General features: G+C 73.3%; 46 protein-coding genes, 1 tRNA gene, 2 pseudogenes and 1 riboswitch (1 of these 50 cut by a window edge). Of the genes and pseudogenes, 32 read left to right on the top strand and 17 right to left on the bottom strand.

What is annotated here, in order from left to right; translation table 11 throughout:
* Together AB0F71_RS11580 and AB0F71_RS11575 are read right to left on the bottom strand one after the other, a co-directional pair.
* Positions 1–269 (bottom strand): annotated as a pseudogene (locus AB0F71_RS11580) (SUKH-3 domain-containing protein); its annotated part reaches 223 nt to the left of the window's first position; the annotation flags it as partial.
* A 187-nt stretch (positions 270–456) separates the two neighbouring features.
* The gene (locus AB0F71_RS11575; RefSeq protein WP_360231138.1) at positions 457–918 is read right to left on the bottom strand and encodes a YwqJ-related putative deaminase; all 462 of its coding nucleotides are present in this window, start codon (positions 916–918) and stop codon (positions 457–459) included.
* A gap of 426 nt (positions 919–1,344) precedes the next feature.
* On the opposite strand from AB0F71_RS11575, the gene AB0F71_RS11570 reads away from it, so the two are divergent.
* The 7 genes from AB0F71_RS11570 to AB0F71_RS11540 all read left to right on the top strand — a co-directional run bounded on the left by AB0F71_RS11570 (position 1,345) and on the right by AB0F71_RS11540 (position 14,604).
* Positions 1,345–2,493, top strand: a complete 1,149-nt coding sequence (locus AB0F71_RS11570; protein ID WP_360231135.1) for a Gfo/Idh/MocA family oxidoreductase — start codon at positions 1,345–1,347, stop codon at positions 2,491–2,493.
* A gap of 23 nt (positions 2,494–2,516) precedes the next feature.
* Positions 2,517–3,644 carry a DegT/DnrJ/EryC1/StrS family aminotransferase gene (locus AB0F71_RS11565; RefSeq protein WP_360231132.1) on the top strand — a complete coding sequence of 376 codons (1,128 nt, stop codon included), beginning with the start codon at positions 2,517–2,519 and terminating at the stop codon, positions 3,642–3,644.
* Positions 3,645–3,699: 55 nt separating this feature from the next.
* Entirely contained in the window at positions 3,700–4,701 is a 1,002-nt protein-coding gene (locus AB0F71_RS11560) for an SMI1/KNR4 family protein (protein ID WP_360231306.1), read from the top strand.
* Positions 4,702–4,764: 63 nt separating this feature from the next.
* Positions 4,765–7,407, top strand: coding sequence for an SUKH-4 family immunity protein (locus AB0F71_RS11555; RefSeq protein ID WP_360231129.1), 2,643 nt, complete (start codon positions 4,765–4,767; stop codon positions 7,405–7,407).
* A gap of 265 nt (positions 7,408–7,672) precedes the next feature.
* Positions 7,673–9,103 (top strand): hypothetical protein, encoded by a 1,431-nt coding sequence (locus tag AB0F71_RS11550; protein ID WP_360231126.1) that lies wholly within the window; start codon positions 7,673–7,675, stop codon positions 9,101–9,103.
* 711 nt (positions 9,104–9,814) lie between these two features.
* Entirely contained in the window at positions 9,815–13,444 is a 3,630-nt protein-coding gene (gene mfd, locus AB0F71_RS11545; protein ID WP_360231123.1) for a transcription-repair coupling factor, read from the top strand.
* 122 nt (positions 13,445–13,566) lie between these two features.
* The gene (locus tag AB0F71_RS11540; protein WP_360231120.1) at positions 13,567–14,604 is read left to right on the top strand and encodes a MazG family protein; all 1,038 of its coding nucleotides are present in this window, start codon (positions 13,567–13,569) and stop codon (positions 14,602–14,604) included.
* 10 nt (positions 14,605–14,614) lie between these two features.
* On the opposite strand, the gene AB0F71_RS11535 is transcribed toward AB0F71_RS11540, so the two are convergent.
* Positions 14,615–15,040 carry an SDR family NAD(P)-dependent oxidoreductase gene (locus tag AB0F71_RS11535; RefSeq protein ID WP_360231117.1) on the bottom strand — a complete coding sequence of 142 codons (426 nt, stop codon included), beginning with the start codon at positions 15,038–15,040 and terminating at the stop codon, positions 14,615–14,617.
* Positions 15,041–15,365: 325 nt separating this feature from the next.
* Here AB0F71_RS11535 and AB0F71_RS11530 point away from each other — a divergent pair, with 325 nt between their 5' ends.
* The 7 genes and pseudogenes from AB0F71_RS11530 to AB0F71_RS11500 all read left to right on the top strand — a co-directional run bounded on the left by AB0F71_RS11530 (position 15,366) and on the right by AB0F71_RS11500 (position 23,466).
* Entirely contained in the window at positions 15,366–16,682 is a 1,317-nt protein-coding gene (locus AB0F71_RS11530) for a cytochrome P450 (RefSeq protein ID WP_360231114.1), read from the top strand.
* Positions 16,683–16,892: 210 nt separating this feature from the next.
* A riboswitch (cyclic di-AMP (ydaO/yuaA leader) is annotated at positions 16,893–17,063 on the top strand.
* Between the two features lies 1 nt (position 17,064).
* On the top strand, positions 17,065–17,832 hold the full coding sequence (locus AB0F71_RS11525; RefSeq protein ID WP_360231111.1) for a transglycosylase family protein: 768 nt from the start codon (positions 17,065–17,067) through the stop codon (positions 17,830–17,832).
* A 288-nt stretch (positions 17,833–18,120) separates the two neighbouring features.
* On the top strand, positions 18,121–19,407 hold the full coding sequence (gene eno / locus AB0F71_RS11520; RefSeq protein ID WP_360231108.1) for a phosphopyruvate hydratase: 1,287 nt from the start codon (positions 18,121–18,123) through the stop codon (positions 19,405–19,407).
* Positions 19,408–19,570: 163 nt separating this feature from the next.
* On the top strand, positions 19,571–20,053 hold the full coding sequence (locus AB0F71_RS11515; RefSeq protein ID WP_360231105.1) for a septum formation initiator family protein: 483 nt from the start codon (positions 19,571–19,573) through the stop codon (positions 20,051–20,053).
* Positions 20,025–20,540: pseudogene (locus tag AB0F71_RS11510) on the top strand (DUF501 domain-containing protein); the annotation flags it as partial. The gene AB0F71_RS11515 and the pseudogene AB0F71_RS11510, both read left to right, overlap by 29 nt.
* 188 nt (positions 20,541–20,728) lie before the next feature.
* Complete coding sequence (locus tag AB0F71_RS11505) at positions 20,729–21,670, top strand: Ppx/GppA phosphatase family protein (RefSeq protein ID WP_360231102.1); 942 nt, start codon at positions 20,729–20,731, stop codon at positions 21,668–21,670.
* A 428-nt stretch (positions 21,671–22,098) separates the two neighbouring features.
* Positions 22,099–23,466, top strand: coding sequence for an NAD(P)/FAD-dependent oxidoreductase (locus tag AB0F71_RS11500; RefSeq protein ID WP_360231099.1), 1,368 nt, complete (start codon positions 22,099–22,101; stop codon positions 23,464–23,466).
* Between the two features lie 265 nt (positions 23,467–23,731).
* Here AB0F71_RS11500 and AB0F71_RS11495 read toward each other — a convergent pair whose 3' ends face one another.
* Together AB0F71_RS11495 and AB0F71_RS11490 are read right to left on the bottom strand one after the other, a co-directional pair.
* Positions 23,732–26,287: an FtsX-like permease family protein gene (locus tag AB0F71_RS11495; protein WP_360231096.1), complete on the bottom strand. Its 2,556-nt coding sequence runs from the start codon at positions 26,285–26,287 to the stop codon at positions 23,732–23,734.
* Between the two features lie 44 nt (positions 26,288–26,331).
* On the bottom strand, positions 26,332–27,144 hold the full coding sequence (locus AB0F71_RS11490) for an ABC transporter ATP-binding protein (RefSeq protein WP_360231093.1): 813 nt from the start codon (positions 27,142–27,144) through the stop codon (positions 26,332–26,334).
* A gap of 256 nt (positions 27,145–27,400) precedes the next feature.
* Here AB0F71_RS11490 and AB0F71_RS11485 point away from each other — a divergent pair.
* From AB0F71_RS11485 to AB0F71_RS11475, 3 genes are all read left to right on the top strand, one after another.
* Positions 27,401–27,482 (top strand) — tRNA-Leu (locus AB0F71_RS11485).
* Between the two features lie 142 nt (positions 27,483–27,624).
* Complete coding sequence (locus AB0F71_RS11480) at positions 27,625–28,491, top strand: Bax inhibitor-1/YccA family protein (protein WP_360231090.1); 867 nt, start codon at positions 27,625–27,627, stop codon at positions 28,489–28,491.
* Between the two features lie 90 nt (positions 28,492–28,581).
* Entirely contained in the window at positions 28,582–28,950 is a 369-nt protein-coding gene (locus AB0F71_RS11475; RefSeq protein WP_360231087.1) for a hypothetical protein, read from the top strand.
* A gap of 141 nt (positions 28,951–29,091) precedes the next feature.
* Here AB0F71_RS11475 and AB0F71_RS11470 read toward each other — a convergent pair whose 3' ends face one another.
* The 3 genes from AB0F71_RS11470 to AB0F71_RS11460 all read right to left on the bottom strand — a co-directional run bounded on the left by AB0F71_RS11470 (position 29,092) and on the right by AB0F71_RS11460 (position 32,703).
* Positions 29,092–30,048, bottom strand: coding sequence for a hypothetical protein (locus tag AB0F71_RS11470; RefSeq protein WP_360231084.1), 957 nt, complete (start codon positions 30,046–30,048; stop codon positions 29,092–29,094).
* A gap of 290 nt (positions 30,049–30,338) precedes the next feature.
* Positions 30,339–31,559: an acetyl-CoA C-acetyltransferase gene (locus tag AB0F71_RS11465; RefSeq protein ID WP_360231081.1), complete on the bottom strand. Its 1,221-nt coding sequence runs from the start codon at positions 31,557–31,559 to the stop codon at positions 30,339–30,341.
* A gap of 64 nt (positions 31,560–31,623) precedes the next feature.
* The gene (locus AB0F71_RS11460; RefSeq protein WP_360231079.1) at positions 31,624–32,703 is read right to left on the bottom strand and encodes an SGNH/GDSL hydrolase family protein; all 1,080 of its coding nucleotides are present in this window, start codon (positions 32,701–32,703) and stop codon (positions 31,624–31,626) included.
* Between the two features lie 231 nt (positions 32,704–32,934).
* Between AB0F71_RS11460 and AB0F71_RS11455 the strand changes: the two genes are divergently transcribed.
* The 3 genes from AB0F71_RS11455 to AB0F71_RS11445 all read left to right on the top strand — a co-directional run bounded on the left by AB0F71_RS11455 (position 32,935) and on the right by AB0F71_RS11445 (position 36,688).
* Complete coding sequence (locus tag AB0F71_RS11455) at positions 32,935–34,335, top strand: cystathionine beta-synthase (protein WP_360231076.1); 1,401 nt, start codon at positions 32,935–32,937, stop codon at positions 34,333–34,335.
* A gap of 552 nt (positions 34,336–34,887) precedes the next feature.
* Positions 34,888–35,220, top strand: a complete 333-nt coding sequence (locus tag AB0F71_RS11450) for a hypothetical protein (protein ID WP_360231073.1) — start codon at positions 34,888–34,890, stop codon at positions 35,218–35,220.
* 187 nt (positions 35,221–35,407) lie between these two features.
* A complete protein-coding gene (locus AB0F71_RS11445; RefSeq protein WP_360231070.1) occupies positions 35,408–36,688 on the top strand; it encodes an Ig-like domain-containing protein in 1,281 nt (426 codons plus the stop codon).
* Between the two features lie 81 nt (positions 36,689–36,769).
* On the opposite strand, the gene AB0F71_RS11440 is transcribed toward AB0F71_RS11445, so the two are convergent.
* Both AB0F71_RS11440 and msrA read right to left on the bottom strand, forming a co-directional pair.
* Positions 36,770–37,132 (bottom strand): cupin domain-containing protein, encoded by a 363-nt coding sequence (locus AB0F71_RS11440; RefSeq protein ID WP_360231067.1) that lies wholly within the window; start codon positions 37,130–37,132, stop codon positions 36,770–36,772.
* Between the two features lie 170 nt (positions 37,133–37,302).
* Positions 37,303–37,980, bottom strand: a complete 678-nt coding sequence (gene msrA / locus AB0F71_RS11435; RefSeq protein WP_360231064.1) for a peptide-methionine (S)-S-oxide reductase MsrA — start codon at positions 37,978–37,980, stop codon at positions 37,303–37,305.
* Between the two features lie 137 nt (positions 37,981–38,117).
* Here msrA and AB0F71_RS11430 point away from each other — a divergent pair, with 137 nt between their 5' ends.
* Positions 38,118–39,272 (top strand): cystathionine gamma-synthase, encoded by a 1,155-nt coding sequence (locus tag AB0F71_RS11430; RefSeq protein WP_360231061.1) that lies wholly within the window; start codon positions 38,118–38,120, stop codon positions 39,270–39,272.
* Between the two features lie 3 nt (positions 39,273–39,275).
* Here the strand turns inward: AB0F71_RS11430 and AB0F71_RS11425 are convergent, their stop codons facing one another.
* A complete protein-coding gene (locus AB0F71_RS11425) occupies positions 39,276–39,758 on the bottom strand; it encodes a MarR family transcriptional regulator (protein WP_360231058.1) in 483 nt (160 codons plus the stop codon).
* Positions 39,759–39,880: 122 nt separating this feature from the next.
* Here AB0F71_RS11425 and ilvA point away from each other — a divergent pair, with 122 nt between their 5' ends.
* The 3 genes from ilvA to AB0F71_RS11410 all read left to right on the top strand — a co-directional run bounded on the left by ilvA (position 39,881) and on the right by AB0F71_RS11410 (position 43,197).
* Positions 39,881–41,092, top strand: coding sequence for a threonine ammonia-lyase (gene ilvA / locus AB0F71_RS11420; RefSeq protein ID WP_360231055.1), 1,212 nt, complete (start codon positions 39,881–39,883; stop codon positions 41,090–41,092).
* Positions 41,093–41,261: 169 nt separating this feature from the next.
* Positions 41,262–42,338 carry an ATP-binding cassette domain-containing protein gene (locus AB0F71_RS11415; RefSeq protein WP_360231052.1) on the top strand — a complete coding sequence of 359 codons (1,077 nt, stop codon included), beginning with the start codon at positions 41,262–41,264 and terminating at the stop codon, positions 42,336–42,338.
* 1 nt (position 42,339) lies between these two features.
* Positions 42,340–43,197 (top strand): ABC transporter permease, encoded by an 858-nt coding sequence (locus AB0F71_RS11410; RefSeq protein ID WP_360231049.1) that lies wholly within the window; start codon positions 42,340–42,342, stop codon positions 43,195–43,197.
* A gap of 135 nt (positions 43,198–43,332) precedes the next feature.
* On the opposite strand, the gene greA is transcribed toward AB0F71_RS11410, so the two are convergent.
* Together greA and AB0F71_RS11400 are read right to left on the bottom strand one after the other, a co-directional pair.
* Entirely contained in the window at positions 43,333–43,833 is a 501-nt protein-coding gene (gene greA, locus AB0F71_RS11405) for a transcription elongation factor GreA (protein ID WP_360231046.1), read from the bottom strand.
* Between the two features lie 317 nt (positions 43,834–44,150).
* Positions 44,151–44,564, bottom strand: a complete 414-nt coding sequence (locus AB0F71_RS11400) for a DUF4307 domain-containing protein (RefSeq protein ID WP_360231043.1) — start codon at positions 44,562–44,564, stop codon at positions 44,151–44,153.
* A gap of 238 nt (positions 44,565–44,802) precedes the next feature.
* Between AB0F71_RS11400 and mca the strand changes: the two genes are divergently transcribed.
* From mca to AB0F71_RS11380, 4 genes are all read left to right on the top strand, one after another.
* Positions 44,803–45,708: a mycothiol conjugate amidase Mca gene (gene mca, locus AB0F71_RS11395; RefSeq protein ID WP_360231040.1), complete on the top strand. Its 906-nt coding sequence runs from the start codon at positions 44,803–44,805 to the stop codon at positions 45,706–45,708.
* 48 nt (positions 45,709–45,756) lie between these two features.
* On the top strand, positions 45,757–45,948 hold the full coding sequence (locus AB0F71_RS11390; RefSeq protein WP_360231037.1) for a hypothetical protein: 192 nt from the start codon (positions 45,757–45,759) through the stop codon (positions 45,946–45,948).
* Between the two features lie 113 nt (positions 45,949–46,061).
* Positions 46,062–48,113, top strand: a complete 2,052-nt coding sequence (locus AB0F71_RS11385) for a thioredoxin domain-containing protein (protein WP_360231034.1) — start codon at positions 46,062–46,064, stop codon at positions 48,111–48,113.
* Between the two features lie 39 nt (positions 48,114–48,152).
* The gene (locus AB0F71_RS11380; protein WP_360231031.1) at positions 48,153–49,016 is read left to right on the top strand and encodes a GNAT family N-acetyltransferase; all 864 of its coding nucleotides are present in this window, start codon (positions 48,153–48,155) and stop codon (positions 49,014–49,016) included.
* 48 nt (positions 49,017–49,064) lie between these two features.
* On the opposite strand, the gene AB0F71_RS11375 is transcribed toward AB0F71_RS11380, so the two are convergent.
* Positions 49,065–49,430, bottom strand: a complete 366-nt coding sequence (locus tag AB0F71_RS11375; protein WP_360231028.1) for a hypothetical protein — start codon at positions 49,428–49,430, stop codon at positions 49,065–49,067.
* Between the two features lie 88 nt (positions 49,431–49,518).
* Here AB0F71_RS11375 and AB0F71_RS11370 point away from each other — a divergent pair, with 88 nt between their 5' ends.
* Positions 49,519–51,189, top strand: coding sequence for an alpha/beta hydrolase (locus AB0F71_RS11370; RefSeq protein WP_360231025.1), 1,671 nt, complete (start codon positions 49,519–49,521; stop codon positions 51,187–51,189).
* Between the two features lie 38 nt (positions 51,190–51,227).
* Complete coding sequence (locus AB0F71_RS11365; protein WP_360231022.1) at positions 51,228–51,806, top strand: hypothetical protein; 579 nt, start codon at positions 51,228–51,230, stop codon at positions 51,804–51,806.
* Positions 51,807–51,816: 10 nt separating this feature from the next.
* Here AB0F71_RS11365 and AB0F71_RS11360 read toward each other — a convergent pair whose 3' ends face one another.
* Complete coding sequence (locus AB0F71_RS11360; protein WP_360231303.1) at positions 51,817–52,785, bottom strand: hypothetical protein; 969 nt, start codon at positions 52,783–52,785, stop codon at positions 51,817–51,819.
* A gap of 214 nt (positions 52,786–52,999) precedes the next feature.
* Between AB0F71_RS11360 and AB0F71_RS11355 the strand changes: the two genes are divergently transcribed.
* Both AB0F71_RS11355 and AB0F71_RS11350 read left to right on the top strand, forming a co-directional pair.
* Complete coding sequence (locus AB0F71_RS11355) at positions 53,000–53,668, top strand: papain-like cysteine protease family protein (RefSeq protein WP_360231019.1); 669 nt, start codon at positions 53,000–53,002, stop codon at positions 53,666–53,668.
* A gap of 8 nt (positions 53,669–53,676) precedes the next feature.
* Positions 53,677–54,603 (top strand): hypothetical protein, encoded by a 927-nt coding sequence (locus tag AB0F71_RS11350; RefSeq protein WP_360231017.1) that lies wholly within the window; start codon positions 53,677–53,679, stop codon positions 54,601–54,603.
* Positions 54,604–54,654: 51 nt separating this feature from the next.
* Here AB0F71_RS11350 and AB0F71_RS11345 read toward each other — a convergent pair whose 3' ends face one another.
* Both AB0F71_RS11345 and AB0F71_RS11340 read right to left on the bottom strand, forming a co-directional pair.
* Positions 54,655–55,311: a TetR family transcriptional regulator gene (locus AB0F71_RS11345; RefSeq protein WP_360231014.1), complete on the bottom strand. Its 657-nt coding sequence runs from the start codon at positions 55,309–55,311 to the stop codon at positions 54,655–54,657.
* Positions 55,312–55,319: 8 nt separating this feature from the next.
* Positions 55,320–56,852 (bottom strand): MFS transporter, encoded by a 1,533-nt coding sequence (locus tag AB0F71_RS11340; RefSeq protein WP_360231012.1) that lies wholly within the window; start codon positions 56,850–56,852, stop codon positions 55,320–55,322.
* Positions 56,853–57,056: the final 204 nt, after the last annotated feature.

The raw sequence follows: 57,056 nt of genomic DNA, 5'->3' as shown, positions 1-57,056 counted from the left end.
AACAGGGTGCGCGGCTGGTGCAGCCCGCACATCGGGTCGATCAGGAACGGGGTGCGGGCCAACTGGCGGCCGGGGCCGGAGAGGTCGAAGGCGAGGCCGCCGAACTCGGCCCAGGCCTCCACGGCCGCCGGGAACACCGCGTGCGGGACGCCGCCGGGACCGCCGTGCCCGACCAGGGCGTCGGCCCACTCCTCGGCCTGCTGGATCTGCCAGCGGCCGGGGTGCCAGCCGGCCGCCTTGAGTTCGGCGGCGACGTCGGCGGGGAAGCGCGGGCGGGCCCGCCCGGTGGGGCCGGCCGGGCGCGGGGTGCCCGGGGCGAGGGTGCCCGGGACGAGGGTGGCCGGCGAGGGCGGGGGCGGGCTGGGCGGATTCAGGGCGTGCTCCGGGGCTCGGGGACAGGGGGCGTACGAGGGGCGTACGGGAGGCGGTGGGCGTGGGCGTCCGGCGTGCGGACGCTCAGTGCGCCGGCGGCCCGACGGCGACGCTCTGCACCGTGAAGTGCTCCAGCATCGGTGCGCAGGAGCGGCACGGCGGGGCGTGGGTGCCGTGTGCCGGGTCGCCCTCCTCGCGGATCCGCAGCGTCGTCATCCGGGAGCCCTTGAGCGCCTTGCGGGCTTCGTGCAGGCTCATCGGCTTGCGGGCGGCGCGCTTGGAGCGCTTCCCGTCCACGGTGGTCAGGTACTGGGAGAGCAGGACGGCCTCCGGGCAGCGGCCGGTGAACCGCTCGCGGGCCTCGACCGGCAGGGTGTCCAGGAACTCGCCGACCAGCGGGTGCAGGACCGGGCGCCGGTCGTCCTTGGCGCCCGCCAGGGTGTGCACCTCGCCGCCCTTGAGCGACAGCGCGGCGGCGACGGCGGGCAGCAGGCTGTCGCGGTGGTGGCGCAGCACGGGCGGGCCCGCCGGCTCACCGGTGGTCATGCGGTGTCCTCCTCCTCGTTCCTGGCGGTCCGGTTCCCGTTGGCTCCGGTCGGTCCCGGGGCAAGCCTGTCATTTGACACCGACAACCGCACAACCGGGGTGCGGGGCGGACCGAACACCCGTGCGGCCACCGGGCGGTCGGGCACCCGTCCCACCCGCATCCTGGCCGCCCACCGGCCGGAACCGCACACCGCCGTCATGACTTGTCCGCCGATCTACCGAAACCGCCCCCCGGCCCCGGCCCCGCCCGGTACGGTTCCGGCAGCGAGCCCAGGAGGGCCCGGGCCCGGCCGTGCGGACACGGACGGGCCGGGCCGACTCCGGTGCCCGCGCCGGACGTTGAGGCCGCCGGGGCGGGCGCCGTCGCGCCCCGGCGCCGGAGCCAGGGAGGGTCCTGCCGGACCCTCCAGTGAGGGGGCCCGAGCGATGACGTCGAAGCGGTGGACGGACGGGACGGCCAACCAGGCACCCGGCGGCCACGTGCCCACCCCGGGCGAGCCGCCCCGGCCGGTGCCGGAGCGACCGGTCGGCCTCGCGGTGGTCGGGGCCGGCTACTGGGGGCCGAAGCTGGTCCGCAACGCCCAGCACACCCCGGCGCTGCGGCTGCACTGGCTGTGCGACCTGGACGAGGCCAAGGCCCGTGCCGTACTGGGGGAGTACAGCACCGTCGGGGCGACCGGCCGGTACGAGCGGGTGCTGGCGGACGAACGGGTCGACGCCGTCGCGGTGGCCACCCCGGCGGGCGCCCACTACCCGCTGGTGCGGGCCGCGCTGGAGGCGGGCAAGCACGTGCTGGTGGAGAAGCCGATCACCACCTCCTCCGCCGAGGCCGCCGAACTGGTCGAACTGGCCGAGGCCGCCGGGCTGGTGCTGATGTGCGACCACACCTTCTGCTACACCCCGGTGGTCCGCCGGATCCGGGAGCTGGTGCACGGCGGGGAGATCGGGGACGTCCAGTTCTTCGACTCGGTGCGGATCAACCTCGGCCTGGTCCAGCCGGACGTCGACGTGCTGTGGGACCTCGCCCCGCACGACCTGTCCGTCCTGGACTTCGTCCTGCCGCCCGGGGTCGTGCCGGTCGGCGTCTGCGCCCAGGGCGCCGACCCGATCGGCGCCGGCCGGGCCTGCGTCGCCTATCTGACGGTGCGGCTCAGCAACGGCGCGCTGGCGCACTGCCACGTCAACTGGCTCTCCCCGACGAAGGTCCGCACCACCCTGATCGGCGGCTCCCGGCGCACCCTGGTCTGGGACGACCTCAACCCCCAGGCCCGGCTGGCCGTGCACGACCGCGGGGTCGACCTCACCCCGCCCGACCAGCTGACCGACGCCATCCGGCACCGGGCGCTGATCTCCTACCGGGTCGGCGAGATGGTCGCGCCCGCGCTGGTCGAACAGGAGGCCCTGCGCAACGTGATGGCCGAGTTCGCGGCCGCCGTCGTCGAGGGCCGGGCCCCGCTCACCGACGGGCGGGCCGGGGTGCGGGTGCTGGAACTGCTGGAGGCGGCCTCGCTCAGCCTCGAACTCGGCGGCGTCACCGTACCGGTGGGGACCGGGGACCGGGCGGCGGTCCGGTGACGGGTGCGACGGGCGGCGGTCCGGTGAGCGACGCGATCCCGCTGGTCGACCTGGCCGCCGCGCACGCCGAGGTCGAGGCCGAGGTGCGGGCCGGCTTCGACCGGGTGCTGGCGAGCGGCGCCTTCGTCAAGGGTCCCGAAGTGGCCGCCTTCGAGCGGGAGTACGCCGCCTTCACGGGCGTCCGGCACTGCGTGGGCGCCGCCAACGGCACCGACGCCCTGGAACTGGCCCTGCGCGCCCTGGACCTGCCGCCCGGCGGCGGGGTGGTGCTGCCCGCCAACACCTTCGTCGCCACCGCCGAGGCGGTGCAGCGGGCCGGACTGCGCCCGGTGCCGGTCGACGTCGACCCGGAGCACCTGCTGATCGACCCGGAGCGGGTCGCCGCCGCGCTGCCCGGGGCGGTGGCGCTGCTCCCCGTCCACCTGTTCGGCCAGTGCGCGCCGGTGGAGGTGCTGCTGGAACTCGCCGACGGCCGCCCGGTGGTGGAGGACGCGGCCCAGTCCCAGGGCGCCCGGCGCCACGGGCGCGGCGCCCACGGGCGGATCGCGGCGACCAGCTTCTACCCGGGCAAGAACCTCGGCGGCTACGGCGACGCCGGGGCGGTGCTCACCGACGACGACGAACTCGCCGCCGCCGTACGGCTGATCGGCGACCACGGCGCCCGCGACAAGTACCGGCACGAGCGGTTCGGCTTCAACTCCCGGATGGACGCCCTGCAGGCCGTCGTGCTGCGGGCCAAACTGCGCCGGCTGCCCGACTGGAACGCCGCCCGCCGCGCCGCCGCGGCCCGCTACGACCGGCTGCTCGACGGGCTGCCCGGCGTCACCCGGCCGGGCACCGCGCCCGGCAACGTCCACGTCCGCCACCTCTACCCGGTGCGGATCGCCCGCGGCCGCGACGCCGTGCTCGCCGCGCTGCACGGGGCCGGCATCGGTGCCGGGGTGCACTACCCCGTCCCGGTGCACCTGCAGCCCGCCTTCCGCCCGCTCGGTTACCGCGCGGGCGCCTTCCCGGTCGCCGAACGGGCGGCCGGCGAACTGCTCAGCCTGCCGCTGCACCCGCACCTCACCGAGGCCCAGCAGGTACGGGTCGTGGAGGTCCTGGAGCGGGCCCTGGGTGCGGGGGGTTCGTCCGGCCGGGTGACCCAATAGGCTGATGCCCAGCAAGCGCACCGAGCATTTTGCAGCAGCCAGTGGGGGCTCCCAGATGACGACAGGTCGGCCCGGCGTCGCCGCCGCACCGAACGCGGCGTACGCAGGTCAGGTGGTGCAGTTCCCGGATCCGGTCCGTGCCGAGCGGCACCCGGCCGGGGTCCGGGTGGACGAGGCCGGCTACCCGGACTTCGGTCCGTACGCCGCCGCGGCGGCCGAGGTCGCCGACCCGCCGGAGGGCTTCGGCGTGGACGAACTGCGGCTGACCGACTACGTCTCGGCCAACGCCGCGCTGTTCACCCAGGGCCACCCGCTCTGGGCCGACCTGGAGACCGCCGTGGCCACCCCGCCCGGCTGGACCTGGCACCACGCGGTCGGCCGGGCCGCCCCCGGCTGGCGCCGGATGGAGCTCGTCCCGGTCGAGGTCAAGGCCCTGCTGCGGCACCACGGCGGCCTGGCCGTCTCGCCCGCCGACCACTCCCGCCGGGGCACCCGCCCGCTGCAGGAGCGCCGGCCCGTCCACTTCTCGCTGGCCAAGGACGGCGGCGATCCGATCGGCGTCCCCGAGGACCTGGTGCAGCGCGCCGAGGAGCGCCTCGGCTACCGGCTGCCCGGCGCCTACCGCACCTTCCTCAAGCTCGGCGGCGGCCGCGGCCCGGTCGGCGTCGCGCTGGACACCGAGCTCGGCATGCTGCTCGACCAGCCGTTCCTCACCCTCACCGAGGAGTACGGCACCGAGGACGTCGTCTACGCCAACAAGTGCCTGCGCGACCACCTCACCAAGGACTACCTGGGCATCGCCTACGCGCAGGGCGGCCTGATCGCGCTCAAGGTGCGCGGCGACCGGATCGGCTCGGTCTGGTTCCACCTGTACGACGACGCCCGGGACTCCGGCGGGCCGGAGGCCCCCGAGGAGCGCTGCGCCCGGCTGCTGCTGCCCTGCGGGGACGACTTCGACGCCTTCCTGCTGCGGCTGGCCGGCAGTCCGCCGGAGCTGGAGACGGTCGCGGAGCTGATGGTGGACGGCGGGTTCGCCCGGGCCGTCCCGGTGGACTGACGTGGTCGCGGGAACGGCGTTGAGGGAACGAGTGAGGACGACGGGGACAGGGGTGAACCGGGCGTGGTGACGTACGCGCAGGCGCAGGAGCTCGCCGAGGAGTGGGTCAACGGCGGGGTGCCGCACGGGCAGCAGCGCGAGGTGCGGGTCCGGGAGTTCGACCTCGGCTTCGTCTGCTGGGCGGTGTCGCCCGCGGACACGGCGGGCGGGCCCGCCGCCGGTGCCGACGGCGGGGCCGGTGCGGGCGGGGCGCGGCTGGTGATCGCCCGCGACTCGGGCGCCAGCACGCTGTGGCCCGCGCTGCCCGTCAACGAGGTGGTCCGGCAGTTCGAGGAGGTGTACGGGCGGCCGGTCGCGGCCAACCCGGCCGGGGCGGCGAAGCCCGCGCCGGGGCCGGTGGAGGCGACCTCCTTCCTGCTCAGCCCGCCGCAGTGGCTGCAGGAGGCGGGGGCGGCGGCGATCGCGGCGGAGGCCGAGAAGCTGGGGGGCGCTGCGGCCCCGGCCCCGGCTCCGGCCGCGGCCCCGGCTGCCGCGCCGGTCGCTGCGCCCGCGCCCGTTGACGTGCCGCCCGCACCGCTGCCGCCCGCGCCCGCCGTGCTGACCGAACCCCCGGTCTCCGAGCGGCCCGCCGGGGACGCGCCGACGATGCTCGCGCCGCCGCCCGGCGAGGACCCGTTCGCCGCCCCGCTGCCACCGGCCGCGTCGGTGCCGCCGCCGAGCGCCCCGACGCCGTCGGCCGCGCCGTCCGCGCCGGTCGCGGCCGAGGCGGCGACCGTGCTGATGCCGGAGGGTCTGCGCACCTCCGGTTCGGACCTGCCCGAGGCGCCCGCCCCGGCCGGGGCCGAGGCCGCGACCGTGCTGATGCCCCCGGGCGGCGGCGGCCTCGGCCTGCCGCCGGTCCCGCCGGTCGGTGCCCAGGCCCCGGCCGCCCCGACCCCGGCCGCCTCGACCCCGGCCGCGCCGCCCGTCGCCCCGCCGGCCCCGGTGCCCGCCCCGGCCGCCGAGCCGGCGCCGACGCTGCTCGCGCCGCCGGACGCCGTGCCGGGCCTGATGGGCCTGCCCGGTGCCCCGGCGGCCCCGCCCGCCGCCCCGGTGGAGCAGGCGCCCACCATGCTGGCCTCGCCCGGCGGGCTGGCCGGCCTGCCCGGCGCCCCCGGCCCGGCCGCGCCGCCCGCCGCCCCGCCGGCCCAGGGCGGCGGCCTCGGCCGCAACCCGGGTTCGGCCCCGCCGCCCCCGCCGCCGGCCGCGTTGCGCGGCGCTCCGGGCGGACCGTCCGGCGCTGCCGGTTCGGGCGGGCTGGGCCGCAACCCCGGCTCCGCCCCGCCGCCGCCCCCGCCCGCCGAGCTGCGGCAGACCCCGGGGTCGGGCACGCCCGCCGCCGGTCCGGGCGGCCGGTCGGGCGGTTCGGCCCCGCCACCCCCGCCGCCGGCGGGCCTGCGCTCCGGTGACGCCCCGGCTCCCGCGCCGCAGGGCGGGTCCGCTCCGGCCGCCGCCGGCGTGGCGTACGAGGCGACCCAGCTGGCGAGCGCGATCGACCCGGCACTGCTCGGCGGCCCGGCGGACCCTGGCACCCCGCCGTCCGGCGGCCCGGCCGTCCCGCCGCCGCCCGGTGGCCCGGCGGCTCCGGCCGCGCCCGCCGCGGGGTACGGCTACCCGAACGCGGGTGCCGCGCCCGGCGTCGTCCCGCCGACCCCGGTCACCGGCCCGCCGCCGGGTGCGCCGGTGCCGCCCGGGGTGCCCGCGGTCGGCCCGGGCTACTTCGCCGCGCTCAGCTACCGGGGCCCGGACGGCTCGGAGCAGAAGCTGCTGCACCGCAGCGAGCCGGGCACCCCGCACCCGGAGTGGAAGATCCTCCAGGACCTGCGGCGGCTGAACGTGCCGCCGGAGCAGGTGCTGGAGCTCTACACCGAGCTGGAGTCCTGCGACCTGCCCGGCGGCTACTGCAACCGCATGATCGCGGCCTCCTGGCCGAACGTACGGCTGACCCACACCGCCCCGTACGGCCGTGACCACGCCTCCCGGCAGGCCGGGATGGCCGAGCTGCTGGACCACCTGGACGAGCTGCACCAGCTGGCCTCCGGTGCCCAGCGGGTCCGCCCGTTCCGGGTGCCGCCGCCCGCGCCGGGGACGGTCCAGGCGCTGCCCCCGCTGCCGCCCCAGCAGCTCGCCCAGGAGCTGGGGACGGCCTTCGGCCAGAACCTGTTCCGCTACGAGCAGCGCGCCGTCTCCCGCCAGGGCGTGCCGGAGCCGGTGTCGCAGACGCTGGTGTGGGCCGGGCTGCCGCGCGACTTCGGGCCGTTCTTCTGGGCCCAGGCGCAGGAGGGCCGGCCGATCCCGACGCTGGCCGAGCTGGCCGCCGAGCGCGGCCTGCCGCAGGGCCCGGACTTCGGCGGCTACCTGGTGCTCGGCAACGACTACGGCCGGCAGCTGTGCGTCCAGTACGGCACCGCGAACGTGGTCGCCGTGGACGTCGACGGAACCGGCCAGCCGCCGCGCTTCGTCAACACCGGTGTACCGGAGTTCGTCCGCGCGCTGGCCCTGCTGGGCCGGATGTGGCGTCTGCGGTACGGGCTGACGCCGGAGCAGGCCGGTCGCTGGACGACCGACTTCCAGGCCCAGCTCGCCGCGATCGACCCGGCGGCCCTGCAGACCGCGGACACCTGGTGGGCGGTGCTGCTGGAGCAGTTCTGGGACGGTCTGCTGTAGCGGACCGTCGCGGATCCCCGCAGGTGGGAGGGGTCGTTCCGGTGTCCGGAACGACCCCTTCGGCGTGCCCCGGCAGCTGTGCCTCGTTGGGGTTTCGTCCGGATCTGCGCAAAATAGGTCAAGAGGATGGGTCTATTCGTCCCGTCCTCGACGCTTTCCGGTCCGCACGACGACCGGATCCGGCCCCGGTCTCCGAACCGGTTCCGGATCCGTCCAGTCCGTCCGATCATGGGCTCCGCAGCCCGCGAAACGAGGGGAAGAGCCCATGAGCGACGCCGTCCCCCAGTACGGCTTCACCCAGGCCCGGCGCGGCTACGCGCCCGAGCAGGTCGACCGGGCGCTGGCCGCCCTGACCGCACAACGTGACGAGGCCTGGGAGCGGCTGAGCGTCCTGGGAGCCGGGATCCGGCAGATGGAGACCAGGCTCGACGACATCCGCCGGGCCGCCGAGGAGGCCCCGGAGCCGGACTACGAGGTGCTCAGCGAGCAGGCCGCCGGACTGGCCGAGATGGCCCGGAACGAGGCCCGCGCCGTCAAGGAGAAGGCCGAGCGCTACGCCGAGGACCTGCGGGACGAGGTGTACGAGGCCGGCCAGGCGGCCGAGAAGGCCGCCAAGGAGTACGCCGCCACCGTCCGCGCCGAGGCCGACGCCGCCGCCCGCCGCACCGAGGAGCGCACCCGCGCCGAGGCCGAGGGCATCCGCGCCGAAGCCGACCGGGAGAGCCGCGCCGCCCGGGACGGCGCCACCGCCTACGCCGCCAAGGTCCGGGTGGCCGCCGCCGAGGCCAGCGAGCAGGCCGAGGCCGAGCTGGCCGCCAGGCGCCGCAAGGCCGACGAGACCTTCGCCGCGGCCCAGGCCCGGGCCGACGCCGAGGACGCCGAGGTCTCCGCGACGGCCGAGCGCCGGGTCAAGGAGGCCGAGCAGCACCGGGAGACGGTGCTGAACCGGATCAAGCAGCTGGAGACCGACGCCCAGGCCAAGGCCGACCAGCTGGTCGAGCAGGCCCGCCGGGAGGCCGAGAAGATCAACGCGGAGAGCGAGCGCGAGCAGCAGGCCTTCGACGCCCGGCTGGAGACGGTGCAGCAGCACCTGGACCACATCAAGGCGACGCTGGCCTCGCTCACCGGCGCGGCGGTCGGGCAGATCGAGCCCGAGCAGCTGGCCGCGGCCGCCGCCGGGGCCGCTGCGGCTGCGGCGGCCGGACCGGTGGACGCGGTGGCGGACACGGCACCGGTCGATTCGGAGGCGGACACCGGGGAGATCCCGCTGCCGGACCTGCGCAGCGCCGCGGCCCCGGCCGACGGCCCGGCCGAGGCTCCCGCCGGTGCGCGGCCTGGTGCGACGGCGCTGCTGCGGCAGCCGGTGGTCGGTGGCGGCGTGGCGGCCAGGGCCACCGGCGTCAGGCCCGTCGACGCCGAGCCCGTCGACGCCGAGCCTGCCGACGCCGAGCCCGCCGACGTCGAGGCCGCCGATGCGGAGCCCGGGGGTGTCGCCGCCCCGGTGGTGACCGGTCCGGTCGTCCCGGCCGCGGTGCCGCCGAAGCCGGCCGCGCCGCCGGCGGTGCCCGTGGACGGTGTGGCGGCGGCCGAGGGCGCCGAGGGCGCGGACGAGACCCGGATCATCCCGAAGATCATCATCGTGGACGACGGCGCCGGCTACGCACCCCCCAACACGGTGTCCTACCGCCGCAAGTAGTCCTGAACCGCCCTCGCCCGCGATCAGTCGGGTGAGAGCTTGGCGTCCTGGGCCCTGACCGCCTTCTGCTGGGCGGTCGGGGCCCGTGCGTTGCGGTCGATCGGCTGCCGCGGGCAGCCGGCCGGCACGGCGAATCAGAGGGCAGCCGGTCCGGGAGGGGCCGCGCGCCGCGGGAGAGACGGATGAGGCCGAGACCCGTGGCGCCCTCCAGGAAAGGGCGCCACGGTTCCCGGCGCTTGGGCGGGCGCCCCCACCCAGGGTCGCCCGGCCTCGCACCTCCGACCCCCATCGGGGGTGCGACAGTGCCGCCACAGCCATCCCCCACGGTTGGGTGCGGCGGGCACATTCACCATGGTGCGCGATCTCCATGGACGGCCAGTGACAGGAGTATGTCCAGTTCGTGGCGGATGGCGGAGCCCGGTCCGGGCCGGCGCCCGAGCGGTTGGTCCACCGGTCGGCCCGGTGTTCCGTCCAGTGGTTCGCCTACGGTCATGTCCCTGACAGGGGCACCCGGGGCCGCCGTTCCGCCCCCGCGCGGCCGGTCGCCCGGGCGGCGCGGCCCCGCCGGGCTCGTACGCCGCGTGGCTGTCCGTGCCGCGGCGTAGGCTGGAGACCCCCGGCCGCTCGGCGTGCCGGGCCGTTCGCGTTGCCCCGGCGGGCCGTTCGCCGCCCGGAGGCAGCACCAGCCACGGCACGAAGAAGAGACCCCAGATGAGTCTGACCGGACTGCTCGATGTCGTCGCGCGGGACGCGGCGCTCGCCGAGGCGATCGAGGCGGCCACCGCCACCGGAGCCGCGGCCGGCGGCCGCCGGCACCTGGACCTGGTCGGACCGCCCGCGGCCCGGCCGTTCGCCGTCGCCGCGCTGGCCCGCGCGCTCGCCGCCCGGGCGGCCGGCGAGCGGGGCCGCCCGGTGCTGGCCGTCACCGCGACCGGGCGGGAGGCCGAGGACCTGGCCGCCTCGCTGCGCTCGCTGCTGCCCGCCGACGCGGTCGCCGAGTACCCCGCCTGGGAGACCCTGCCGCACGAGCGGCTGTCGCCCCGCTCGGACACCGTCGGCCGCCGACTGGCCGTACTGCGCCGGATCGTGCACCCGCGGGCGGACGACCCGGCGGCCGGTCCGGTGCAGGTGATCGTCGCCCCGGTCCGCTCGGTGCTCCAGCCGCAGGTGAAGGGGCTGGCCGAGCTGGAGCCGGTGGCCGTCCGGCGCGGGGAGACCCACGACCTGGAGGAGATCGCCCGCGGGCTCGCCGCGGCCGCCTACGCCCGGGTCGAACTGGTCGAGAAGCGCGGCGAGTTCGCCGTCCGCGGCGGCATCCTGGACGTCTTCCCGCCGACCGAGGAGCACCCGCTGCGGGTGGAGTTCTGGGGCGACGAGGTCGAGGAGATCCGCTACTTCAAGGTCGCCGACCAGCGCTCGCTGGAGATCGCCGAGCACGGGCTGTGGGCGCCGCCCTGCCGGGAGCTGCTGCTGACCGACCAGGTGCGCGCCCGGGCCGCCGAACTGTCGGCCCAGCAGCCCGGGTTGGCCGAGATCCTGGACAAGATCGCGGAGGGCATTGCGGTCGAGGGCATGGAGTCCCTGGCGCCCGTGCTGGTGGACGACATGGAGCTGCTGCTCGACGTGCTGCCGCTCGGCTCGGTCACGGTGGTCTGCGACCCGGAGCGGGTCCGGACCAGGGCGGCCGACCTGGTGGCCACCAGCCAGGAGTTCCTCCAGGCCTCCTGGGTCGCGGCGGCCGCCGGCGGTGACCGGCCGATCGACCTGGAGACCATCGACGTCTCCGCCGCCTCGCTGCGCTCGCTCGCCGAGGTGCGCGAGCACGCCGACCGGATCGGCCTGCCCTGGTGGTCCGTCAGCCCGTTCGCGACCAGCGAGTCGACGCTCGACGGCATCCTGGAGGTCGACGTCAACACGCTGACCCTCGGCATGCACGCCGTCGAGGCCTACCGGGGCGACACCGCCCGGGCGATCGCCGACGCCAAGGAGCGGCTGGCCGCCGACTGGCGGGTCGTCATGGTGACCGAGGGCCACGGCCCGGCCTCCCGGCTGGCCGAGGTGCTCGGCAACGAGGGCATCCCGGCCCGGCTGGTCGCCGACCTCGCCGAGGCGCCCACCCGGGACGTCGTGTACGTCTCCTGCGGGTCCATCGAGCACGGCTTCGTCGACGAGCGGCTCAAGCTCACCGTCATCACCGAGACCGACCTGTCCGGCCAGCGGTCCTCCACCAAGGACATGCGCCGGATGCCGTCCCGGCGCCGCAACGCGATCGACCCGCTGGCTCTGGCGGCCGGTGACTACGTGGTGCACGAGGCGCACGGCGTCGGCCGGTACGTCGAGATGGTGCAGCGCACCGTCCAGGGCGCCACCCGCGAGTACCTGGTGCTGGAGTACGCCCCCGCCAAGCGCGGCCACCCCGGCGACCGGCTGTTCGTGCCGACCGACCAGCTCGACCAGGTCACCAAGTACGTCGGCGGCGAGGCCCCGACGCTGCACCGGCTCGGCGGCGCGGACTGGGCCAAGACCAAGCAGCGGGCCAAGAAGGCGGTCAGGGAGATCGCCGCCGACCTGATCAAGCTGTACTCGGCCCGGATGGCCGCCCCCGGCCACACCTTCGGCCCCGACACCCCGTGGCAGCGCGAGCTGGAGGACGCCTTCCCGTACGCGGAGACGCCGGACCAGCTGACCACCATCGCCGAGGTCAAGTCGGACATGGAGAAGTCCGTCCCGATGGACCGGCTGATCTGTGGCGACGTCGGCTACGGCAAGACCGAGATCGCGGTGCGGGCCGCCTTCAAGGCGGTGCAGGACGGCAAGCAGGTCGCCGTGCTGGTGCCGACCACCCTGCTGGTGCAGCAGCACTTCTCCACCTTCGCCGAGCGGTACGCCAACTTCCCGGTCACCGTGAAGGCGCTGTCCCGCTTCCAGACCGACAGTGAGGCCAAGGCCGTCCTGGAGGGGCTGTTCGAGGGCTCGGTGGACGTCGTCATCGGCACCCACCGGCTGTTCTCCTCGGAGACCAGGTTCAAGGACCTCGGCCTGGTCATCGTCGACGAGGAGCAGCGCTTCGGCGTCGAGCACAAGGAGCAGCTGAAGAAGCTGCGCGCCAACGTGGACGTGCTCACGATGTCCGCGACGCCGATCCCGCGCACCCTGGAGATGGCCGTCACCGGCATCCGCGAGATGTCCACCATCACCACCCCGCCGGAGGAGCGGCACCCGGTGCTGACCTTCGTCGGGCCGTACGACGAGAAGCAGATCTCGGCCGCGATCCGGCGTGAACTCCTGCGCGAGGGCCAGGTGTTCTACATCCACAACCGGGTCGAGTCGATCGACAAGGCGGCCGCCCGGCTCAAGGACCTCGTCCCCGAGGCGCGGATCGCCACCGCGCACGGGCAGATGGGGGAGACCCAGCTGGAGAAGGTCGTCGTCGACTTCTGGGAGAAGGAGTTCGACGTCCTGGTGTCGACCACGATCGTGGAGTCCGGCATCGACATCTCCAACGCCAACACCCTGATCGTCGAGCGCGGCGACACCTTCGGCCTCTCCCAGCTGCACCAGCTGCGCGGCCGGGTCGGGCGCGGGCGCGAGCGCGGCTACGCGTACATGCTGTACCCGCCGGAGAAGCCGCTCACCGAGACGGCCCACGAGCGGCTGGCCACCATCGCCCAGCACACCGAGATGGGCGCCGGCATGTACGTCGCCATGAAGGACCTGGAGATCCGCGGCGCCGGCAACCTGCTCGGCGGCGAGCAGTCCGGGCACATCGCGGGCGTCGGCTTCGACCTCTACATGCGGATGGTCGGCGAGGCGGTGGCCGAGTTCCGCGAGTCGCTGGCGAACGGCGGCGAGCCGGAGGAGGAGCCGCTGGAGGTGAAGATCGAGCTGCCGGTCGACGCCCACGTGCCGCACGACTACGCCCCCGGCGAGCGGCTGCGGCTGCAGGCCTACCGCTCGATCGCGGCGGTCAACTCGGAGGCGGACATCCAGCAGGTCCGGGACGAGCTGGCGGACCGCTACGGGAAGCTGCCCGAGCCGGTCGAGAACCTGCTGATGGTCGCCGGCCTGCGGCTGTACGCCCGCCGCTGCGGGATCTCGGACATCACCCTGCAGGGCTCCAACGTCCGCTTCGGCCCGGTGGAGCTGCGGGAGTCCCAGCAGTTGCGGCTGAACCGGCTCTACCCGCGCAGCCAGGTCAAGGCGGCGGCCCGGCAGCTGCTGGTGCCCCGGCCGAGCACCGGCCGGATCGGCGGCAAGCCGCTGGTCGGGCGCGAACTGCTCGGCTGGTGCACCGAGTTCCTGTCGGCGATGTTCGACGACCTGGCGGGGACGAAGAAGTAGCCCCGGCGGGCCCACAGCGGTCCACAGCGGTTCACGGCGGTCCCGGGCCCGGCCCGGGACCGCCGCTCGGCTGACCGGCACCGGCCGGGGCCCGGGGCGCCCGCGGCGGGTAGGTTCGAGGTGTGACGACTAATGGTGTGCCGACGGACGCCCCGGGCGCGAAGCTGATCCTGCTGACCACCACCCACCGGGTGGCCCCCGGGCTGCTGGCGTGGCCGGCCTGGGAGGCGCTGCGGTCGGCCGGGCGGGTGCTGGTGGCGGACGAGGGGCATCCGCAGGTGGCGGCGGTGCGGCAGGCCGGGGTGGCGGTGGAGGTGGTGCCGGCCGGGTCGGCGCCGGCGCTGGCGCGGCTGCTGACCGGGCAGCCGGCCGGGGCGGGGCCGACGGTGTGGCTGGGCGGCCCGGACGGGGACCCGGGGCTGACGGACGCGCTGGCCCGGCTCGCGGTGGAGCACGCCGGGGAGGTGCCGGAGATCGAGGTGCTGCCCGGCTCGTACGACCTGCCGGGTGCGCGGCTGCTGGACCTCGCCTCGGTGATGGACCGGCTGCGCTCGCCGGGCGGCTGCCCGTGGGACGCCGAGCAGACCCACGAGAGCCTGGTGAAGTACCTGGTCGAGGAGGCCTACGAGCTGGTCGAGGCGATCGAGGAGGGGGACCGGGACGCGCTGCGCGAGGAGCTGGGCGACGTCCTGCTGCAGGTGTTCTTCCACGCCCGGATCGCCGAGGAGCACCCGACCGGGCCGTTCACCGTCGACGACGTGGCCGGGGACATCGTGGACAAGCTGGTGTACCGGCACCCGCACGTGTTCGGGGACGTCGAGGCGGAGGGCGCCGCCGAGGTGGAGGCGAACTGGGAGCAGTTGAAGGCGGCCGAGAAGGCGGACCGGGAGTCCGTCCTGGACGGCGTCCCGGCCGGGCTGCCGGCGCTGGCGTACGCGGCGAAGCTGGTGTCCCGGGTGCGCCGGGCGGGCTTCGCACAGGTGCCGGACGAGCCGTACGAGCTGCCGGCGGAGCTGACCGCGGAGTCGGTGGGCCGACTGCTGCTGGCGGTGGTGCAGCGGGCGCACGACGCCGGGGTGGACGTGGACGCGGCGCTGCGCTCGGCCGCGCGCGGCTACCGGGAGGCGGTGCGCGCGGCCGAGGGGCTCAAGCCGGAGTAGTGGGGGCGGCTCAGGCCGCCGTGGCGGTGCGCTCCGAGGCGGACCGCTGCGGCGGGACGAGCTCGCCGATCGCCTCGCCGATCAGGACGACCAGTTCGGCGAGGCGCTCCAGGTCGAGGTGGGCGGGCAGGTCGGCGAGGGAGACGATCCGCTCGCCCTTCGGGCCCGCCACGCAGAAGAGGTCGATCGGACCGAAGTGCTTCTCGGCGGTGTCGACCAGGGCGGCGACGTCGCTGGGCCGGCGGACGTCGCCGGAGACGCCGACCACGGGGCAGCCCGGCCGGTCGAGTTCGGCGGCGAGGTCCTCGGCGACGCCGACGTGGGTGTCGGCGATCAGCATCCCGGCGGCGTCGGCCGCGGTGAACCGGCGGGCGAGGTCGGCCCCCGAACCGCCCGCGAGTACCGCGATGACGACGACTGCTCCGCTGACCGTCATTGGTCCAGCTCCTCCCTGCGGGCGGCACCGCACCGGCGCCCGCGCGTACTTCGGAGGATCGTAGGCACGTCCTGACCCTCCGCAACAGGGATTACCCCGCAGGTGACCAGGCTCACGCCTGCCGCCCGGCCAAGAGCTGGCCAAGGCCTGTCCACCCGGCGTCCACGAGCCGTCCACGGAGTGTCGGCGTCCCGCTCGCGTGCCGGTCACGGACGGTTCGCGCGGCGGTGACCTCCGGCCGGTCGCGGCGGTGACCTCCGGCCGGTGGCGGGGGCGCGTCCGCCGGTGGTCCGGGCCCGTCCGGTCCAGCGGTTACGGTCGACCCATGCCAGCTCAGCCCGAGGGCGCCCAGCCCGCCGCCCAGCCCGACCCGCAGCTCTTCACCTGGGAGTTCGCCGCCGACCCGTACCCCGCCTACGCCTGGCTGCGCGAGCACGCGCCGGTGCACCGCACCAAGCTGCCGAGCGGGGTGGAGGCCTGGCTGGTGACGCGCTACGCGGACGCCCGGCAGGCGCTCGCGGACAGCCGGCTGTCGAAGAACCCGGCGCACCACAGCGAGCAGGCGCACCGCACCGGCCGGGTGGGCATCCCGGGGGAGCGGCAGGCGGACCTGATGACCCACCTGCTGAACATCGACCCGCCGGACCACACCCGGCTGCGCCGCCTGGTGGCGAAGGCGTTCACCCCGCGCCGGGTGGCCGAGTTCGAGCCGCGGGTCCAGCAGCTGACCGACCGGCTGATCGACGGCTTCGCGCAGCGCGGTTCGGCGGACCTGATCCACGAGTTCGCGTTCCCGCTCCCCATCTACGCGATCTGCGACATGCTGGGCGTGCCGGCCGAGGACCAGGACGACTTCCGCGACTGGGCCGGAATGATGCTGCGCCACACCAAGCCGGGCCAAGCGGGCGGCCAACGCGGCGGTGTGGGGCGGGCGGTGAAGCGGATGCGGGCGTACCTGCTGGAGCTGATCCACCGCAAGCGGGCGGACCTCGGGGACGACCTGATCTCCGGCCTGATCCGGGCGAGCGACCACGGCGAGCACCTGACCGAGAACGAGGCCGCCGCGATGGCCTTCATCCTCCTCTTCGCCGGGTTCGAGACGACGGTGAACCTGATCGGCAACGGCACGTACGCGCTGCTGCGCAATCCCGGGCAGCGGGCCCTGCTGCAGGAGTCGGTGGCCCGCGGCGAGACCGCGCTGCTGGAGACCGGGATCGAGGAACTCCTGCGCTACGACGGGCCGGTGGAGCTGGCGACCTGGCGGTTCGCGACCCGTCCGCTGACCATCGGCGGGGTGGAGATCCCGGTCGGGGATCCGGTGCTGGTGGTGCTGGCGGCGGCGGACCGCGATCCGGCCAGGTTCTCCGACGAGAACACCCTCGACCTGGCCCGGAGCGACAACCCCCACCTGGGGTTCGGGCACGGCATCCACTACTGCATCGGCGCCCCGCTGGCCCGGCTGGAGGGGCGGTCCGCGCTGGCCACGCTGCTTTCCCGGCTGCCCGATCTGCGACTGGCCGAAAGCCCGGAGAATCTGCGCTGGCGGGGTGGCCTGATCATGCGTGGATTGCGCGAACTTCCGGTCGAATTCAGTCCGGAGCTCAGGTCGCCGCACGGCCTTCCTGAGCCGGCGACACGCTGACGGGGCATCCGGAACCGGCCACCAGCGGCGGTATGAACGCCCATCAAACCGGACAAAGACCCGCCGTTGGTAGGCGATCGAACACGGGCCGTAATTCTGGTGTGATGTCGGTGATATGAGCTTGTGATTCGTCTGAGGATCTGTCTAGTCTCCGTGGAGTTCGCAGCTGCGGACCTCGTGCGCGGGACGCCGAATCCTGCCCGCCGCGTCACGGGAAACCGACCAGAACCCTGGGCAGGGGCGGGGGAACCAGGTTTGTTGCCGTTCCTCCACGGCTCGGGGTGAAGCCGCCCGCGCGGAATCGATTCCGCAGACGGCGGCCGGGCCACCTCCCGGTCCGAACCCGACAGCTCACCTCGCAGGCGTGCGGAGAGGGACCTTCATGCTGTTCGTTGGAACTGGCCGTCATCGTCGTCGCACCCAGGCCGAGAAGGCCATCGCCGTCGCAGGTGTGGCCGGCGTCGGACTCGCACTGCCGCTCCTCACCGCCACCGGTGCCTCCGCCGCCCCGGCCTCCGTCTGGGACTCCGTCGCCCAGTGCGAGAGCGGCGGCAACTGGAGCATCAACACCGGCAACGGCTTCTCCGGCGGCCTCCAGTTCACCCCCAGCACCTGGAAGGCGTACGGCGGCACCGCGTACGCGGCGCAGGCCAACCAGGCCAGCAAGGCGCAGCAGATCGCGGTCGCCGAGAAGGTCCTCGCCTCGCAGGGCCCCGGCGCCTGGCCGGTCTGCTCCAAGAAGGCCGGCCTGAGCAAGGGCGGCGCCTCGGCCGAGGTGGACACCTCCTCGGACGCCAAGCCGCAGAAGCAGCAGGCCCAGCAGCAGGCTCCCAAGGCCGCCGCGAAGCCCGCCCAGTCGAAGCCGGTCCAGCAGTACGCGCCGAAGCACGCCGCGCCGAAGCAGGCCGAGAAGCCCGCCGACCCGTCGGCGCAGCAGTACGCCCCCAAGCACGCCGCCCCGCGGGCCGCCCAGGCCCCGGCCGCCACGACCGGCCACGACTACACCGTCCGGGACGGCGACACCCTGTCGGGCATCGCCACCGCCCAGGGCGTGTCCGGCGGCTGGCAGGCGCTGTACGACGGCAACCGCGGCACGGTCGGCGGCAACCCGGACCTGATCGTGCCCGGCCAGGTCCTGCACCTGGGCTGAGCCGGACCGTTTCCACGGCGGACGACACGCTGGACAGGTGACGACACGCTGGACAGGTAGGGGGCCGCGCCCGGCGGCCCCCTACGTCCGCGTCCGCCCGCCCCGGTGGGACGCGCCGGGACGAGCAGGTGAACTACCGGTGGGTAGCCGGGCCACACGGTGAGACGCAGCCCAGGCCGACGTGGCCCCGGGAGCCCGGGCGGTTAGGCTCTGGTCGTAACGACTCCGCAATCGTCCGGCCGACGGCACCACCCGCAGCCGGACCCTGCTTCCGCAAGGAGATGCTTCGTGCCGTCCATCGATGTCGTCGTAGCCCGTGAAATCCTCGACTCCCGCGGCAACCCCACGGTCGAGGTCGAGGTCGGCCTCGACGACGGCAGCACGGGTCGTGCCGCTGTTCCGTCGGGTGCCTCGACCGGCGCCTTCGAGGCGCTCGAACTGCGCGACGGCGACAAGAACCGCTACTTCGGGAAGGGCGTGGAGAAGGCCGTCCTGGCCGTCATCGAGCAGATCGGCCCCGAGCTGGTCGGCTACGACGCCACCGAGCAGCGCCTGATCGACCAGGCCATGCTCGACCTGGACGCCACCCCGGACAAGTCCTCGCTCGGCGCCAACGCCATCCTGGGCGTGTCGCTGGCCGTCGCGCACGCCGCCTCCGAGGCCAGCGACCTGCCGCTGTTCCGCTACCTGGGCGGCCCGAACGCGCACGTCCTGCCGGTCCCGATGATGAACATCCTCAACGGCGGCTCGCACGCGGACTCCAACGTCGACATCCAGGAGTTCATGATCGCCCCGATCGGCGCGGAGTCCTTCTCCGAGGCCGTCCGCTGGGGCGTCGAGGTCTACCACACCCTCAAGGGCGTGCTGAAGGAGCGCGGCCTGTCCACCGGCCTCGGCGACGAGGGCGGCTTCGCGCCGAACCTGGACAGCAACCGCGAGGCCCTGGACCTCATCACCGAGGCCATCCAGAAGGCCGGCTACGTGCCCGGCCGCGACATCGCGCTCGCCCTGGACGTCGCCGCCTCCGAGTTCTACGAGGACGGCGCCTACCAGTTCGAGGGCAAGGCGCTGACCTCCGCCGAGCTCATCGAGTACTACGCCGAGCTGGTCGCCTCCTACCCGCTGGTCTCCATCGAGGACCCGCTGGACGAGTCGGACTGGGACGGCTGGAAGGCCATGACCGTCAAGCTGGGCGACAAGGTCCAGCTGGTCGGCGACGACCTGTTCGTCACCAACCCGGCCCGCCTGGCCAAGGGCATCGAGACCGGCACCGCCAACGCGCTGCTGGTGAAGGTGAACCAGATCGGCTCGCTGACCGAGACCCTGGACGCCGTCGAGCTGGCCCAGCGCAACGGCTACCGCTGCATGATGTCGCACCGCTCCGGCGAGACCGAGGACGTCACCATCGCCGACCTGGCCGTCGCCACCAACTGCGGCCAGATCAAGACCGGTGCCCCGGCCCGCTCCGAGCGCGTCGCCAAGTACAACCAGCTGCTGCGCATCGAGGAGATCCTCGACGACGCCGCCGAGTACGCCGGCCGCGGCGCCTTCCCGCGGTTCAAGCACGAGGGCTGAGCACGCCCGGGCCGGGCGACGTCCGGCCCGGCCGCCGGGGGCCCGAGGCCCCCGGTAGCGCACGCCTGACCGGTGCCCCGCCGCTCACCCCGTAGGGTGGACGGCGGGGCACCGTCGCGACCAGGAGGGGATACGGGAGATGGCTGGCTGGAGGATCCCGGGCTTGGCGGCCCGGCCTCGGTTCACGAGCCGGGCGACCGTCCTGGTCCTGGTGCTCTGCTCGCTGGTGGCGATCCTGGCCTACCCGACGCGGCAGTTCATCTCCCAGCGCGCCGAGATCTCCGCCCAGCGGGCGAAGGCCGACCACGCGCGCCAGCAGGTCGACCAGCTGCGCCGGGACAAGGCACGCTGGCAGGACCCGGAGTACGTCAAGGCGCAGGCCCGCGCCCGGCTGCACTACGCGGTGCCGGGGGAGACCCCGTACATCGCGGTGGACCCGGCCGGTCCAGCCGCCCAGCCCTCCGCCCCGGCCGGTTCGGCCGCTCCCGCCGCCGACGCGGCCGCCGGCCCGGCGAAGGCCGCCAAGCCCTGGTACACCAGCATCTGGGACTCGGTGGACGCCGCCGACACCGTCGCGCTGGCTCCCGCCGCACCCCGTCCGCTCCCCCCGTCCTCCGTTGGAGACCCCACCCCCCATGACCACTGAGAACCACCCCGCCGTCTCCGACGCCGACGTCGCGGCCATCGCCGCCCAGCTCGGCCGGGTGCCGCGCGGCCTGCGCGGCGTGGCGCACCGCTGCCCCTGCGGCAACCCCGACGTCGTGGAGACGGCCCCCCGGCTGCCGGACGGCACGCCGTTCCCGACGCTGTACTACCTGACCTGCCCCAAGGCCGCCTCGCTGATCGGCACCCTGGAGGCGGAGGGTGTGATGAAGGATCAGACGGCCCGGCTCGCCGAGGACCCGGAGCTGGCCGCCGCCTACCAGAAGGCGCACGAGGACTACATCGCCCGGCGTGACGCGATCGAGGTGCTGGAGGGCTTCCCGAGCGCCGGCGGCATGCCGGACCGGGTGAAGTGCCTGCACGTGCTGGTCGGCCACTCGCTGGCGGCCGGAGAGGGCGTCAACCCGCTCGGCGACGAGGCGATCGGCATGCTGGAGGACTGGTGGGCCAAGGGCCCGTGCGTCTCCCCGGCCGAGGTCCAGGCCGCCGGTGAGCGGGTCGCCCGCAACCGCGCCAAGGACCAGGACCACGAGGCCGTGATCGCGGCCAAGCAGCAGAAGGCCGCCGAGCGGGCGGCGAAGAAGCGCGCCGCCGAGGAGACCACGGCGGGTCAGGAAGCCGCGGCGGCGCAGGACGCGGCGGCGGAGCAGGAGTCCGAGTGAGCACGACCCGGGTGGCCGCGATCGACTGCGGCACCAACTCGATCCGGCTGCTGGTCGCCGACCTGGACCCGGAGACGGGCGAGATCACCGACCTCGACCGCCGCATGATCATCAACCGGCTGGGCCAGGGCGTCGACCGCACCGGCCGGCTGCACCCGGACGCGCTGGAGCGCACCTTCGCCGCCTGCCGGGAGTACCGGGAGGTCATCGCGGGCTTCGGCGTCGGCCCGGAGCGCACCCGCTTCGTCGCCACCAGCGCCTCCCGGGACGCCGAGAACAGCGACGAGTACGTCAAGGGCGTGCGCGACATCCTGGGCGTCGAGCCCGAGGTGGTGAGCGGCGAGGAGGAGGCGCACCTGTCCTTCGTCGGTGCCACCAAGGAGCTGGCCGGCGGGCAGTTCCCCGCCCCCTACCTGGTCTTCGACCTGGGCGGCGGCTCCACCGAGTTCGTGCTCGGCGGGGCGGAGGTCCAGGCGGCGCGCTCGGTGGACATCGGCTGCGTGCGGCTGACCGAGCGGCACTTCGGCGGCGCCGAACTGCCCTCCGAGGAGCAGATCGCCGAGGCCCGGGCGCACGTGCGGGCCGAGCTGGACAAGGCCGAGGAGGTCGTCCCGCTGACCGGTGCGGCCACCCTGGTGGGCCTGGCCGGGACGGTCACCACGGTGTCCGCGATCGCCCAGGACCTGCCCGCGTACCAGTCGGAGCGGATCCACCACTCCCGGATCAGCCGCGAGCGGGTCGCCGAGATCGCCCGCGAGCTGCTGGCCGCCACCCACGCCGAGCGCGCGGCCATCCCGTCGATGCACCCGGGCCGGGTGGACGTGATCGCGGCGGGCGCGCTGGAACTGCTGGAGATCATGGACCGCACCGGCGCCGCCGAGGTGGTCGTGAGCGAGCACGACATCCTGGACGGCATCGCCTGGAGTACGGCCTCCTGACCACCCTCAGGCCTTACCCCACCGGCCCCGACGCCCCTTTCGGGGTGCCGGGGCCGGGGCACGCCCGGGTGCGTGCGAGAACCTTCGTGAATTTCTTCACATGGCGATCCAGCCTTTCGTCGCACCCCGTGGCCCGCTACGCCCGAATTGTGAGACCGAAGGCCCTCCGGTCGAACGGCCCCTTGGATCGCAGGTCAGGGCTCGTCCGAGGTTTGAAAATCGAAATCACGAGCGGGAACCCGGGCGCTGTACGGATCGTTGCTGCTCAGCCGGGTAGTGCTCCGGCGCACGTTCGCGGGGGGCTGTCGAGGGTCGTGAGCCGGTGCGCCGGGCCGGTTTTTGTGGGCGCGGAGTGTAGCACGGGGTGTCCATGAGCTTGTGACCGGGCTCACGAAGGCTGCTCCGGACGGTGCTGGATACTTTCGGATATGAGCACCACGGAGCGTCCTCGCATCCTCATTGTCGGCGGTGGTTACGTCGGCCTGTATGCCGCGATGCGCATCCTCAAGAAGATGCGTTACGGCGAAGCGACCGTCACGGTCGTCGACCCGCGGTCGTACATGACGTACCTGCCCTTCCTCCCCGAGGCGGCCGGCGGCAACGTCGCGCCCCGCAACCTCGTCGCGCCGCTGCGCAAGACCCTCAAGCAGGCGGAGGTGCTGACCGGGTCCGTCACCGGCATCGACCACGCCCGCAAGGTCGCGACCATCCAGCCGGCGGCCGGCGACAGCTACGAGCTGCCCTTCGAGTACCTGGTCGTCGCGACCGGCTCGGTCTCCCGCACCTTCCCGATCCCGGGTCTGGCGGAGAACGGCATCGGCATGAAGACGGTCGAGGAGGCCATCGGCCTCCGCAACCACGTCATGGCCCAGCTCGACAAGGCCGAGTCCACCTCGGACGAGGAGGTCCGCCGCAAGGCCCTGACCTTCGTCGTCATCGGCGGCGGCTTCGCCGGCATCGAGACGGTCGCCGAGGTCGAGGACATGGCCCGCGACGCGGCCAAGCTGTACAAGACCGTCAGCCGCGACGACATGCGCTTCGTCGTGGTCGAGGCGGCCAACCGCATCCTCCCCGAGATGGGCCCGGACCTCGGTCTGTGGACCAAGGAGAAGCTCGAGGAGCGCGACATCGAGGTCTACATCGAGACCTCGATGGACTCCTGCGTCGACGGCCACGTCGTGCTGAAGAACGGCCTGGAGATGGACGCCGCCACCATCGTGTGGACGGCCGGCGTGAAGCCGAACCCGGTGCTGGCCAACTTCGGCCTGCCGCTGGGCCCGCGCGGCCACGTCGACACGGCGCCGACCCTCCAGGTCCAGGGCTTCGACTACGTCTGGTCCGCCGGCGACAACGCCCAGGTCCCGGACCTCGCCGCCGGCGAGGGCGCCTGGTGCCCGCCGAACGCCCAGCACGCCTGCCGCCAGGCCGTCGTCCTCGGTGACAACGTGATCTCCGGCATGCGGGGCTTCCCGCAGAAGGAGTACAAGCACAAGAACCTGGGTGCGGTCGCCGGTCTCGGCCTGCACAAGGGCGTGGCGATCCTCTTCGGCAAGTACAAGCTCAAGGGCCGTCCGGCCTGGTGGTTCCACCGCCTGTACCACGGCGCGATGGTCCCGACCTTCAACCGCAAGGTCCGCGTCTTCACCGACTGGACCCTCGCGATGTTCCTCAAGCGCGAAGCGGTCGGCCTCTCCCAGATGGAGAACCCGCAGCTTCCGATCCAGGAGGTCACGCCGCCCACCAAGCCCGTCGAGGCCGCCAAGCCGGCCGCCGACAAGGAGCTCGCCAGCAAGTAAGCGACTGGACCCCGGTGTGGGAGCGCCGGGGTATGAGTCGGAGGCCCTCCGCCCGGCAGTGTCGCCGGACCACGACCTCCGTGGTGCTCAGCCGGCCGTGCGACCGGGCGGAGTACAGCAGTAGTGGAGCCCCTGCCGAGAACCCTCCGGCAGGGGCTCTTGCTGTGCCCCGTGGCGGCTCCTGCTGTGCGCAGGAGCGGGCCTGCCCCCGGTCGCGGGTGCGACCGGGGGCGGGCGGCGGCGGGCGGACCCGGCCGACGGGGCGTCAGTCGGTCTTGATGCTCGACAGGATGTCCAGCTTGGCGGCCCGGCGGGCCGGCCAGATCGCGGCCACCAGGCCGACCAGCCCGGCCAGGCCCAGGAACAGCGCCAACTGGCCGTACGGCAGGACGGTGGTCAGCCCGCTCAGGCTGGACTTGAGCGTCCCGTTGATCGCCCAGGCGATGAAGCAGCCGAGCAGCAGGCCGATCCCGGCGCCGAAGAGCGAGATCACCACCGACTCCAGCCGGACCATCCGCTTGATGCCGCTGCGGTCCAGGCCGATCGCCCGCAGCATCCCGATCTCGCGCTTGCGCTCGAAGACCGACATGGCCAGGGTGTTGATCACACCCAGGACGGCGATCAGGACCGCCATGCCCAGCAGGCCGTACATCAGGTTCAGCGCGAAGGTGATGACCTGGCTGAACTCGTCCCGGACGTCCTGCTTGGACTTGACCTCGATCACCGGGTTGGCGCCGGTGGCGTCCTTGATCGACTGCTTGAGCCCGGCGGTGGCGCCGTCCTTGCCCTTGACCAGGACCTGGCGGATGTCGGGCTTCGGGTCGTGCTTGGCGACCTCGCTGTCGGCCAGCAGGACCGAGCCGAGCACGCCGCCGTTCTCGTACACGCCGCCGACGGTGAGCCGGCCGGTGGAGTCGTCCGGGTAGGACACCTCCATCGTCGAGCCGGTGGTGACGTGGAACTTGGTCGCGACGTCCTGGTCCACCAGCAGCTGGCCCTTGCCGAGGGCCGCGGCGGAACCGCTGGTCAGCTTGATGTCGGCGATCTGGTCCAGGACGGCCGGGTTCAGCCCGGTGATGTCCTTGTAGCTGCCGTCGAGCTTCCAGGTGGAGTCGGTCATCGGCGAGGAGGCCGCCACCCCGGGCGCCTTGGCGATCTGGGCGGCCACCTGCCCGGACAGGCTCATGTTGTTGGCGGTCGAGACGATGTAGTCGGCCTTCATCGACTTGGTCACGGCCCGGTCGATGGTGTCCCCCACCGAGGTGCCGATCACGGTCAGACCGCTGACCAGGGTCAGTCCGATGGTGAGCGCGGCGGCGGTGGCCGCGGTGCGGCGCGGGTTGCGCACCGCGTTCTGCTGGGCGAGCTTGCCGGGAGTGCCGCCCAGCCCCCGCAGCAGCGGGCCGACCAGGGCGACCACCGGGCGGGAGAGCAGCGGAAGCAGCACGAACACGCCGATCAGGGCCAGGAAGGCACCCGCGCCGACCGGCATCCGGCCGCTGTCGTCGCCGGTGGAGGCGCCGTAGGCGATCAGCGCCAGGCCGCCGCCGGCGAGCACCGAACCGATGGTGTTGCGGACCACCAGGCTCTTCTGACTGGTCGGCTGGTCGCCGCTGCTCATCGCCGCCACCGGCGCGATCCGGGCGGCCCGCACGGCCGGCAGCAGGGCGGACAGGACCGTCACCAGGACGCCCACCACGAGGGTCACCACGACGGTCATCGGCTGGATCACCAGCGCGCCGCTCGGCATGTTCTCGTCCAGCGAGCCGATCAGCGACTGCATCCCGGCGCCGATCCCGATCCCGGCCAGCAGACCGGCCGCCGCCGAGACGGCACCGATCAGCAGCGCCTCGATCAGCACCGAGCGGGTCACCTGCTTGCGGCTGGCGCCGATCGCCCGCAGCAGCGCGAGCTCCTTGGTGCGCTGGGCGACCAGCATGGTGAAGGTGTTGGCGATGATGAAGATGCCGACGAAGAGCGAGATGAAGGCGAAGACCAGCAGCATGGTGCGCATGCTGTCGGTGCCCTTGGTGATCTGCTCCTGCTCGTCCGCCTGCAGCTTGGCGCCCGTCTCGACGTCGAACTTCTGGGCGGCCGGGACCTTCGACTCCACCTCGGCGAGCAGCGCCTCCTGGGAGGTGCCGGGCTTGGCGGTGAGCACGACGCTGCTGTAGCGGCCCGGCTCCAGCAGGGTCTGCTGGGCGGTGGCCTTGTCGAACAGGGTGAGCGTGCCGCCGGTGTTCACCACCGGGTCGTCGGTGGTGAAGACGCCGGTGAGCTTCGCCTCGATCACCGGACCGTTGGCGGCCACCCGGACGGTGTCGCCGACCTTGTAGCCCGCCTTCTCGGCGGTCCTGCGGTCGAGGGCGACCTCCTTGGCGTTCTTCGGCCCCTGACCCTCGGTCATCGGGTAGCGCGGGTCCCGGCCGTCCTGGCCGGGGGCGAAGTTGGCGCCCTTGGCCGACCAGACCTGGCCTATCAGGTTGCCCTGCTTGTCGGCGACCCCGGTGAAGCCGCCGGCCACGCCGCGCGCGCTCGCCGCGCCGGGCAGCCCGGCCAGCTGCTGGACGATGTCGTCGGTGAGTCCGGCGCCGGCCTCGCCCTTGTGCCTGGTCGAGGCGCCGGGGCCGGCCGCGCGGTCCACGACCTGGACGGCGACGTCCGAGTAGCTCTTGGAGTTGCTGTCGCGCAGGGCCTTGCCGAAGGTGTCGGAGAAGACCATGGTGCCGGCGACGAAGGCGGTGCCGAGCATGACGGCCAGCGCCGTCATCAGCAGTCGGCCCTTGTGGGCCAGCACGTTGCGCAGTGCGGTGCGATACATGAGGTGTCCTGGGGAGGTTCGAGGGCTTCGGTCGGCTCGCTGGCTCAGCTGGTGCGGCCCTTGGCGTCGAAGCGGCGCATGCGGTCCAGGACGGTGTCGGCGGTGGGGGTGTGGAGTTCGTCGACGATCTTGCCGTCGGCGAGGAAGACGACGCGGTCGGCGTAGGAGGCGGCGACGGGGTCGTGGGTGACCATGACGACGGTCTGGCCGAGTTCGCGCACGGAGTTGCGCAGGAAGGAGAGGATCTCGGCGCCGGAGCGGGAGTCGAGGTTGCCGGTGGGTTCGTCGGCGAAGATGATGTCGGGCTTTCCGGCGAGGGCGCGGGCGCAGGCGACGCGCTGCTGCTGGCCGCCGGAGAGCTGGGAGGGGCGGTGGCTGAGGCGGCCGGAGAGGCCGACGGTGTCGACGACGCGGTCGAGCCAGGCCTGGTCGGCCCTGCGGCCGGCGATGTCCATCGGCAGGGTGATGTTCTCCAGGGCGGTCAGCGTCGGCAGCAGGTTGAAGGCCTGGAAGATGAAGCCGATGTGGTCGCGGCGCAGCTGGGTGAGCTGCTTGTCCTTGAGGCCGACGAGTTCGGTGTCGCCGATGGTGGTGGAGCCGGAGGAGACGGTGTCCAGGCCGGCCATGCAGTGCATGAGGGTGGACTTGCCGGAGCCGGAGGGGCCCATGATGGCGGTGAACTCGCCCTGGGGGAAGGTGACGCTGACGTTGTCCAGGGCGACGACCCGGGTCTCCCCCTCCCCGTAGACCTTGTTCAGACCGGTGGCGCGGGCGGCCGCCCGGCCGGTACGGACGGCGGTTGCGGTCGGCGTGGTCACGGGGGAGCTCCTTGCTGGTTTGCTGATTGGTCCCTCCATGCTCCGCTACGTGATCATGGTTTTGCGTCGCTCCCTCGAACGGTTGGCCTGACCCCCGCTGGGCGTACGGAGGTGCCGGACCCTCCTCCTGCGGTATGACGGGAACCCTGAGGACGGTGCGGTGGCCGGAATCACCGTGCTTCGTGGCCGAATCCCGAACTGTTCGTCAGATGGCAAGGAAACATGACAACTTCCCGGGCTGGGAACATGCGAAAGGGTGAGCCGGGCGACTAGTCTCAGGGGTGGTTCGCAGGACGCCCGGATGGTGGAACGCAGACACGGGCAGCTTAAAACTGCTTGGCCGCGAGGCCGTGCCGGTTCGAGTCCGGCTCCGGGCACCGCAACGACCCGCGGGGGCGCCTCCGGCGTCCCCGCCGGGAGTCGTTCACCGGATCCTCCTCGCGGCGTATCCCGGAATTTTTGCCAAGCCATTACCCTGGTGCCTGGGCGGTGCAGTGCCGCCACGGAGGGAATGAGCACATGAGAAGCAGCAACCCGGTCTTCTCGCGGGAGGGGTCCTTCACCCGCGAGCCCGGCTACGCGGGGTTCGGTGGCACCGCGCAGGCCGGGGGCCAGCACGGCAACCCGTACGCGGGCACGCCCTACGCCCAGCCGCAGGGGCAGGGCCCGCTGACGGACGAGCAGCTCTACCAGATGTACAACGGGCCGTCGGCCGGCCCCGGGGCCACCGAGCGGATGACGCTCGACGACGTGGTCGCCCGCACGGCGATCTCGCTGCTGACCGTGCTCGCGGGCGGTGCGGTGGCGTGGTTCACGCTGCCGTACGGGAGCTTCGGCCCCGCAGTGGGCGCCGCGTTGGTCGCCATGATCGTCGGTCTGGTCATCCAGTTCCGTAACAAGATCAGCCCCGCGCTGGTGCTGGTCTACGCGGCATTCGAGGGCTTCTTCCTCGGCGCGATCTCGCACTACCTCAACACCCTGATGGAAGGCATCGCGATTCAGGCGGTGCTGGGCACGGCGGCGGTCTCCGGTGCGACGCTCTTCGTCTACAAGAGCGGCCGACTCCGGGTCTCCCCGAAGTACGCCCGGATCGGGTACGCGGTCGGCCTGGGCTTCTCGGTCCTGCTGCTGATCAACTGGATCGCGTCGATGGCCGGCGGGGGCCTGAGCACCTGGTCCGGTCCGCTGGGCCTGGTGGTCGGTCTGGTCGGCGTCGCCCTCGGCGCGTTCTACCTGACGATGGACTTCACCGAGATCGAGCAGGCGATCGCCCGGGGTGCGCAGCAGGAGGAGTCCTGGCGGGCCGCCTTCGGGCTCACCTTCTCGCTGGTGTGGATCTACTTCGAGATGCTGCGCCTGATCGCCGTTCTGCGCGGCGACGACTGACGCACCTCCCGTCCTCGCCACCCACTGCCGCCGGGCCCCGGAGCACTCGCTGCTCCGGGGCCCGGCGGCGTTTTGGTTAGGCTCCTGTGCATGCATGACGTACAGCCCCTGGTCGTAGCCGTCGACGGACTGGCGGATCGTTTCCGCTCGCTGCCGCAGAGCAAGCTGCTGGGCGCCGTGCCCGGGCACGCCTCGCGGGCGGCGGCCGTGCTGGCGCTGGCCCGGCGGCTGGCCGCGCTGGCGCTGGCCGCGGAGGGCGGGCCGGAGCGGGAGTTCCCGGACGCCGGGGCCTTCGCGGCGGGGGACCAGCTGGCCGTCGCCGGGCACGACCTGGCGGCCGCGCTCGCGGCGCTGCCCGAGGGGGCCGAGGTGGCGCTGCCGGACGGGCCGGTGGCGGTGGGCGAGCTGCTGGCCGGGGCGGTGGCCGCGGTGCGGGAGACGGCCGGGCTCTGCGCCTGACCCCCGGAGCGGGGTTCCTGAGTACGTGCCCGGAGCGGGTTCCCCGGGCACGTTTTCGGAGCCGGACACGTCGAAGGCCGCCCGGGTCGGTAACCCCGTGACCCGGGCGGCCTTCGGTCCTGCTGCGTGGCTGAGGCCTGGTCAGATGCTGGCGACCACCCGGTCGGCGAGCACGTAGACGGCCTCCTCGTCGGTGGAGAAGGTCAGCGAGTAGGAGCCGGAGAAGCGCGAGCCGCCGAGCAGTCGGACGTGCTCACCGGCACGGACCGCGTCGATCAGCCGGTAGGCGGCCTCCCGGTCGCCCGGGGCCACGCACAGCGTGGTGCCGTCGGCGAAGGCGTACACGTCCAGGGTGCCGAGCGGGCCCGGGCGGACGTCGGTCAGGGCGACGGCCTCCTCGGCGAGGGCGGCGAGCCGGGTGTCGGTCCACTCCCGCGAGGGCGCCTGGCTCGGCACGAAGTCGGGGTGGGAGGGGTGGCGGCGCGGGTCGGGTGCGGCGACCGGGGCCTCCTCGACGAGCGGCTCGGCGTCCAGCAGTCCGGCCTCCAGGCCGGTGGCCAGCAGGTCGGCCTCGCGGCGGGCGCGGGCGTCCGGGGCGGTCTCGCCGACCGGGTGGCCGGGGCGCAGCGGGGTGCCGCCCTCGGTGCCCGGCTCGGCCGGGCCGGTGCCGCCCTCGGTGATCAGGTCCTCCAGCGCGGAGCGCAGCGCCTCGCCGAACTCCGGGTCCATCGTCCCGGCGTTGTCGGCGGCGTCCTGCGGGCCGGTGGGGCGGGGGAAGAACAGCGGCCACTCGTCGGTGCCGGCCAGCGCCTCGGTGAAGGGCGCCCCGGGGAACGGGGAGTCGAACAGCGGGGCGTCCTCGGCCGCCCGGGCCTCCTGCTCGGCCCAGAACGCCCGGGCCTCGGTGATCTCCCGCTCGCGGTCGGCGGCCAGTGCCTCGGCGACGGCCCGGCGTATCGCGGCCTCGTCCACCGGCGCGGGCCCGGCCGGGGCCGCTGCCTGTGCGTCCAGCCGCCGGGAGATGCCCCGGAGGCGCAGCAGCACGGCGGTCGACACGGTGATCAGGATCAGCAGCAGGATGGTGTAGACGGCGCTCACGGAACGTACTCCTAGCGAGGAGCGGAACGGGGTTACGTGTCCACACTGCCCCATCCGGGGCTGTTACCGCAGTGGCGAATGTCTAATTCGTCCGGGACTTTCGCTCTTGTCCCCAAATTGTTAGGTAACACCGTTCTACGCAGTGGAGTTGATCCGCTCCGCAGTGTCGATCTCCGGACCGGAAACGACCGCGAAGAGGGCCGGATCGACCTCTCGGTGTGATCCGGCCCTCAATTACGCACGGTCACTCCAAATGGGTGGTCCAGACCCTTCGGAGCGTGCGGGGAGCGTCAGCTGAGGCGCTCGATGACCATCGCCATGCCCTGGCCGCCGCCGACGCACATGGTCTCCAGACCGAACTGCTTGTCGTGCCACTGCAGGGAGTTGATCAGCGTGGTGGTGATCCGGGCGCCGGTCATGCCGAAGGGGTGGCCGACGGCGATGGCGCCGCCGTTGACGTTCAGCTTGTCCAGGTCGATGCCGAGGTCGCGGTAGGACGGGATGACCTGGGCGGCGAAGGCCTCGTTGATCTCGACCAGGTCGATGTCGTCGATGGTCAGGCCGGCCCGCCGGAGCGCCTGCTTGGAGGCCTCGACCGGGCCGTAGCCCATGATCTCGGGGGAGAGGGCGCTGACGCCGGTGGAGACCACCCGGGCGAGCGGGGTGATGCCGAGCTCGCGGGCCTTGGTGTCGGACATGATGACCAGCGCGGCCGCGCCGTCGTTCAGCGGGCAGCAGTTGCCGGCGGTGACGGTGCCGTCGGGGCGGAAGACCGGCTTGAGGCCGGAGACGCCCTCCAGGGTGACGCCGGCGCGCGGGCCGTCGTCGGTGCTGACCACGGTGCCGTCCGGCAGGGTGACCGGGGTGATCTCGCGCGCCCAGAAGCCGGCCTTGATGGCGGCCTCGGCGAGGTTCTGCGAGCGGACGCCGAACTCGTCCTGGTCGGCGCGGGTGATGCCCTTGAGCGCGGCCAGGTTCTCCGCGGTCTGGCCCATCGCGATGTAGGCGTCCGGCAGCAGGCCGTCCACGCGCGGGTCGTGCCACTCGCCGCCGCCCTCCTCGGCGCGCTTGGCGGTGCGGGCCTGGGCCTCGTCGAAGAGCGGGTTGGTGGTGCCGGGCATGCCGTCCGAGGTGCCCTTGACGCTGCGCGAGACGGTCTCGACGCCGGCCGAGATGAAGACGTCGCCCTCGCCGGCCTTGATCGCGTGCAGTGCCATCCGCGTGGTCTGCAGCGAGGAGGAGCAGTAGCGGGTGATGGTGGCACCGGGCAGGTAGTCCATGCCCATCTGCACGGCCACGATGCGGGCCAGGTTGTGGCCCTGCTCGCCGCCCGGGAGGCCGCAGCCGAGCATCAGGTCGTCGATCTCGCGCGGGTCGAGCTGCGGGACCTTGGCCAGGGCGGCCTGGATGATGTGGGCGGTCAGGTCGTCCGGGCGGACGTCCTTGAGGGAGCCCTTGAAGGCCCGGCCGATCGGCGAACGGGCGGCGCTGACGATGACGGCTTCGGGCATTGCAGGCTCCTCGCTGGGTGACGGCGGACCTGGCGGTCCGGGAGGAAAGCTACCGCTTGGTAGCTCAGTCGTCACCGGCCCCGGTGTGTGAGCTGGCCGACGTGTTCCCGGGCACCGGGCCGGGCTCCCGGACCGCGTCCGGGCCGACCCGCAGCCGGTGGCGCAGCAGCGCCCAGCGCCGGCCCGGGCCCTCCGGGTCCACGGCCGCGACCTCGGTGCCCGCCCGGCCGGCCGCGGCGGCGGCGGCCACCGCGACCGGCAGCACCGTCTCGCCCGGCGATGCCGCCCCGCCGGGGCGGGCGGCGCTCGGGCGCTCCTCCTCCGGCCACAGGTCCAGCGCGGCACAGACCGAGGGCAGCACGGCCATCGCGGCGGTGGCGTAGCCCTGGGCCGAGGGGTGGTAGCGGTCGGCGGCGAACATCTCCGGGCGGCCGGCGAACTCCGGGCCGAGCAGCGAGCCCAGCGAGACGGTGCGCCCGCCGGCCTCCACCACCGCGATGGTCTGCGCGGCGGCCAGCTGGCGGCTCAGCCGCCGGGCCACCCAGCGCAGCGGCGGGCGCACCGGCTTGATCGTCCCGAGGTCCGGGCAGGTGCCCACCACCACCTCGCAGCCGTTGGCGCGCAGCGCGGCGACGGCCTCGCCGAGCTGGCGGACGGCGAGCTGGGCCGGACTGTGCCGGGTCACGTCGTTGGCCCCGACGATGATCACGGCGACGTCCGGGCGGTGCCGCAGGGCCCGTTCCAGCTGGCCGGGGAGGTCGGCCGAGCGGCCGCCGGAGCGGGCCACGTTGACCAGCCGGACCGGGCGCTCGGCGATCGAGGCCAGCCCGGAGGCCAGCAGCGCGCCAGGGGTCTCGCGGCCGCGGGCCACGCCCAGGCCGGCGCCGGTGGAGTCACCGAGGACGGCCAGCACGAGCGGCGGCCGCGGCGGTGCGCCGCGGTCGGCGAAGTCCTCGCCGTAGACGCCGTCGGCCTTGGGCGGGACGGTCTCCAGGACGCCGATGGCCTGGACGGCGAGTTTGCTCTCGGTCAGCAGCAGGCCGACCAGGCCCACGCCGAGCAGTCCGAGCCCGCCCCCGCCGTACGCCGCCGCGGTGGCGATCCGACGGGCCACCCGGGCCCGCGAGTCCTGTGCCCCTGGCATCCGGTGCCCCCTTCGCGTCCTCGTGCCGTCCCCTCCGGGGACACGGCCATCCCTGCACAGCGCTCTTACCCGCGCGGAGGGCCGGAGTACCGGGGCGCGGGCCGGGGTGGGCCATTGGGGGAGCGCGGCGGCGGTGGGGGGAGTGCGGGAAGGGAGGGCTGGGGTGCGTGGCACGCCCTAGGCTTTGCAGTACCGAATGCACTCGCATGCCCATAGACCGGGAGGACCCCCGTGCGGTACCACAACTCGATCATCGACCTGGTCGGCAACACGCCGCTGGTCAAGCTGAACAAGGTCACCGACGGCATCACCGCGACAGTGCTGGCCAAGGTCGAGTACTTCAACCCCGGCGGCTCGGTGAAGGACCGCATCGCGATGCGCATGATCGAGGCCGCCGAGGCCTCGGGCGCCCTCAAGCCGGGCGGCACGATCGTGGAGCCGACCTCCGGCAACACGGGCGTCGGGCTGGCGATCGTGGCCCAGCAGAAGGGCTACAAGTGCATCTTCGTCTGTCCGGACAAGGTGTCCACCGACAAGATCAACACCCTGCGCGCGTACGGCGCCGAGGTCGTGGTCTGCCCGACCGCCGTCGCCCCGGAGCACCCGGACTCCTACTACAACGTCTCCGACCGCCTGGTCCGCGAGACCCCGAACGCCTGGAAGCCGGACCAGTACTCCAACCCGGACAACCCGGCCTCGCACTACTACTCCACCGGCCCGGAGCTGTGGGAGCAGACCGAGGGGAAGATCACCCACTTTGTGGCGGGCGTCGGCACCGGCGGCACCATCTCCGGCACCGGCAACTACCTCAAGGAGGCGTCCGGCGGCAAGGTCAAGGTCATCGGCGCCGACCCGGAGGGCTCGGTCTACTCGGGCGGCACCGGCCGTCCGTACCTGGTCGAGGGCGTCGGTGAGGACTTCTGGCCGACCGCCTACGACCGCGGCGTCGCGGACGAGATCGTCGCCGTGTCCGACAAGGACTCGTTCCAGATGACCCGCCGCCTCGCCAAGGAGGAGGGCCTGCTGGTCGGCGGCTCCTGCGGGATGGCCGTGGTGGCCGCGCTGGAGGTCGCCAAGAAGCTCGGGCCGGACGACGTCGTCGTGGTGCTGCTGCCGGACGGCGGCCGCGGCTACCTGTCGAAGATCTTCAACGACGACTGGATGGCCGACTACGGCTTCCTGCCCTCGGCCACCGACGAGGCCCACATCAGCGAGGTGCTGGTCCGCAAGGAGGGCATCGAGCAGGGCGGCGTCCCGCAGTTCGTCCACATGCACCCCAACGAGACGGTCGCCGAGGCGGTCCGGGTGCTGCGCGAGTACGGCGTCTCGCAGATGCCGGTGGTCTCCCCGGGCGCCGGGCACCCGGACATCATGGCCGGCGAGGTGATCGGCTCGGTGGTGGAGAAGCTGCTGCTGGAGGGCATCTTCGCCAAGGAGATCGAGCTGACCGACACGCTGGACAAGGTGATGTCCAAGCCGCTGCCGGTGGTCGGCTCGGGCGAGACCGTCACCAACCTGATGACGGTGCTGGAGAAGGCCGACGCGGCGGTCGTGCTGGTGGAGGGCAAGCCGCAGGGCATCGTCACCCGCCAGGACCTGCTGGGCTTCCTGACCACCCGTGGCGCGCACTGACGCCCGCTCACCCCGCCCGCCCGCGGCCGGATTCGGAGGATTCGTCCACGCGCGAAGTGGTACACCGGCGTCACCTGCCCGCAGCACGCGGTTAACACGGCTCCGGCATCGTGGTGGTCAACGGCAAGACGCCGAGCGAGACGGCAGTGGTCCACCGGGAGCGGCTCCCCGGCGGCCGCGGTCGGCTCCGGTCACGTCGGACGGTCCTGACCCGGCCGCCGTGTCCGCCCTCCCCGACCGTTGTTCGGAGGGAGGGGCCCCTCCGTGGGGGCGCCGTCGTCCCGACCCTGCCCGGCTCCGGCCGGTCGACAGGGTGCGGCGGCTCCCACGGACGATCACCGCGCCGTCACGGCGCGGCTCCGCGGCTCCCGGGTGGGGGAGCCGGTTCGGAGCACGGTGGGGCCGGTCCTGTTCCGAAGGACCGGCCCCCTCCGTGTGTCCGGGCCTCCCGCCCGCGCCCCGGCTCCCTGCCGCCCCGCTGCCGCGCTTCCCCCGGGCACCCTGGGCTTCCCGTGCACGCCGGGGGCCCGCCGTTCCCGTACGCTCGCTGGCATGACCAGCACTGAAACGACCGACGCGCCGCGCTACGTCAAGCTCAAGATCGAGCTCATCGCGGAGATCACCGACGAGGGCGCGCTCAAGGCCGCGGCCCTGCAGCAGGTCGCCGAGGACGAGTACCTCGACGACGAGGAGCGCGCCCAGTCCGTCGAGGCCATCGAGGTGGACCCGTCGGGTTCGCTCGCCCACTTCATCGACCCGGTCGCGCTGCTCGGCGACGTCCCGGGCGTGGAGCTCGCCTCGGCGACCTGGGAGTCGGCGCAGACCGAGTTCGACCCCGAGAACGACGAGTGGGACGAGTACTCCGTGGAGGAGTCCGCCGAGTAACGGCCGTTCCTGCCGTGACCACCCGTGAACACCCGGTCCGCCGTCGGCGGACCGGGTGTTTTGTCCATGAACAGCGGGAGTTGGGTCATCTCATACGATCGCCTACCCTTCGGTGATGGAACCGTGAGCGGCCGGATTGCGTTTCTGTATCCGTAATTGCCCGGGATGATCAGCAGGGAGACGCGACGTGACGGCACGGGACGGTCAGGGGCGGGTGGCCGGAGGCAGCTGGAGCCGACGCGGGGTGCTCGCAGGCCTGATCGGTGCGCCGGTCCTGCTGCTCGCGGCCTGCAACGACAACAGCGGTGGCGGCAGCGGCGGCTCCGGCAACGGTGGCGCCGGCAACGGCGGCGGCACCCCGGGATCCGGCGGTGGCAGCAGCGCGCCGAAGACCTCGACGGCCGTGATCACCGTCACCCCCGCGGACGGCACCACCGGCGCCAGTTTCAGCGAGCCGGTCAAGGTCACCATCGCCAACGGCACCCTGAGCAACGTCAAGGTCACCGACTCCACCGGCAAGGAGCTGGCCGGCCAGCTCTCCAGCGACAACACCAGCTGGACCTCGGCCGCGGCCCCGGCCAGCGGTACCAAGTACTCCGTGACCGCCAGCGGCGTCGACAAGGACAAGCTGGAGGCGGACGCCAACGCCAGCTTCACCACGGCGACCCCGGCCAACACCTTCGTCGGCTACTTCACCCCGGAGGACGGCTCGACGGTCGGCGTCGGCATGCCGGTCTCGATCAACTTCAGCAAGCCGATCACGGACAAGAAGGCCGTCCAGTCGGCGATCACCGTGATAGCGGAGCCGGGCGTCGAGATCGTCGGGCACTGGTTCTCCAGCACCCGCCTCGACTTCCGGCCGCAGGAGTACTGGGCCAAGGGCACCAAGGTCACCCTCAAGCTCCGGCTCAAGGACGTCGAGGGCGCGAAGGGCGTCTACGGCACCCAGTCCAAGGACGTCGCCTTCACCATCGGCCGGGCCCAGACCAGCGTCGCCGACCTCGCCACCAAGAAGCTCACCGTCACCACGGACGGCCAGGTCAGCGCCGTCTACAAGATCTCCGGCGGCTCCTCCGAGCACACCACCTGGGGCGGCAAGATGGTGATCTCCGAGCAGTTCACCCAGACCCGGATGAACTCGCAGACCGTCAACCTGGGCAGCGAGTACGACATCGCCGACGTGCCGCACGCCCAGCGCCTCACCACCTCGGGCACCTTCATCCACGGCAACTACTGGTCCTCGCCGTCGATCTTCGGCGGGCAGAACACCAGCCACGGCTGCGTCGGCCTCCAGGACGCCAAGGGCGCCCAGGACAGCAGCACGGACGGCTACAAGTTCTACAAGTCCTCGATGGTCGGCGACGTCGTCGAGGTCCGGAACTCGGGGGACAAGACGGTCGCCCCGGACAACGGCCTGAACGGCTGGAACCTGAGCTGGGCCGAGTGGAAGGCCGGCAGCGCGGTCTGATCCGCTCCCGCCCCGCCCGAACTCTCTGCGCCGCCGTCTCCGCCCGCCCCTCGGTTCGCCCGAGGCGGCGGGCGGTCGCGCTCACCGCTTCGCGTAGTCCGTGAAGCCCTGCCAGTCCACGACCACGCACGGCTCGTCGCCCAGGATCCAGGCGTCGTGGCCGGGCGGGCAGATCATGAAGTCGCCCGGGCCGTAGTCGGCCTGCTCGCCGTCGTCCATGACGATCCGCATCCGGCCGGACACCACGTACCCCAGGTGTGCCGCCTGGCAGCTGTCCGTCCCCGCGATCGGCTTCACGTGCTTGGACCACTGCCACCCCGGCTGGAACACGGCCCGGCCGACCGGGCCGGCGTCCAGATTGACCAGCCGCAGCTCCCCCGAGCCGTCCTCGAACGGGCGGACCTCCTCGGGAGCCTCGAAACTCATGCGGACCAGACCGGACATGACGCACTCCTCTCACGAGGAACGGCCCGGCCGCCGGCAGGTGGCCGGGCCGCCCTTGCTGGCCCTTTCAGTCTGCGCCCGCCCCCGGCAACGGTCACCTCGGATAGCGGGCGCCCGCACCGCCCGGCGCCCTGACCGGCCCGGCGGTGGGGCGGTCCGGCGGCGGGCGGTCAGCCCTGGGTGCGGGCCACCCCGATCGGGCAGGAGGCGCCGGTGCCGCCGAGCCCGCAGTAGCCGTTGGGGTTCTTGGCGTCCGACAGGTACTGCTGGTGGTACGGCTCGGCCGGGTAGAACGGGCCGGCCTCGGCGATCTCGGTGGTGATCGGGCCGTGACCGAGCGCGGTCAGGGCGGGCTGGAAGGCGTCCCGGGTGGCGACCGCGGCGGCGGCCTGGGCGGGGGAGTGGGTGTACAGCGCGGAGCGGTACTGGGTGCCCACGTCGTTGCCCTGGCGGTTGCCCTGGGTCGGGTCGTGGGCCTCCCAGAAGGCCTTCAACAGCCGCTCGTAGGACACCACCGCGGGGTCGAACACCACCCGGACCGCCTCGGTGTGCCCGGTCAGCCCGCTGCACACCTCCTCGTACGTCGGGTTCGGCGTGTAGCCGCCCTGGTAGCCGACCAGCGTCGTCCAGACGCCGGGCAGCCGCCAGAACGTGCGCTCGGCGCCCCAGAAGCAGCCCAGCCCGAAGTCGGCCACCTCCAGCCCCTCCGGGTACGGGCCGGTCAGCGGGTGGCCGAGGACGGTGTGCGGCTCGGTCAGGGCGAAGGCCGGGGCCGGGCGGCCGGGCAGCGCCTGGTCGGCGGGGACGAGCGAGGTCTTGTGGCGGTTGAACAGCACGGCCTGCTCCATCGGGGTAGGGAGGGTTGCCCAGGATTCAACGCACCGGACGGCCCGCGGATTCCGGCCCGGCCGACTTCGGGGATCCGGTCCGGGAGGTCCGGGCATTCCGGCGGGCGCACGGCGGTACGGCCGTTAGGCTCGGAGCCATGACCGAGCACCAGCTTCCCCAGGGCTTCGAGACCCTCGCCATCCACGCGGGTCAGGAAGCAGACCCCCAGACCGGGGCCGTCGTCACGCCGATCTACCAGGTGTCCACCTACAAGCAGGACGGGGTGGGCGGCCTGCGGGGCGGCTACGAGTACAGCCGCAGCGCCAACCCCACCCGCACCGCGCTGGAGGAGTGCCTCGCGGCCCTCGAAGGCGGCGCCCGCGGCCTCGCCTTCGCCTCCGGCCTGGCGGCCGAGGACACCCTGCTGCGCACCATCCTCAAGCCGGGCGACCACATCGTGATCCCCAACGACGCCTACGGCGGCACCTTCCGGCTGTTCGCCAAGGTGCTGACCCGCTGGGGCGTCGAGTTCTCCGTCGCCAACACCCAGAAGCTGGACGACGTCCGCGCCGCGCTGCGCCCCAACACCCGCGCGGTGTGGGTCGAGACCCCGTCCAACCCGCTGCTCGGCATCACCGACCTGGCCGGGCTGGCCGAGGTCGCGCACGGTGCCGGGGCGCTGCTGGTGGTCGACAACACCTTCGCCAGCCCGTACCTGCAGCAGCCGATCGCGCTCGGCGCGGACGCCGTCGTGCACTCCACCACCAAGTACATGGGCGGCCACTCGGACGTGGTCGGCGGTGCGCTGGTGCTCGCCGAAGAGGGCCTCGGCGAGGAGGTCGCGTACCACCAGAACGCGATGGGCGCCGTCTCCGGGCCGTTCGACGCCTGGCTGGTGCTGCGCGGCATCAAGACCCTGGGCGTCCGGATGGACCGGCACAGCTCCAACGCGGAGAAGGTCGCCGAGCTGCTGGCGGGCCACCCCAAGGTCAGCCAGGTGCTCTACCCGGGCCTGCCCGAGCACCCCGGCCACGACATCGCCGCCAAGCAGATGAAGGCCTTCGGCGGCATGGTCTCGTTCCGGGTCGCCGGCGGCGAGGAGGCGGCCGTCGAGGTCTGCAACCGCGCGCGGCTGTTCACCCTGGGCGAGTCGCTGGGCGGCGTGGAGTCGCTGATCGAGCACCCGGGCCGGATGACCCACGCCTCGGCGGCCGGTTCGCCGCTGGAGGTGCCGGCCGACCTGGTCCGCGTCTCGGTCGGCATCGAGTCGATCGACGACCTGCTGGCCGACCTCACCCAGGCGCTGGGCTAAGGGTCACTGACCCTGCTGGTCCGCCGTGTACGACTCCATCGCGAGGTTGAAGCGGGCCAGCAGGGCGCAGAACGCCTGTTGCTCCTCGGGCGGCCAGTCGGCCGTCAGGCGGCGGGTCAACTCGGCCCGGCCGTCCCGGACTTCGGCGAGCCGGCCGGTGCCGCAGGCGGTCAGTGCGAGCCGCACCGCGCGGCGGTCGGCCGGGTCCTGCACCCGGCCGACCAGCCCGGCCGCGACCAGCGGGGCGACCTGGCGGGTCACCGTGGAGGAGTCCACGCCGAGCGCGTCGGCCAGCGCCTTGACGTTGGCCGGCCCGTGCCGCTCCAGGCGGTCGAGCAGCAGGTAGGCGGCCCGGTCCAGCGCGGCCAGGCCGCCGCCGGAGGTTCGGACCTGTTCCATCCGGCGGGCGAACACCGCCAGCTGGTACTGGAGTTGGGTGTGCACGGGCTCGGTTCGGTCGGTGGCCTGGGGCGAGGTCGTCGTCATCGCGGCTCACGATCGTCATGCGGTGAGAGAAGCTCAGAAGCAGCAGCGTACGCGGGCGGAGCGGGCCCGGGAACAGGCCCGACGTCCCGGGTTGGCCGCGGCGGCGGACCTACGCTGGGCTCATGCACAACTGGCCGATCACCCTCGACGACGTCCGCGGTGCCCAGAAGATGCTCGCCGGGGTCGCCCGGGTGACCCCGATGGAGGGGAGCCGGCACCTGTCCGGGCTGATCGGCGCGCCGGTCCACCTCAAGTGCGAGAACCTCCAGCGCACCGGCTCCTTCAAGCTGCGCGGGGCGTACGTGCGGATCGCGGGGCTCTCGCCGGTGCAGCGGGCCGGCGGGGTGGTCGCGGCGAGCGCCGGGAACCACGCCCAGGGGGTGGCCCTGGCGGCCTCGCTGCTGGGGGTGCGCTCGACCGTGTTCATGCCGGTCGCGGCGCCGCTGCCGAAGGTCGCCGCCACCCGGGAGTACGGCGCCGAGGTCCGGCTGCACGGCGCCACCGTGGACGAGGCGCTGCAGGCCGCGCAGCGGTACTCGGAGGCGACCGGCGCGGTGTTCATCCACCCCTTCGACCACTGGGACGTGGTCACCGGCCAGGCGACCGTCGGTCTGGAGATCCTGGAGCAGTGCCCCGAGGTGCGCACCATCCTGGTCGGGGTGGGCGGCGGCGGGCTGCTGGCCGGGATCGCGGCGGCGGTCAAGCCGCTGCGGCCGGACGTCCGGGTGGTCGGGGTGCAGGCGGCGGCCGCGGCCGCGTACCCGCCCTCGCTGGCGGCCGGGCGTCCGGTCTCGCTGGAGCACTTCGCCACGATGGCCGACGGGATCATGGTCGGGCGCCCCGGGGACATCCCGTTCGAGGTGGTCAACACGCTGGCGGACGGCATCCGCACGGTCTCCGAGGACGCGCTGTCCCGGGCCCTGCTGCTCGGTCTGGAGCGGCTCAAGCTGGTGGTCGAACCGGCCGGGGCGGCCCCGATCGCGGCGCTGCTGGAACAGCCGGACTCGTTCGAGGGCCCGGTGGTGGCGGTGCTCTCCGGCGGCAACATCGACCCGCAGCTGATGCAGCGGGTGCTTCGGCACGGCCTGGCGGCGGCCGGGCGCTACCTGTCGCTGCGGGTGCGGCTGGCGGACAAGCCGGGCTCGCTGGCGGACCTGCTGGGGGTGCTGACCGCGGTGGACGCCAACGTGCTGGACGTCGCGCACGTGCGGATCGACCCGCGGCTGGGGCTCACCGAGGTCGAGGTGGACCTGCACCTGGAGACCAAGGGGCCGGAGCACTGCGCGCTGGTGGTGGGGGAGCTGCGGGACGCGGGGTACGTGGTCTCCGGCTGAGCCCCCGCGGGCGGTTCCTCGAATTCGCTTGACGCGATGTATCGCGAGTTGCCATGATCGCGATACATCGCGTTCTGTGTCGGTGGCCGAGAACCGAGTCGCCCATGCGCCCGAACGGGGGGCAAAGTGGGACAGATCGCTCCATTCGTCCGAGGAGATGAGGCAGGCCATGGCGCCAGCCATCCAAGCCGAGAACCTGGTGAAGACCTTCGGCGACGTACGAGCCCTGGACGGCGTCAGCCTTGACGTCCCCGAGGGCACGGTGCTCGGGCTGCTCGGCCCGAACGGCGCCGGGAAGACCACCACCGTGCGCGTCCTCACCACCCTGCTCCGTCCCGACTCCGGCCGCGCGGTGGTGGCCGGAGTCGACGTCCTCAAGCACCCCAACGAGGTCCGCAGCCGGATCGGGCTGTCCGGCCAGTACGCGGCGGTCGACGAATACCTGACCGGCTTCGAGAACCTCACCATGGTCGGCGAGCTCTACCAGATGAGCACCCGCAGCGCGAAGGCCCGCGCGCTGGAGCTGCTGGAGTGGTTCAACCTCACCGAGGCCAAGGACCGCACCGCCAAGACCTACTCCGGAGGCATGCGCCGCCGCCTCGACCTCGCCGCCGCGCTGGTCGTCCGGCCGCCGGTGATGTTCCTGGACGAGCCGACCACCGGGCTCGACCCGCGCAACCGGCTCGCGCTCTGGGAGGTCATCGAGACCCTGGTCGAGCAGGGCACCACGCTGTTGCTCACCACCCAGTACCTGGAGGAGGCCGACCGGCTCGCCCACGACATCGCCGTGGTCGACCACGGCCGGGTGATCGCCCGGGGCACCGCCGACCAGCTCAAGGCGCAGATCGGCGGCGAGCGGATCGAGGTCGTGGTGCACGACCCGGGCCTGGTCACGGACGCGGTCGCGGCCCTGTCCGGGTACGCGCTGGGCGAACCCGCGGTGGAGAAGAACACCCGGAGGATCACCGTGCCGGTCAGCGGCGGCGCCCGGGTGCTCGCCGACGTGATCCGCGAACTGGACGGCCGGGGCATCGAGATCGACGACATCGGCCTGCGCCGTCCGACCCTGGACGACGTCTTCCTCACCCTCACCGGCCACGTCGCCGAGTCGGTCGAGGAGGACGGCGGCGCTGCCAAGGGCCGCGGCCGGGGCGGTCGCGGCCGCGGCTCCTCGGGCGACGGCGCGGACGGCGGGGGCCAGGGGCCCGACCAGCAGCAGGCCGTCGCGGCCGGAACGGAGCGCTGAGATGAGCACCGCCACCGAGCACGCCATCGGCGCGGCCATGCCGACGCCCCGCCGGGGCCTGTCCGCGACCCTGCACGACTCCTGGGTGGTCGCCAAGCGCAACCTGCGCAGGATGTCCCGGATCCCCGAGATCGTGGTGTTCGGGCTCATGCAGCCGGTCATGTTCGTGCTGCTGTTCTCGTACGTCATGGGCGGGGCGATCAAGATCCCCGGGGCGAGTTCCAGCTCCCACACGTACATCCAGTTCCTGATGGCCGGCATCTTCGCCCAGACCGTCACCTTCGCCGTCGCCGGCGCCTCGGCCGGCATCGCGGAGGACATGACCAAGGGCCTGGTGGACCGTTTCCGCTCGCTGCCGATGGCCCGCTCCGCGGTGCTGGTCGGCCGCACCCTCGCCGACCTGTGCCAGACCGCCTTCACGCTGGTCGTGCTGGCGCTGGTCGCGCTGCTGGTCGGCTGGCGGATCCACGACGGGCTGCTCAAGGCGCTCGGCGCCTTCGGGCTGCTGCTCCTGCTCGGCTACGCCTTCTCCTGGATCGGCGCGCTGATCGGCCTCTCGGTGCGCAGCCCCGAGGCGGCCACCTCGGCCGGGCTGATCTGGCTGTTCCCGCTGACCTTCATCTCCAACGCCTTCGTGCCGGTCAGCTCGATGCCGGGGTGGCTGCAGGGCGTCGCCTACTGGAACCCGTTCAGCGCGACCGTGCAGGCCTGCCGGGACCTCTTCGGCAACCAGGTCGGGCCGGTGGACAGCGCCTGGCCGATGCAGCACGCGGCGCTGGTGTCGGTGCTCTGGTCGGTGGTGATCACGGCGGTGTTCTCGTGGCTGTCGGTGCGCAAGTACCGCTCGGCGGCGGGCTGAGCGGCGGCGCTCCCGGTCCTGGTTCCGGTCCCGGCCCCGGGCTTCTCGCTTCCGTCGGCCGGAGACGGGTGAGGGCGGTTGCGGAGTCCCCTACGGACTCCGCAACCGCCCTCGGCGGTGCTGCTCGGGGCCGGGTCAGCCGGCGTGCGGCACGACCTTGACGATCTTCACCATGGCGGGCTTGCCGTTCGGCAGCTCGTAGGTGGCCTCGTCGCCGATCTTCTTGCCGTCGATCGCGCGGCCCAGCGGCGACTGCGGCGAGTAGACGTCGATGTTGTCGGAGCCCGCGACCTCGCGCGAGGCCAGCAGGAACTCCATCAGGTCGTCCTCGTCACCGTCGAACGCGACCGTGACGACCATGCCCGGGGCCACCACACCGGAGTCGGCCGGGGCCTCGCCGACCTTGGCGCGCTCCAGCAGCTGGGTCAGCTGGCGGATGCGCAGCTCGTACTTGCCCTGCTCCTCCTTGGCCGCGTGGTAGCCGGCGTTCTCCTTGAGGTCCCCCTCCTCGCGCGCCGCCTCGATCTTCTGGGCGATCTCGATGCGCCAGGGCCCGGTCAGGTGATCCAGCTCTGCCTTGAGCTGGTCGTAGCCGGCCTGAGTGAGCCAGGTCACGTTCTCGCTGGTCTGGGTCACGGGTGCTCCTCGTAGGTGCTGGGGCTGAGCTGAGGGTGTGAGTCGTCAGCAGGGTCGACGATGATATTGGTCGTAACTACAAAGCAACGCCCGCTCCCGTACCATCCGGTGCGGAAGGGGCGAAACCACGAGCCTAACAAGTCCTGCCGACAAGCGGGAGGGCCGTTGTCGCGGCGTTGACGGCGGCATTGCGCCATGGTGTACGGCAACCGGCTGCGGGACTTCCTACGGATGCCCGTTCCGGTGGGCGAATATGCCTCGGGGGCGCTCCGGGCCCGCTCCGCCGGGTGTCCCCGGGGGCGCCGCCGTTACCGCGCCTACTTCGCCGGGGTGCAGCCGAGCAGCTCGGCGGTGGTGCCGCGGGCGGTGGTGCGCAGGGTGACGGTGGCCTCGTAGCTGGACCCGGCCGCCGGGACCGGGAAGTCGGCCACCCCGACCACCGCGTGGTCGTCGCCCTGCGAACGGACCGTGCAGGTGCCGGCCGTCCCGTCGCTCTTGCGCACGGTGAGGTGCAGCTGCACCTCGGAGTCGGAGAGCACCTGGAAGGTCGGCACCGAGCCGTTGATCTTCGACTCGCGCAGCAGGTAGGAGCCGCCCAGCCAGGCGATCAGCCCCAGGCCGAGCACGCCGCAGACCGCGCCGACCACCTTGAGCCGACGGTCCGACTCGCCGTCGCCCCTCCGGCCGTAGCGCCCCTCGGGCAGCTGCGTCGCGGTGCTCTGTGCAGTCATCGGACTCCGTCCTCTCCTCGGGAGGGACCGCGCGGGTGGTGCGGGGAATGCGACGGACCTCCAGTCCGTCACTATAGGAGGGGCACGCCCGCGGCCGGTCCGGCGGGGGCGGGGCTCGGCCGCGCCGGAGACCGGCGCAGGCCGGCCTTGCGGCGACGCGGTCCCGAAGTGAGCGGTTCGTACGGTGGGCAGACCGGACTTCGCGGAACGCCCGACGATGTGGAAGGAACGCAAGGCGTTGACTGAGCAGTTGCGACTGATGGCGGTGCACGCCCACCCGGACGACGAGTCCAGCAAGGGCGCGGCCACCATGGCCATGTACGTCGAGCACGGTGTGGACGTGCTCGTGGCCACCTGCACGGGGGGCGAGCGCGGGTCGGTCCTCAACCCCAAGCTGCAGGGGGACCCGTACATCGAGGAGAACATCCACGAGGTGCGCCGCAAGGAGATGGACGAGGCGCGGGCGATCCTCGGCGTCAAGCAGGCCTGGCTGGGCTTCGTGGACTCCGGCCTGCCGGAGGGCGACCCGCTGCCCCCGCTGCCCGAGGGCTGCTTCGCCCTGCAGGACGTCAAGGAGGCGGCCGAGCCGCTGGTCCGGCTGATCCGCGAGTTCAAGCCGCAGGTCATCACGACCTACGACGAGAACGGCGGCTACCCGCACCCGGACCACATCATGACCCACAAGATCACCATGCTGGCCTTCGACGCCGCCGGCGACCCGGACGCCTACCCCGAGGCCGGCGAGCCCTGGCAGCCGCTCAAGCTCTACTACAACCACGGCTTCCCGATGGGCCGCATCCGCGCCCTGCACCAGTACCTCACCGAGCACGGGCACGACTCCCCGTACGGCGAGTGGATCGCGGGCTGGGAGAAGAGCGGCCGCCAGGAGCGCGAGATCACCACCCGGGTGCGCTGCGACGACTGGTTCGAGACCCGCGACCGCGCGCTGATCGCCCACGCCACCCAGATCGACCCGGACGGCCCGTGGTTCCGCGTCCCGCTCGACGTCCAGCGCGAGGTCTGGCCCACCGAGGACTACGAGCTCGCCCGTACCCTGATCGACGTGGACCTCCCGGAGGACGACCTGTTCGCCGGACTGCGCACCCCCAGCCTGGCGGCCGAGGCCGCCGACACGCGCGACTGACCCACCCCCGACGGCCCGGCTCGGCGTGAGCCGGGCCACCATAGAGATATGAGCGCCCCCGTGAACCTCGTCCACCTCGCCGCTGACCTCGCCGTCGACGACGCCAAGGTCACCCCCGGTCTCCTCGGCTTCGTCGTCTTCGCCGCCCTCGCCGTGGCGACGTGGTTCCTGGCCAAGTCCATGAACCGGCAGTTCAAGAAGGTCGACTTCACGGAGGAGCCGGAAGCCCCCAAGGAGTAGCCCCTCCCGCCCGGGGCCGCACGGCCATGGGGAAGCCGGCCCGGCCCTGGGGAAGCCGGCCCGGCGGGGCGGCCTGACGCCTGCGGGGCCTGTCATGCGGGAGGATGGGCGGCATGCCGAACCGTCTCGCGGACGCGACCTCGCCGTACCTGCTGCAGCACGCCGACAACCCGGTCGACTGGTGGCCCTGGGGGCCGGAGGCCTTCGCGGAGGCCGAGCGGCGGGGGGTGCCGGTGCTGCTGAGCGTCGGGTACGCGGCTTGTCACTGGTGCCATGTGATGGCGCACGAGAGCTTCGAGGACGCGGAGCTCGCCGGGTACCTGAACGAGCGGTTCGTCGCGGTCAAGGTGGACCGGGAGGAGCGGCCGGACGTCGACGCGGTGTACATGGAGGCCGTGCAGGCGGCGACCGGGCAGGGCGGGTGGCCGATGACGGTCTTCCTCACGCCCGGCAAGGAGCCGTTCTACTTCGGCACCTACTTCCCGCCCGCCCCGCGGCACGGGATGCCGTCCTTCCGGCAGGTGCTGGAGGGCGTGGACGCGGCCTGGCGGGACCGGCGGGAGGAGGTTGGTGAGGTCGCCGCACGGATCCGGGCTGACCTCGCCGAGCGCGCCGCCGTCTACTCGGCCGGCGCCCACCACCCGCCCGCCGAAGCCGATTTGCACCAGGCATTGGTCACCCTCGGCCGGGAGTTCGACCAGGCCCGCGGCGGCTTCGGCGGCGCCCCCAAGTTCCCCCCGGCCATGGTGATCGAGTTCCTGCTCCGCCACCACGCCCGGACCGGCTCCGAAGCCGCCCTGGAGATGGCCGCCCGCACCGCCGAGGCGATGGCCCGCGGCGGCATCCACGACCAGCTCGGCGGCGGCTTCGCCCGCTACGCCGTGGACGCCGGCTGGGTGGTGCCGCACTTCGAGAAGATGCTGTACGACAACGCCCTGCTGCTGCGCGCCTACCTGCACCTGTGGCGGGCCACCGGCTCCGCGCTCGCCCGCCGGGTCGCGCTGTCCACGGCCGACTTCCTGCTGCGCGAACTCCGCACGCCCGAAGGCGCGTTCGCGTCCGCCCTGGACGCCGACAGTCTCGACGAGGAGACCGGCGCCTCCACCGAGGGTGCCTACTACGTGTGGGAGCCCGGCCAGTTGGTGGACCTGCTCGGCCCCGCCGACGCGGCCACCGCCGCCCGGCTGTTCACCGTCACCGCCGAAGGCACCTTCGAGCACGGCACCTCCGTGCTCCAACTCCTCACCGACCCGGCGGACTTCGCCGAGTACGAGGAGATCCGGCAGCGGATGCTCCAGGCCCGGGCGGCCCGGCCCGCACCCGCCCGCGACGACAAGGTGGTCGCCGCCTGGAACGGCCTCGCCATCGCCGCCCTCGCCGAGACCGGCGCCCTGCTGGAGCGCCCCGACCTCGTCGAGGCCGCCGAACGCGCCGCCGACCTGCTGCTCGCCGTCCACCTCACCCCCGACGGCCGGCTGCTGCGCACCTCCCGGGACGGCCGCCCCGGCACCAACGCCGGCGTCCTGGAGGACTACGCCGACACCGCCGAGGGCTTCCTCGCCCTCTACGCCGTCACCGGCGAGGCGGAATGGCTCCAGTTGGCGGGCGGCCTGCTCGACACCGTGCTCAAGCACTTCACCGACGAGGCCTCCGGCGCCCTCTACGACACCGCCGACGACGCCGAGGAACTCATCCGCCGCCCCCAGGACCCGACCGACAACGCCGCTCCCTCCGGCTGGACCGCCGCCGTCGGCGCCCTCCTCGGCTACGCCGCGTACACCGGCTCCGAGCGGCACCGCACCGCCGCCGAACGCGCCCTCGGCATCGTCGGCGCCCTGGCCGGCCGGGCCCCCCGGTTCATCGGCTGGGGCCTCGCCGTCGCCGAGGCCCTGCTCGACGGGCCGCGCGAGGTCGCCGTCGTCGGCCCGGCCGGCCACCCGGCCACCGCGGCGCTGCGCCGGGCCGCCTTGCTCGGGACGGCTCCCGGGGCGGTGGTGGCGGTGGGTGCGCCGGGGGAGACCGAGGTGCCGCTGCTGGCCGACCGCCCGCTGGTCGGCGGGGCGCCCGCGGCGTACGTCTGCCGGCACTTCGCCTGCGAGGTGCCCACCACCGATCCGGCGGTGCTCGGCGAACGGCTCGGCGCCGTTGCGGTCGTAGGCGAATAACCGTTGGCGCGTGGGCGTCGGGCGGGGTGAGGATGGGCCATGACCTGGACGCTCAGCACCTCGCTCGACGACTTCCGCCGCCACGCGGGCGACTTCCTGGCGGCCCACCCGGCCGAGAACACCGTCCTGCTCACCGTCGCCCACCGGCTCGCCGGATCCGGCCTCGACACGTTCGGGGAGCAGCCGCCGGTCTTCGGCTGGTGCCAGGCCGCACCGGGTGGCTCGGTCGAAGGCGCGTTCCTGCAGACCCCGCCGTTCGCCCCCAGGCTCTCCGCCATGCCCCCGGCCCGGGCTGCCGAACTGGCGGTCCGACTGGCCGAGGCCGGCCCCGGGTTCGCCGAGGTCGCCGGAGTCGGCGGCGGGGCCGAGCCGGTGCGCGCCTTCGCCGAGGCCTGGACGGCCGCCACCGGCACCGTACAGTCCGTCCGGGTCGAGGAGCGGCTCTACCGGCTCGGCCGGCTCACCGACCCGCCGCGCCCGCCCGCCGGCCGGCCCCGGCTCGCGGGACCGGCCGACCGGGAACTGGCCATCCGCTGGTACGAGGAGTTCATGAGCGAGGTCGACGTCACCCCCTCCGACGCGGCCCGGGCCGTGGACGACAAGCTGGCCTCCGGCGGCCTCCACCTCTGGGAGGACGCGGGCACCCCCGTCGCCCTGGCCGCCACCAGCCCCGTGCTCGCCGGAATGTCCCGCATCGGCCCGGTCTACACCCCCGCCGACCGTCGCGGCCGCGGCTACGCGAGCGCCGTCACCGCGGCCGCCTCCGCCCATGTGCTCGGACTGGGGGCGGAGGAGGTGCTGCTCTACACCGACCTCGCCAATCCGACCAGCAACTCCATCTACCAGCAGATCGGCTACCGGCCGGTGGAGGACTGCCTGGTGGTGGACTTCCTTACGCCGTAACGGAGTTGCGCGTTACCGGGGAGGTGGGAGGCGGAAAGGCGGAAGGCGTCAGGCGTCCCTGGTGAGATGGACGCCGGCCACCCCGACCACCTTCGTCTCGAAGGGGTCGTGGGCCGCCGCCGCGGTCGGCGGCGGCAGGTGGTCGGCGTTCTGGTAGTCGTGCGCGCAGGTGATCAGGTGGCCCCCGGCGGCCTTCATGTCGGCGGCGAGCCCGTCCAGCAAGGTCTTCCACGCGCTGCTGCACCCCGTCAGCGCCGCCCCGCTCTGCCACCCGGCCAGGCTCCCTGCGGCCGTGGCGCTCGGCTCCGCCAGCTTCGCCGTCTCCTCGGGGACCTTGCCGGCGACCGTCAGCGCATTGTTCCCGGCGGCGGTCAACTCGCCTGGTTTGACGGTGAATCCCGGGTCCTGTCCCATCGGTTTCCCCCTGACATCCGTGTCGGCCGCGGACGTTATGGTAGCTGTGAGTGTCGCGGGGGACACAGGGCACACAGGGGGTGCGGGGATGGACATCGCAAGCCTGCGGAACGCCAAACCGGCGGACCTGTACACGGCGGCGGGGGCGTACGACACGCTGTGCAAGGCCATGGCGCAACACGCCACGGACTGGAAGAGCGGGACCGCCGACCGGGCCCACGGCTCCCAGTGGTCGGGACCGGCGGCCGACGCCGCGATGCCGGTGCTCGACGGTTTCACCGGCAAGATGCGTGCGGCGGTGACGGAGCTCGGCCTGATCGGCAAGGAGATCCGTGACTGCGCCGACGCCATGACATTGGCCCAAGGCAGGCTCATCAAGGCGCTGTCGGACGCACAGGCGAAGGGCTTCACGGTCAGTGACGCCGGCGCCGTGAGCTGGCCCGCGTCGACCAACCCGTACCAGGCGCCGGACTGGGAGGCCAAGCAGAAGTCGGCCGCCGACGGGATCAGCAAGCAGATCGCCAAGGCGCTGGCCGACGCGGCCGAGGCCGACGACGCCCTGACCGCCGGGCTCAACAGGTTCGCCGGGCACGCCAAGGACAAGTCGGGCCTGGACGAGAAGACGGCCGGCGCCGACGCGTACATGGAACAGTTCGGCGATGCGTCCAACCCGGAGTGGCGGCGGAGCATGCCGCTCAAGGGCGCGCCCGCCACCGAGGTCAACTTCTGGTGGAAGGGGCTCGATCCGCAGGGCCAGCAGTGGTTCCTCAGCCACCACCCGGAGGCGCTCGGGAATCTGGACGGCATTCCGGCGGAGGTGCGGGACAGGGTGAACCGCGACCAACTGGACTCCCTGATGAGGGACATCAGGGACAAGAAGCCGGGGGACCTGAACGCCAGCGAGAAGCACTACCTCTCGCTCTACGGGCCCATCGACAAGCGCCTCTCGGAGCACACAGGGGAGCCGCCGATCTACTTGCTCGGTCTCGGAAGTGAGGGCCAAGGGCGGGCGATCCTCTCCTACGGGAACCCCGACACCGCCACCGACATCTCCGCGTACGTTCCGGGGATCACCACCACCATGGCCAGCCTCGGGCCCGGGGAGAACGACGGGACCAACGAGGCGGAGAACGGTCTGAACCTCTACCGCGCCGCGAGCAGCAAGGCCCCGGCCGGCCACTCCGTCGCCTCGGTGGTCTGGCTCGGTTACGACTCGCCGGGGATGGACCTCGGCGCCGCGTCGACGAAGGCGGGCAAGGACGGCGCCCCGGCGTACGCGAACTTCCTGAGCGGGGTGCGGGCGAGCCACGAGGGCACCCAGCCCCCGCATGTCACCGCGGTCGGGCACAGTTACGGGTCCTACCTGGTCGGCCAGGCCACCAAGCTCGCCACCCAGCCGGGATCGCCCTACGTGCCGCCGGACGACGTGGTCTTCATCGGCAGCCCGGGTGTCGGCGTGGACAAGGCCGCTGACCTCAGGATGCCCGCCGGTCACGTCTGGGTGGGTGCCGCTGACAACGACGTCGTGACGCACGCCCCGTCGAAGTTCAGCCTCGACCCGGACGAGCGCTGGTACGGACGGGATCCGTCCAGCAAGCACTTCGGTGCCAACCGCTTCACCGTCGACGACTGGAGCCGTGGCAACCCCATCGACGCGCACACCAAGTACCTGAACGGGCGCGGCGGGCCCTCGCTGGACAACATCGCGGCCGTCGTCACGGGCAGCGGGGGCGTCAAACTGCAGGGTCAACGCGGGTGAAGCGGCCGCGGCGAGTGCTGGGCTGTTCCGTGGCGGCGGTGGTCGTCCTGGCTACCGGGGTGGGGCTGTTCCACAACGGGTACGGTCCGATGGCCCTGATGGACCGGGGCGCCGACCTGCTGAGCCCGAGTGAGGCGAAGGCGCGACTCGACGGGACCATGCGGGCGGCCATGGCAGCGATCACCCCGCCGCTGTCCTACTTCGGCGGTTTCTACGTCGTGGACCGACGTCAGGAGCACGCCGACGGTGAGCCGAGCCTGCGCTCCGATGTCCGCGAAGTGGCGTCGGTCCGGACGAAGGTGGCGCCCTCGAAGGTCCCGGTGCTGCTGGACGGGATGGCGCGGTTCTGGGGCGGGGACTGCCGGCGGTCCGACACCACCACGGGCAGCCAGGCGACGCACTACACCCAGCTTCACTGCTCCGGGCGCGGGGACACCCTGTTCACGATCTCGGTGGCCACGGTCACGGCCGACTCGGCCGTGACGGTGACCCTGAGCGCGGATGTCTTCGGGGTGCACTACCAGCCCGAGAAGGACTACGGCGCCCCTCCGATCGGCGAGCGACAGACCGGCCAGGCTCCCGCCCCCGACCTCGACGACCCGTACTGGTCGCACTGACCGCTCCGCCTCACTCCCAGTCCCACCGGATGCCCAGGATGCACGGCCGGATCGCCGTGGCGACCAGGTGGACGCAGTGGTGGCCGTCGAGGGTGAGTTCCTCGGTCTCGTAGGGGGGTGCGCCGGGGGAGTGGAGGGCGATGCGGTGGCAGCGGACGGGGAGGGCGCTGGGGTGGAAGGTGATCTGGAGGACGTACTGGCCGGCGCCGGAGTTGAAGCCGCGGACGTATTCGCAGCTGGGGGTGGGGGAGGGGGCGTCGTCGAAGCCGTAGCCGAGGAGGTGGGTGTCGCCCGCGCGCAGGCGCCGGTCGAGGAGGAGTTCGGCGGCGAGGAGGTGGTGGGCCTGGTCGCGGCGGATGCGGCCGGGGCGGCAGTTCTCCTCGGCGCGGACGCCGACGAGTGCGGTGTCGCTGCCGGGGTCGCCCTGGTGGAGGGCGAGGTAGCGGTCGATGCCGTCGCGGTGGGCGCGCAGGGCGTGTTGGGAGTCGCGGCGGGTGAGTTGGCGGTCGGGGCCGACGCGGATGCGTTCGATGTGGGTGATGGTGTGCAGGCCGGTGTCGCGGGGGCCGGCGAGGGTGGCGAGCAGGCCGTCGACGGCGGTGGGCGGGGAGATCAGGTCGCGGTAGGGGCGGACGGGGGGTCCGGCGGCCGGGGCGGTGCGGCGGGGGCCGAGGAGCCGGGTGAGGGAGTGTTCGGGGAGGTCGAGGACGTCTTCGAGGGCGGCGACGGCGCGCAGTGATTCGGGGCGTTCGGGCCGTCGTTGCCCCTGCTGCCAGTAACTGAGGCTGGTGAGGCCGACGTTGACGCCCCGCAGGGCGAGGTGGCGGCGGATGCGGTGCAGGGTGAGGCCGCGGGTGGCGATGGCGGTGCGCAGGGCGAGGTGGAACGGGCCGGTGCGCAGGGCGGCGGCGAGGTCGGCTGGGTCGCTTCGGTGGATGGCGGCCTCCTGGCGGGCGCGGACCGGGTTTTGACCGTGAATATTCACATCCGGGCGGCGGTTTGTCACCGGTCCGGGCAGCTCGCGCCGGGGTTTCCCGGGTGCCGTTCACATCCGCGCGGGCCCGTTCACACCGCGGTCGGGGCCCGTCCGGGGCCGTTGACCGGGCCCGGAGTGCGGCGCGATGCTCGGGGCGCGATCCGGACCGCGCCCCCACACAGCACCTCGCTCCACTCGTGCAAGGAGGCATTCCCCCATGCCAGTTCCACGGATACGGCTGCGCCGCGCGGTCTCGCTGTTGGCCCTGGGTGTGCTGGGCCCGGCGCTGACCGCCGCGGTGAGCACCCCGGCGGCGGCCACCCCCACGGTCGCCCCCGCCCTCCACCAGGCCGCGCACCAGGCCCGCCCGGCGGCGGCACCCGGCAGCACGGCCGATCTGGCCGGCACCTTCAAGAAGCTCAACATCACCATGCAGCAGCAACAGCAGACCAACTGGTGCTGGGCGGCGAGCGGGAACACCATCGCCACCTGGTTCGGCTACAACTACAGCCAGAACCAGTTCTGCAACGCCGCGTTCGGCCGCTCGGTCGACTCCAGCTGCCCGAACAGCCAGGCCTCGCTGGCCGATGTGCAGAACGGGCTGGACTGGGTCGGCATCAACCCGGGTTCGTACGTCACCGGGTACCTGCGCTACAGCACGGTGCAGTCCGAGGTGGACGCCAACCGTCCGATCGAGACGCGCATCCAGTGGAGCTCGGGCGGCGGGCACATGCACGTCCTGTACGGGTACGACACCGGCAACAACTGGGTCTACTGGGGCGACCCGTGGCCGTCCAACTACCGCTACAACTGGGCGGACTACTGGTACTACGTGAACAACAACACGTTCTCCTGGACCCACTCCCTGTACCGGATCGGCGCGTGAGGACGACCATGACCGAGCTCAGTACGGCCCGCCGGGCCGCCGTCACCGTCCTGCTCGCCGCCGGCCTCGCGCTGGCGCTCGCCCCGGCCGCGCAGGCCGACGCACCAGGCGCTTCCGGCGCACCCGGCGCCCCCGCACCGGTGCCCGCCGCCGACCTGGCCGGGGCCCGCAGCGCCGTCCAGGACCCCGCGGTACTCGACAAGGTGGGCCACTTCTTCGCCCGCAAGGGCGTCCCGCCGACGCAGCAACTGACCATCGGTGCCGCCGAGGAGGCGAAGGCGGCGAGTGACGCGGCGCCCCGCCTGGCCGGGGACACCGTGCCGGTCTACACCCTGGACGCCGGTTTCGTGTCCGGCACCCCGGGCGCACCGGTGGCGAAGGCCGAGTTCACGGCGAGCAAGGTGGTCGCGGCGGACGGGCAGACCGCCTCGGTCTGGACGGTCCGCCAGGGCGACTCCTGGCGGGTCGTCAACATCGCCTCCGGCGGCGACGAGAGCGACTACGCGGCGAAGGCGGCCGGCAGCGGCGGCGGTACGGCCTTCCGGGAGCCGCAGGTCAACGCCTGGTACGTGCTGCGGGACGGCCGGGTGCTGCCGCTGGACGACGAGGCCCGGCGCTCGGTGGGCGCGGACGGGGTGTCGCTGGCCGGGTACCAGCAGCTGGTGCACCAGCGGTACGGGGACAAGCTGCCCGGCTCGGCGTACGACCGGGAGGGCAAGGGCGGCGGCTACGAGCTGAACGCCGCCGGAGCAGCCGCGGCCGCCCCGGCGGCCCAAGCCGCGGCCTCCGGGGCCTCCGGGGCCTCCAGGGCCTCCGCGGCATCCGGAGCGGACGGCGGCTCGGGGCTCCCGGCCGTGACGGCGGCCGCCGCGCTCGGCGCCACCGCGCTGGTGGGTGCCGGTGCGGTACTGCGGCGGAGGCGGGGCAACCGCTGAGACCGCGACGGGGCCCGGCTCTGTACTGAGCCGGGCCCCGTCACCGTGTGCTCACACCCCGGCGAAGCCGCTCTCCAACAGCGCGAAGGTGCGGTCGACCAGGTCGGCGATGTCCTCCCGGCCGTCCTGCGCGGCCCACTGGAGCACGGCCTCGACGGTGGCGGCGCCGATGGCGGCGGCCGTGACCCGCATCTCGTACGTGGGGTGCTCGACGCCCGCCCGTCGGGTGAGGACGGAGAGGTAGAGCTCCTGCGGGCTGTTGCCGGCCCGGAACAGTCCGGCCCGCAGCGCGGGGACTTCGGTGACCAGCCGCATCCGGGTCAGCAGTTCCTGGCGCTCGTGCTGGAGCAGGGCGCGGATCAGGCCGATCAGGGCCTCCCGGCAGGACCGCAGGAAGGGTTCACCGGCCGGCCGGTCGAGCAGGGCGGCGGTGATCACCGGGTCGTACTCGTCGGTCAGGACGAGGTCCTCCTTGGTGGCGAAGTACCGGAAGAGGGTGGAGGGGGAGATCTCGGCGGCGGCGGCGATCTGCTCGAGTGTGGTGTTCTCGTAGCCCTGCTCGGCGAACAGGCGGTACGCCTCGCGGCGCACGGTCTGCCGGGTCTTCAACTTCTTCCGCTCGCGCAGCGACAGCGGCGCCTCCAGCCGTGCCTGGACCGGGTTGGTCGGGGCGTCCGGGAGGGCCGCGGTCGGCTGCTCGCTCTTCATGGCCCCGATTATCGGTGATCTCCGGCGGTGGCGGGTTCGGGCCGGTCGGCGGGGGTGCCCCGGGTGGCTTCCCCGGCCGGCATCCGGGCCGCGACCAGGACCGCCGAGACCGCCGCGACCAGCCCGGCGACCAGCAGTACGAGGCCCATCCCGTGCACGTACGCCACGTGTGCCGCGGCGCCGAGCGCCGGCCGCCCGGTCTCCCGGGCGACGGCGTCGGCGGCGACCACCGACGCCTCGGCCCGGTGCGCGGCCTCGGCGGGGAGCCCGCCGGTGTCCAGCGCGCTCCGGTAGGACCCGGCCAGCAGGCTGCCGAAGGCGGCGATCCCGATCGCGCCGCCGACCTGCCGCAGGGTCTGGAGCAGTCCGGAGCCGACGCCGGCCCGGGCGGGCGGCAGGGTGATCAGGGCGGAGCCCTGGGCGGTGATCAGCGCCAGGCCCATGCCGAGGCCGAGGACGGTGAGCCAGGCCGCGGCCCGCCCGTACCCGTCGGCGCTGCCGGTGCGGCTGCCGAACAGCAGGGCGGCGGCGAGCAGGGCCAGGCCGAGGGTGATCACGGCGCGGGCACCGAGCCGTGTCACCAGCCGTTCGCTGAGCCGGGCGGCGACGAGCAGGCCGAGCATCATCGGCATCAGCCGCAGTCCGGAGCCGAGGGCGTCGGCGCCGAGCACGCTCTGGAAGTAGAGCGGCAGGACGAAGAAGGCGCCGAACAGGACGAGCGAGATCAGGGTGGCGGCGACCGAGGACCAGCGGAAGGCCGGGTCGGCGAGCAGGGTGAGGTCGAGCATCGGGTCGCTGCGGTGGCGGCTGCGCAGCACCAGGGCGGTGAGCAGGACCACCGAGCCGATCAGGGTGGTGAGCACCAGGAGGTCGGCCCAGCCGCGGTCGGAGCCCTCGATGATGCCGTAGGTGAGCGCGCCGAGGCCGGTGGCGGCGAGGACGGTGCCGGGCAGGTCGATCCGGGGTGCGGCGGGGTTGCGGGTCTCGGGCAGCAGCAGGAGGCAGGCGCCGATGCCGAGCACGGTGAGCGGGACGTTGACGGCGAAGACCGAGCCCCACCAGAAGTGCTGGAGAAGAAGGCCGCCGATCAGCGGCCCGAGCGGGGCGCCGCCGGCGATCGCGGCGGAGAGGATCGCGGTGGCCCGGCGGCGTTCGCCGGCCGGGAAGATCCCGGGGATGACCGCCAGCGACATCGGCATGACGAGGGCGGCGGCCAGGCCCATCGCGGCGCGGGCGGCGATCAGGGTGGCGGGCGAGTCGGTGAGCATGCCGACGGCGGAGGCGAGTCCGAACAGGGCGAGGCCGACGGTGAGCGTGCGGCGGCGGCCGTAGCGGTCGCCGAGCAGGCCGGCCGGGAGCATCGCGGCGGCGAAGACCACGGTGTAGGCGTCGACGATCCACTGCTGCTGCCCGGTGGTGGCCTGCAACTGCGAGGCCAGGGTGGGGAGGGCGACGTTCAGGATCGTCATGTCGAAGCTGATCACCAGGACGCTCAGGGCGACGGCGACCAGGGCGAGCCAGCGGCGCGGGTCTGCGGGCACGGCGACCTCCAGGGGCTGCGGTTTGAGAAAGCTTCTGTCAAATGACAGTAACTCTCAAAAGAGGCCGACCGTCAATTCAGGAATGATGTGACGATCTGATCACCCTCCGTGATGTGTCCTGGAAGTGCTGCTTCCGCACGGGGAATTGACGCAACGTTGATCTGTCGTTCGCCGCCTCGGGGCGGCTCCGGGTGACTGTCGGTA

It is taken from the genome of Kitasatospora sp. NPDC028055 (assembly GCF_040637885.1).
Lineage (GTDB): Bacteria > Actinomycetota > Actinomycetes > Streptomycetales > Streptomycetaceae > Kitasatospora.
Note: the sequence above shows the minus strand (reverse complement) of the source record. Positions and strands in the feature narration are given on the sequence as shown.

Bases quoted from the DNA above. Each gene is read 5' to 3' on its own strand.
- AB0F71_RS11575 (WP_360231138.1), bottom strand. From the start codon at position 918: ATGACCACCGGTGAGCCGGCGGGCCCGCCCGTGCTGCGCCACCACCGC.
- AB0F71_RS11570 (WP_360231135.1), top strand. From the start codon at position 1,345: ATGACGTCGAAGCGGTGGACGGACGGGACGGCCAACCAGGCACCCGGC.
- AB0F71_RS11560 (WP_360231306.1), top strand. From the start codon at position 3,700: ATGACGACAGGTCGGCCCGGCGTCGCCGCCGCACCGAACGCGGCGTAC.
- AB0F71_RS11550 (WP_360231126.1), top strand. From the start codon at position 7,673: ATGAGCGACGCCGTCCCCCAGTACGGCTTCACCCAGGCCCGGCGCGGC.
- mfd (WP_360231123.1), top strand. From the start codon at position 9,815: ATGAGTCTGACCGGACTGCTCGATGTCGTCGCGCGGGACGCGGCGCTC.
- AB0F71_RS11535 (WP_360231117.1), bottom strand. From the start codon at position 15,040: ATGACGGTCAGCGGAGCAGTCGTCGTCATCGCGGTACTCGCGGGCGGT.
- AB0F71_RS11530 (WP_360231114.1), top strand. From the start codon at position 15,366: ATGCCAGCTCAGCCCGAGGGCGCCCAGCCCGCCGCCCAGCCCGACCCG.
- AB0F71_RS11525 (WP_360231111.1), top strand. From the start codon at position 17,065: ATGCTGTTCGTTGGAACTGGCCGTCATCGTCGTCGCACCCAGGCCGAG.
- AB0F71_RS11500 (WP_360231099.1), top strand. From the start codon at position 22,099: ATGAGCACCACGGAGCGTCCTCGCATCCTCATTGTCGGCGGTGGTTAC.
- AB0F71_RS11495 (WP_360231096.1), bottom strand. From the start codon at position 26,287: ATGTATCGCACCGCACTGCGCAACGTGCTGGCCCACAAGGGCCGACTG.
- AB0F71_RS11490 (WP_360231093.1), bottom strand. From the start codon at position 27,144: ATGGAGGGACCAATCAGCAAACCAGCAAGGAGCTCCCCCGTGACCACG.
- AB0F71_RS11480 (WP_360231090.1), top strand. From the start codon at position 27,625: ATGAGAAGCAGCAACCCGGTCTTCTCGCGGGAGGGGTCCTTCACCCGC.
- AB0F71_RS11475 (WP_360231087.1), top strand. From the start codon at position 28,582: ATGCATGACGTACAGCCCCTGGTCGTAGCCGTCGACGGACTGGCGGAT.
- AB0F71_RS11465 (WP_360231081.1), bottom strand. From the start codon at position 31,559: ATGCCCGAAGCCGTCATCGTCAGCGCCGCCCGTTCGCCGATCGGCCGG.
- AB0F71_RS11460 (WP_360231079.1), bottom strand. From the start codon at position 32,703: ATGCCAGGGGCACAGGACTCGCGGGCCCGGGTGGCCCGTCGGATCGCC.
- AB0F71_RS11450 (WP_360231073.1), top strand. From the start codon at position 34,888: ATGACCAGCACTGAAACGACCGACGCGCCGCGCTACGTCAAGCTCAAG.
- AB0F71_RS11440 (WP_360231067.1), bottom strand. From the start codon at position 37,132: ATGTCCGGTCTGGTCCGCATGAGTTTCGAGGCTCCCGAGGAGGTCCGC.
- msrA (WP_360231064.1), bottom strand. From the start codon at position 37,980: ATGGAGCAGGCCGTGCTGTTCAACCGCCACAAGACCTCGCTCGTCCCC.
- AB0F71_RS11430 (WP_360231061.1), top strand. From the start codon at position 38,118: ATGACCGAGCACCAGCTTCCCCAGGGCTTCGAGACCCTCGCCATCCAC.
- AB0F71_RS11425 (WP_360231058.1), bottom strand. From the start codon at position 39,758: ATGACGACGACCTCGCCCCAGGCCACCGACCGAACCGAGCCCGTGCAC.
- ilvA (WP_360231055.1), top strand. From the start codon at position 39,881: ATGCACAACTGGCCGATCACCCTCGACGACGTCCGCGGTGCCCAGAAG.
- AB0F71_RS11415 (WP_360231052.1), top strand. From the start codon at position 41,262: ATGGCGCCAGCCATCCAAGCCGAGAACCTGGTGAAGACCTTCGGCGAC.
- AB0F71_RS11410 (WP_360231049.1), top strand. From the start codon at position 42,340: ATGAGCACCGCCACCGAGCACGCCATCGGCGCGGCCATGCCGACGCCC.
- AB0F71_RS11400 (WP_360231043.1), bottom strand. From the start codon at position 44,564: ATGACTGCACAGAGCACCGCGACGCAGCTGCCCGAGGGGCGCTACGGC.
- AB0F71_RS11390 (WP_360231037.1), top strand. From the start codon at position 45,757: ATGAGCGCCCCCGTGAACCTCGTCCACCTCGCCGCTGACCTCGCCGTC.
- AB0F71_RS11385 (WP_360231034.1), top strand. From the start codon at position 46,062: ATGCCGAACCGTCTCGCGGACGCGACCTCGCCGTACCTGCTGCAGCAC.
- AB0F71_RS11380 (WP_360231031.1), top strand. From the start codon at position 48,153: ATGACCTGGACGCTCAGCACCTCGCTCGACGACTTCCGCCGCCACGCG.
- AB0F71_RS11375 (WP_360231028.1), bottom strand. From the start codon at position 49,430: ATGGGACAGGACCCGGGATTCACCGTCAAACCAGGCGAGTTGACCGCC.
- AB0F71_RS11370 (WP_360231025.1), top strand. From the start codon at position 49,519: ATGGACATCGCAAGCCTGCGGAACGCCAAACCGGCGGACCTGTACACG.
- AB0F71_RS11355 (WP_360231019.1), top strand. From the start codon at position 53,000: ATGCCAGTTCCACGGATACGGCTGCGCCGCGCGGTCTCGCTGTTGGCC.
- AB0F71_RS11350 (WP_360231017.1), top strand. From the start codon at position 53,677: ATGACCGAGCTCAGTACGGCCCGCCGGGCCGCCGTCACCGTCCTGCTC.
- AB0F71_RS11345 (WP_360231014.1), bottom strand. From the start codon at position 55,311: ATGAAGAGCGAGCAGCCGACCGCGGCCCTCCCGGACGCCCCGACCAAC.